This window comes from Dorea sp. AM58-8 (genome assembly GCF_003464045.1).
Classification (GTDB): Bacteria; Bacillota; Clostridia; order Lachnospirales; family Lachnospiraceae; genus Claveliimonas; species Claveliimonas ammoniilytica.
This window is the reverse complement of sequence record NZ_QSDM01000007.1, coordinates 1-57671: the sequence shown is the minus strand read 5'-3', so window position 1 is coordinate 57671 and position 57671 is coordinate 1. Positions and strand designations below refer to the sequence as shown.

Annotated in this window: 53 protein-coding genes and 6 pseudogenes (1 of these 59 running past the window's edge); 27 read left to right on the top strand and 32 right to left on the bottom strand. The window is 42.5% G+C overall.

Annotated elements, in window-relative coordinates; genetic code table 11:
* The 17 genes and pseudogenes from DXA18_RS17350 to DXA18_RS07030 all read right to left on the bottom strand — a co-directional run.
* A pseudogene (locus tag DXA18_RS17350) lies at positions 1-288 on the bottom strand (MBL fold metallo-hydrolase RNA specificity domain-containing protein); it reaches 1319 nt to the left of the window's first position.
* Between the two features lie 63 nt (positions 289-351).
* Positions 352-1083: an RNA polymerase sporulation sigma factor SigE gene (gene sigE, locus DXA18_RS07105; protein WP_118383308.1), complete on the bottom strand. Its 732-nt coding sequence runs from the start codon at positions 1081-1083 to the stop codon at positions 352-354.
* Positions 1084-1095: 12 nt separating this feature from the next.
* Complete coding sequence (locus tag DXA18_RS07100; protein ID WP_118383307.1) at positions 1096-1869, bottom strand: sigma-E processing peptidase SpoIIGA; 774 nt, start codon at positions 1867-1869, stop codon at positions 1096-1098.
* A 261-nt stretch (positions 1870-2130) separates the two neighbouring features.
* Positions 2131-3366: a cell division protein FtsZ gene (gene ftsZ / locus DXA18_RS07095; RefSeq protein WP_118383306.1), complete on the bottom strand. Its 1236-nt coding sequence runs from the start codon at positions 3364-3366 to the stop codon at positions 2131-2133.
* 162 nt (positions 3367-3528) lie between these two features.
* A complete protein-coding gene (locus DXA18_RS07090; protein WP_118383305.1) occupies positions 3529-4392 on the bottom strand; it encodes a cell division protein FtsQ/DivIB in 864 nt (287 codons plus the stop codon).
* Between the two features lie 37 nt (positions 4393-4429).
* On the bottom strand, positions 4430-5506 hold the full coding sequence (locus tag DXA18_RS07085; RefSeq protein ID WP_118383304.1) for an FtsW/RodA/SpoVE family cell cycle protein: 1077 nt from the start codon (positions 5504-5506) through the stop codon (positions 4430-4432).
* Positions 5507-5522: 16 nt separating this feature from the next.
* Complete coding sequence (murD, locus tag DXA18_RS07080) at positions 5523-6875, bottom strand: UDP-N-acetylmuramoyl-L-alanine--D-glutamate ligase (protein ID WP_118383303.1); 1353 nt, start codon at positions 6873-6875, stop codon at positions 5523-5525.
* A 17-nt stretch (positions 6876-6892) separates the two neighbouring features.
* Positions 6893-7849 (bottom strand): phospho-N-acetylmuramoyl-pentapeptide-transferase, encoded by a 957-nt coding sequence (gene mraY / locus DXA18_RS07075; RefSeq protein WP_118383302.1) that lies wholly within the window; start codon positions 7847-7849, stop codon positions 6893-6895.
* Positions 7850-7906: 57 nt separating this feature from the next.
* Positions 7907-9624 (bottom strand): annotated as a pseudogene (locus tag DXA18_RS07070) (peptidoglycan D,D-transpeptidase FtsI family protein).
* A 78-nt stretch (positions 9625-9702) separates the two neighbouring features.
* The gene (locus tag DXA18_RS07065; RefSeq protein WP_118383301.1) at positions 9703-11757 is read right to left on the bottom strand and encodes a peptidoglycan D,D-transpeptidase FtsI family protein; all 2055 of its coding nucleotides are present in this window, start codon (positions 11755-11757) and stop codon (positions 9703-9705) included.
* 9 nt (positions 11758-11766) lie between these two features.
* A complete protein-coding gene (locus DXA18_RS07060; RefSeq protein ID WP_118383300.1) occupies positions 11767-12303 on the bottom strand; it encodes a hypothetical protein in 537 nt (178 codons plus the stop codon).
* Between the two features lie 30 nt (positions 12304-12333).
* Positions 12334-13268: pseudogene (gene rsmH, locus DXA18_RS07055) on the bottom strand (16S rRNA (cytosine(1402)-N(4))-methyltransferase RsmH).
* A gap of 11 nt (positions 13269-13279) precedes the next feature.
* A complete protein-coding gene (mraZ, locus tag DXA18_RS07050; protein ID WP_118383299.1) occupies positions 13280-13723 on the bottom strand; it encodes a division/cell wall cluster transcriptional repressor MraZ in 444 nt (147 codons plus the stop codon).
* Between the two features lie 290 nt (positions 13724-14013).
* Positions 14014-14262 (bottom strand): hypothetical protein, encoded by a 249-nt coding sequence (locus DXA18_RS07045; protein ID WP_118383298.1) that lies wholly within the window; start codon positions 14260-14262, stop codon positions 14014-14016.
* 100 nt (positions 14263-14362) lie between these two features.
* On the bottom strand, positions 14363-15202 hold the full coding sequence (locus DXA18_RS07040) for a DegV family protein (protein ID WP_118383297.1): 840 nt from the start codon (positions 15200-15202) through the stop codon (positions 14363-14365).
* A 115-nt stretch (positions 15203-15317) separates the two neighbouring features.
* The gene (locus DXA18_RS07035; protein WP_330424449.1) at positions 15318-16535 is read right to left on the bottom strand and encodes a putative peptidoglycan glycosyltransferase FtsW; all 1218 of its coding nucleotides are present in this window, start codon (positions 16533-16535) and stop codon (positions 15318-15320) included.
* Positions 16536-16756: 221 nt separating this feature from the next.
* Positions 16757-16984, bottom strand: a pseudogene (locus DXA18_RS07030) (manganese catalase family protein); the annotation flags it as partial.
* A 133-nt stretch (positions 16985-17117) separates the two neighbouring features.
* On the opposite strand from DXA18_RS07030, the gene DXA18_RS07025 reads away from it, so the two are divergent.
* The 23 genes and pseudogenes from DXA18_RS07025 (at position 17118) to DXA18_RS06910 (ending at position 39047) form a co-directional block, all read left to right on the top strand.
* The gene (locus tag DXA18_RS07025; protein WP_118383296.1) at positions 17118-20171 is read left to right on the top strand and encodes a VaFE repeat-containing surface-anchored protein; all 3054 of its coding nucleotides are present in this window, start codon (positions 17118-17120) and stop codon (positions 20169-20171) included.
* 177 nt (positions 20172-20348) lie between these two features.
* Positions 20349-20672: a YdcP family protein gene (locus DXA18_RS07020; protein WP_118383295.1), complete on the top strand. Its 324-nt coding sequence runs from the start codon at positions 20349-20351 to the stop codon at positions 20670-20672.
* A 15-nt stretch (positions 20673-20687) separates the two neighbouring features.
* The gene (locus tag DXA18_RS07015; protein WP_118383294.1) at positions 20688-21071 is read left to right on the top strand and encodes a YdcP family protein; all 384 of its coding nucleotides are present in this window, start codon (positions 20688-20690) and stop codon (positions 21069-21071) included.
* Positions 21072-21191: 120 nt separating this feature from the next.
* Entirely contained in the window at positions 21192-21572 is a 381-nt protein-coding gene (locus tag DXA18_RS07010; protein ID WP_055200574.1) for a DUF4825 domain-containing protein, read from the top strand.
* Positions 21573-21626: 54 nt separating this feature from the next.
* The gene (locus DXA18_RS07005) at positions 21627-21959 is read left to right on the top strand and encodes a DUF3784 domain-containing protein (protein ID WP_004844219.1); all 333 of its coding nucleotides are present in this window, start codon (positions 21627-21629) and stop codon (positions 21957-21959) included.
* Between the two features lie 69 nt (positions 21960-22028).
* Positions 22029-22424, top strand: coding sequence for a DUF6483 family protein (locus DXA18_RS07000; protein ID WP_004844218.1), 396 nt, complete (start codon positions 22029-22031; stop codon positions 22422-22424).
* A 103-nt stretch (positions 22425-22527) separates the two neighbouring features.
* Complete coding sequence (locus DXA18_RS06995; protein WP_118383293.1) at positions 22528-23925, top strand: FtsK/SpoIIIE domain-containing protein; 1398 nt, start codon at positions 22528-22530, stop codon at positions 23923-23925.
* A gap of 158 nt (positions 23926-24083) precedes the next feature.
* Positions 24084-25316, top strand: a complete 1233-nt coding sequence (mobT, locus tag DXA18_RS06990; RefSeq protein ID WP_118383292.1) for a MobT family relaxase — start codon at positions 24084-24086, stop codon at positions 25314-25316.
* Between the two features lie 3 nt (positions 25317-25319).
* Entirely contained in the window at positions 25320-25454 is a 135-nt protein-coding gene (locus tag DXA18_RS06985) for a DUF3789 domain-containing protein (protein WP_005334887.1), read from the top strand.
* Complete coding sequence (locus DXA18_RS06980) at positions 25451-25672, top strand: hypothetical protein (RefSeq protein ID WP_004844214.1); 222 nt, start codon at positions 25451-25453, stop codon at positions 25670-25672. The genes DXA18_RS06985 and DXA18_RS06980 overlap by 4 nt, the downstream gene beginning before the upstream one ends.
* A gap of 4 nt (positions 25673-25676) precedes the next feature.
* On the top strand, positions 25677-26168 hold the full coding sequence (locus DXA18_RS06975; protein ID WP_118208032.1) for an antirestriction protein ArdA: 492 nt from the start codon (positions 25677-25679) through the stop codon (positions 26166-26168).
* Positions 26169-26194: 26 nt separating this feature from the next.
* Positions 26195-26698 carry an antirestriction protein ArdA gene (locus DXA18_RS06970; protein ID WP_055158607.1) on the top strand — a complete coding sequence of 168 codons (504 nt, stop codon included), beginning with the start codon at positions 26195-26197 and terminating at the stop codon, positions 26696-26698.
* A 113-nt stretch (positions 26699-26811) separates the two neighbouring features.
* Positions 26812-27201 carry a conjugal transfer protein gene (locus DXA18_RS06960; RefSeq protein WP_118383291.1) on the top strand — a complete coding sequence of 130 codons (390 nt, stop codon included), beginning with the start codon at positions 26812-26814 and terminating at the stop codon, positions 27199-27201.
* Positions 27188-29641: an ATP-binding protein gene (locus DXA18_RS06955; protein WP_118383290.1), complete on the top strand. Its 2454-nt coding sequence runs from the start codon at positions 27188-27190 to the stop codon at positions 29639-29641. The genes DXA18_RS06960 and DXA18_RS06955 overlap by 14 nt, the downstream gene beginning before the upstream one ends.
* On the top strand, positions 29638-31788 hold the full coding sequence (locus DXA18_RS06950; protein ID WP_118383289.1) for a CD3337/EF1877 family mobilome membrane protein: 2151 nt from the start codon (positions 29638-29640) through the stop codon (positions 31786-31788). The genes DXA18_RS06955 and DXA18_RS06950 overlap by 4 nt, the downstream gene beginning before the upstream one ends.
* Positions 31785-32791: pseudogene (locus DXA18_RS06945) on the top strand (bifunctional lytic transglycosylase/C40 family peptidase). The gene DXA18_RS06950 and the pseudogene DXA18_RS06945 overlap by 4 nt, the downstream one beginning before the upstream one ends.
* A 14-nt stretch (positions 32792-32805) precedes the next feature.
* Positions 32806-33708 (top strand): conjugal transfer protein, encoded by a 903-nt coding sequence (locus tag DXA18_RS06940; RefSeq protein ID WP_118383288.1) that lies wholly within the window; start codon positions 32806-32808, stop codon positions 33706-33708.
* A gap of 299 nt (positions 33709-34007) precedes the next feature.
* On the top strand, positions 34008-34709 hold the full coding sequence (locus DXA18_RS06935) for a lantibiotic protection ABC transporter ATP-binding protein (protein ID WP_118383287.1): 702 nt from the start codon (positions 34008-34010) through the stop codon (positions 34707-34709).
* 3 nt (positions 34710-34712) lie between these two features.
* Positions 34713-35432: a lantibiotic immunity ABC transporter MutE/EpiE family permease subunit gene (locus DXA18_RS06930; RefSeq protein ID WP_117889327.1), complete on the top strand. Its 720-nt coding sequence runs from the start codon at positions 34713-34715 to the stop codon at positions 35430-35432.
* Between the two features lie 5 nt (positions 35433-35437).
* Positions 35438-36169 (top strand): lantibiotic immunity ABC transporter MutG family permease subunit, encoded by a 732-nt coding sequence (locus DXA18_RS06925; RefSeq protein ID WP_117889328.1) that lies wholly within the window; start codon positions 35438-35440, stop codon positions 36167-36169.
* Positions 36162-36971: a NisI/SpaI family lantibiotic immunity lipoprotein gene (locus DXA18_RS06920; RefSeq protein ID WP_118383286.1), complete on the top strand. Its 810-nt coding sequence runs from the start codon at positions 36162-36164 to the stop codon at positions 36969-36971. The genes DXA18_RS06925 and DXA18_RS06920 overlap by 8 nt, the downstream gene beginning before the upstream one ends.
* Before the next feature lie 61 nt (positions 36972-37032).
* On the top strand, positions 37033-37692 hold the full coding sequence (locus DXA18_RS06915) for a response regulator transcription factor (protein ID WP_118383285.1): 660 nt from the start codon (positions 37033-37035) through the stop codon (positions 37690-37692).
* Complete coding sequence (locus tag DXA18_RS06910; protein ID WP_118383284.1) at positions 37683-39047, top strand: sensor histidine kinase; 1365 nt, start codon at positions 37683-37685, stop codon at positions 39045-39047. The genes DXA18_RS06915 and DXA18_RS06910 overlap by 10 nt, the downstream gene beginning before the upstream one ends.
* Before the next feature lie 320 nt (positions 39048-39367).
* Here DXA18_RS06910 and DXA18_RS06905 read toward each other — a convergent pair whose 3' ends face one another.
* The gene (locus tag DXA18_RS06905) at positions 39368-39724 is read right to left on the bottom strand and encodes a helix-turn-helix domain-containing protein (protein WP_118383283.1); all 357 of its coding nucleotides are present in this window, start codon (positions 39722-39724) and stop codon (positions 39368-39370) included.
* Between the two features lie 540 nt (positions 39725-40264).
* Here DXA18_RS06905 and DXA18_RS06900 point away from each other — a divergent pair.
* The 4 genes from DXA18_RS06900 to DXA18_RS06890 all read left to right on the top strand — a co-directional run bounded on the left by DXA18_RS06900 (position 40265) and on the right by DXA18_RS06890 (position 43058).
* A complete protein-coding gene (locus DXA18_RS06900; protein WP_117889335.1) occupies positions 40265-40684 on the top strand; it encodes a sigma factor-like helix-turn-helix DNA-binding protein in 420 nt (139 codons plus the stop codon).
* Positions 40684-40920, top strand: coding sequence for a helix-turn-helix domain-containing protein (locus DXA18_RS06895; protein WP_181991585.1), 237 nt, complete (start codon positions 40684-40686; stop codon positions 40918-40920). The genes DXA18_RS06900 and DXA18_RS06895 overlap by 1 nt, the downstream gene beginning before the upstream one ends.
* Positions 40921-41258: 338 nt before the next feature.
* Positions 41259-41402 carry a hypothetical protein gene (locus tag DXA18_RS15790; RefSeq protein WP_181991584.1) on the top strand — a complete coding sequence of 48 codons (144 nt, stop codon included), beginning with the start codon at positions 41259-41261 and terminating at the stop codon, positions 41400-41402.
* Positions 41403-41486: 84 nt separating this feature from the next.
* On the top strand, positions 41487-43058 hold the full coding sequence (locus DXA18_RS06890) for a recombinase family protein (protein ID WP_118383282.1): 1572 nt from the start codon (positions 41487-41489) through the stop codon (positions 43056-43058).
* Between the two features lie 33 nt (positions 43059-43091).
* On the opposite strand, the pseudogene DXA18_RS06885 reads toward DXA18_RS06890, so the two are convergent.
* The 14 genes and pseudogenes from DXA18_RS06885 to DXA18_RS06825 form a co-directional block, all read right to left on the bottom strand.
* Positions 43092-43549: pseudogene (locus DXA18_RS06885) on the bottom strand (manganese catalase family protein); the annotation flags it as partial.
* A 3-nt stretch (positions 43550-43552) separates the two neighbouring features.
* Positions 43553-43825 carry a spore coat protein CotJB gene (locus DXA18_RS06880; protein ID WP_118383281.1) on the bottom strand — a complete coding sequence of 91 codons (273 nt, stop codon included), beginning with the start codon at positions 43823-43825 and terminating at the stop codon, positions 43553-43555.
* The gene (locus tag DXA18_RS16090; protein WP_243007064.1) at positions 43822-44154 is read right to left on the bottom strand and encodes a spore coat associated protein CotJA; all 333 of its coding nucleotides are present in this window, start codon (positions 44152-44154) and stop codon (positions 43822-43824) included. The genes DXA18_RS06880 and DXA18_RS16090 overlap by 4 nt, the downstream gene beginning before the upstream one ends.
* 131 nt (positions 44155-44285) lie before the next feature.
* On the bottom strand, positions 44286-45521 hold the full coding sequence (gene glyA / locus DXA18_RS06870) for a serine hydroxymethyltransferase (protein ID WP_118383280.1): 1236 nt from the start codon (positions 45519-45521) through the stop codon (positions 44286-44288).
* 22 nt (positions 45522-45543) lie between these two features.
* On the bottom strand, positions 45544-46869 hold the full coding sequence (locus DXA18_RS06865; protein ID WP_118383279.1) for a S1C family serine protease: 1326 nt from the start codon (positions 46867-46869) through the stop codon (positions 45544-45546).
* A 108-nt stretch (positions 46870-46977) separates the two neighbouring features.
* Positions 46978-48075: a UDP-galactopyranose mutase gene (gene glf / locus DXA18_RS06860; protein WP_118383278.1), complete on the bottom strand. Its 1098-nt coding sequence runs from the start codon at positions 48073-48075 to the stop codon at positions 46978-46980.
* Between the two features lie 8 nt (positions 48076-48083).
* Positions 48084-49910, bottom strand: coding sequence for a glutamine--fructose-6-phosphate transaminase (isomerizing) (gene glmS / locus DXA18_RS06855; RefSeq protein ID WP_118383277.1), 1827 nt, complete (start codon positions 49908-49910; stop codon positions 48084-48086).
* A 92-nt stretch (positions 49911-50002) separates the two neighbouring features.
* On the bottom strand, positions 50003-51562 hold the full coding sequence (locus tag DXA18_RS06850; protein ID WP_118383276.1) for a cohesin domain-containing protein: 1560 nt from the start codon (positions 51560-51562) through the stop codon (positions 50003-50005).
* A gap of 37 nt (positions 51563-51599) precedes the next feature.
* Complete coding sequence (locus tag DXA18_RS16085) at positions 51600-51845, bottom strand: hypothetical protein (protein WP_243007063.1); 246 nt, start codon at positions 51843-51845, stop codon at positions 51600-51602.
* The gene (locus DXA18_RS06845; RefSeq protein ID WP_243007062.1) at positions 51842-52918 is read right to left on the bottom strand and encodes an LCP family protein; all 1077 of its coding nucleotides are present in this window, start codon (positions 52916-52918) and stop codon (positions 51842-51844) included. Before DXA18_RS06845 ends, DXA18_RS16085 begins: the two co-directional genes overlap by 4 nt.
* Before the next feature lie 101 nt (positions 52919-53019).
* Positions 53020-54021, bottom strand: coding sequence for a hypothetical protein (locus DXA18_RS06840; RefSeq protein WP_118383275.1), 1002 nt, complete (start codon positions 54019-54021; stop codon positions 53020-53022).
* A gap of 7 nt (positions 54022-54028) precedes the next feature.
* Positions 54029-55000 carry a glycosyltransferase family 2 protein gene (locus tag DXA18_RS06835; protein WP_118383353.1) on the bottom strand — a complete coding sequence of 324 codons (972 nt, stop codon included), beginning with the start codon at positions 54998-55000 and terminating at the stop codon, positions 54029-54031.
* 10 nt (positions 55001-55010) lie between these two features.
* The gene (locus tag DXA18_RS06830) at positions 55011-56120 is read right to left on the bottom strand and encodes an LCP family protein (protein WP_118383274.1); all 1110 of its coding nucleotides are present in this window, start codon (positions 56118-56120) and stop codon (positions 55011-55013) included.
* A 19-nt stretch (positions 56121-56139) separates the two neighbouring features.
* Positions 56140-57543: an undecaprenyl-phosphate glucose phosphotransferase gene (locus tag DXA18_RS06825; RefSeq protein WP_118383352.1), complete on the bottom strand. Its 1404-nt coding sequence runs from the start codon at positions 57541-57543 to the stop codon at positions 56140-56142.
* Between the last annotated feature and the right edge of the window lie 128 nt (positions 57544-57671).

The following is a 57671-nucleotide window of genomic DNA, read 5'->3' as shown; positions in this document are numbered from 1 at the left end:
ACTGTCACGCAGCATAATATCACACAGATCTGCTGTAGCAAATGTCGTAATGATCTCACCCCGGAATCCTTCTTTTGCCAGCAGAGGAAGCTTACCGGAATGATCGATGTGCGCATGGGTCAATAATACGTAATCGATGTCACCCGCATTAACCGGAAGCTCCTGATTCTCATACAGATCCGGTCCCTGTTCCATACCACAGTCAATCAGAATATTCCTGCCACATGCCTGAAGCAAATGACAGCTTCCAGTCACTTCATGGGCTGCTCCTATAAACGTAAGTTTCATACCGTCATCCCCTTTTTCTTATGTATCTGTCACGGTTCTATTGTTAGGTTTATTATACTACATTCACACATATTTTACCATTTCTCTGCGCAATCTCTGCATGATTTTCTTCTCCAGTCTTGAGATATAAGACTGGGAGATCCCAAGTATATCCGCCACCTCTTTCTGAGTCTTTTCCTCCCCGTCTCCGGTACCGATCCCGAAGCGCATCCGGACGATCATCTGCTCCCTTCTGCTCAGTCTTCCAAGCGCTTTCAGAAGTACTCTGCACTCTGCTTCATGCTCCAGATCCCGGGTGATTGTATCCTCTTCCGTCCCCAGTATATCTGACAACAGCAATTCATTTCCATCCCAGTCCACATTTAACGGCTCATCAATGGACACTTCCAGCCTGGTCTTATTATTTCTCCTGAGATACATCAAAATCTCATTTTCAATACATCTGGATGCATAGGTTGCAAGCTTGATCTTCTTCTCCGGATCATAGGTATTGATCGCTTTGATCAGTCCAATCGTACCAATGGAAATCAGATCCTCCACACCAACTCCTGTATTATCGAACTTCTTAGCTATGTATACGACTAGCCTGAGGTTATGCTCAATCAGCTTCTTTTTCACTTCTTCCTCTCGCTCGGTGCCAATCCCGGAGATAGCTTCCGCTTCCTCTCTTGCATTTAACGGTGTCGGAAGGATATCGGCACCACCAATATAAAAAACTTCTTTCGTTTCCGGAAATAAAAATGTTCTCACCTGTGGAAATATCTTCCATCCAAGTCCTGCTGCCATACTCATCATTACACCCTCCTGCTATATATCTGGATTTAATATCATGTCATATCTCGTTCCAAAAGAGGCGTCATCACTTACTGCGATCATGGGTTTCTCATAGCTCTGCCCTTCTCCTTCGATCCACAGGCTGTCGATGGTAACCACCGGCAGCATTCCTCTGCCTTTTCCGATGGTGTGATATTCAATCTTGCGCAGACTTTTCAATTCTTCCAAAGACATCAGCTTCTCTGCCATATGCCTTGTGATAATACTGACTGCCTTCCCACTCACCGGATCCCGCAGATGATTTCCTGTATCAATCACAGCCGCTGCCGAACACGTTCTTTCCCCATACACCAGCCGTACTTCACAGTGGATCTCTCCAAAATGAAATAACAGTGATAACATTTTCAGCGCCCCGGAAGCCAGATAATAGCTCGCTACCGCAAGTGCAAAGAACAGACTTCCAACCTGTGCATACTGTCCGAGAAAGGAAAATATCCCTCCTGTCAGGAATCCACCGATATACAGAGTAATCATTCCCCTTGCAAGCTCCGGTCCTTTGCGGATCCTCAATCCCACTATCAGCATAATTCCAGGAATAATCAAATAAAAAAGTCCATATTTTATAAACGTATAAGGTATCCTGACAGCGACCACTACACAGGTTGCAAGCGCCCCGGCAAGTGCTGCCAGACAGATCCGCCAGACAGGCTCGCGAGAACACAGTACATGCTTTGTGATCAGGAGCAATATGTAGTCCATCAGGAAATTCTCCAGAAATAATACGTCTATATACAGCTCATAATACACACGATATCCTCTCTTGAATAATAATTCGTTTCTTTCTGTTTTTTCTTCTGAATACTAAATCGATTTGGTAATCAAACAAGACCTATTATAAAGAACGAAAGATAAATATTTTGTCAAAAATAGAACAGATGCATAACATTTTTACTGCCAAGATTCTTTCCTTTTTTTGTTGCAATAATGACTATTACGTAAAAGAACCGCTGTAATTGCAGAATAAAACATCTGCCGTTACAACGGTTCTTCGAATCGTGTCAATATTAATTATTTTTTGAAGAAATCCGGAATCTTAATGGACTGCTCTTTCACCTTAGCAGTCGGGATCTTCGGTGTATCCAGTGTCGGTGATGTACCGCCTACTGTTCTTCTTGGAACTGCTGTTGTACCACCGTTAGAAGTCGGTGCAGCTCCCATATCCTGCTTAGCTGCATGTGATGCGTAAGTCGGTCTCTCAGTATATGACTGTCTCTCATAAGAAGATGCCGGTGGAACCATACCCTGACGCTGTACGCCTTCCAGTCTGGATTTTAATTTAGAGGTTGTGCCGCCTACGTTATGTAAGCCTGTAGCAATAACTGTGATTGTAGCTTCATCAGCTCTTGAATCATCGTACATAGCACCAAAGATAATATTAGCCTCTTCACCTGCAAGTTCCTGAACATATTCAGCTGCATCTGCTGCATCCATAAGAGTGATATCACCGGAAATATTGATGATAACATGAGATGCACCCGCGATCGTAGTCTCAAGAAGCGGACTGGCAACAGCCTGCTTAACAGCTTCCAGAGCCTTATCATCGCCGCGTCCCTGACCGATACCGATATGAGCAATGCCCTTATCTGTCATAACAGTCTGTACATCAGCGAAGTCGAGGTTGATCAGTGATGGTACATTGATCAGGTCTGTGATACCCTGAATACCCTGCTGCAATACCTCGTCAGCCTTCTTCAAAGCTTCCGGCATGGTTGTCCGTCTGTCTACAATATCAAGCAGCTTGTCATTTGGAATGACAATCAGCGTATCTACACTTTCTTTTAACTTCTCAATACCAGCAAGGGCATTGTTCATACGAGTCTTAGACTCAAAACGGAAAGGCTTGGTTACAACACCAACAGTAAGTGCACCCTGCTCCTTGGCAATACGTGCGATTACCGGTGTGGCTCCTGTACCGGTACCGCCACCCATACCACAGGTAACAAATACCATGTCCGCGCCTTTCAGTGCTGCCGAAATCTCTTCTGCACTTTCCTCAGCAGCTTTCTCACCGATCTCCGGTCTGGCACCAGCGCCAAGTCCTTTTGTAATCTTATCTCCAACCTGCATCAGTGTCGGAGCCTTGCACAACTGAAGTGCCTGCTTATCTGTATTAACAGCTATAAATTCAACACCGGCAATCTGCTCGTCGATCATACGGTTCACAGCGTTGTTACCGCCGCCGCCGACACCTACAACAATTATCTTTGCCGCTGCTTCTGATTCGTTTGTCTTAATTTCCAGCAAGAGTTTCTCCTCCTTCGTCATCCTTATTATATAAATATACATCCCATATCGACCATGTCTGATACATCAGATGCACACAGACTCTGCCATATATAGTATTATAATATAAGCTTTTTGGCAAAATATCAATAGGAATTTACCGATTTTTCATAATATTCACAACTATTCTCCATAATAAGTTCCCTGAAAGTCTGATGTGCCATAACTGTCATCCGGTGAATCTTCTGATGTTGTATCGTCTTCTAATGTTGCATCGTCTTCTGATGTCGTATCATCTTCTGATGACCCATCTGCCTCTTCCTCAGAGAACGTGATCACATTGGAATCATTCTCATAATACTCCAGATGAAGTACACCGCTCTTACCCTCGAGTTTTGCGATGATCGGTGAGATCTGCGCCATCTTCTCTGTCGTAATATCTGTACCAAGCTGTACACAGATAGCACCAAAGTACAGATTAATCCCATCATCCTCATACACAATCCGATCCGGTGTCAAATTATAATTCTTCACTTCCACAGCCACATTAAGGATTGCCTGCAGGAGCTTATGACTCTTTACTTTCATTTTCTGATACAGCTTTGTGCTGCCGGCATCTATGCCTTCAATCCCAGGCACGCCATCCCTAAGTTCCGTACTTTTATGCACAATCTTTCCGTCTTTGTCAAAGTACGCATACTCACTGCCTTCATCTAAATATCCGATAATCGTTTTTTCCTTTACCGTTACTTTTACTGTCCATGGACTCTTCAGACTTACCTTCATAGAATCCAGGCTCTTCGGTGTATCATGCTTCAGAAAGCGATATTTTACCAGCAGATAAACCGAATTGAATGACAGCGTATCCTTCTGCATCGATTCTGTGATCACCTCGTTTTCTGTATAATCATTGCCGCTTACTTCAATCTTCTGTACATAGAACAAAAGTCCAAATCCGATCACTATGATCGCAATTGCCAGAACCAGCGTTACTAATGCATACACTCTGTGATTCTTTTTTCTCCTTCTTCTCCGTTTCTTTGCCATTTATACTCCTCCTGCGTAGTTTCCATCTCTTTATCCATTATCCGGCCGACACACTGAGCACCAGCCCCATCTCAAGCAGCAGAAACACTACTGATGTTCCTCCATAACTGATAAAAGGAAGTGTGATCCCCGTATTAGGAATCGTATTGGTCACTACCGATATATTCAAAATCACCTGTATCATCATATGTGCCATGGCTCCTGTTCCGATCAGCGCACCAAACAGATCTTCTGCATGTGTCGCGATCACAAAGAACCGCCATATCAGAATCAGGAACAATATCAGTACAAAGCCTGCTCCCACCAGCCCCAATTCTTCACATATAATGGAAAATATCATATCATTCTGCGCTTCCGGCACAAAACCAAGCTTCTGAATACTCTCACCCAGTCCTCTGCCAAATAATCCACCGGAGCCGATCGCATACAGTCCCTGCAGCGTCTGATACCCTTTCTCATACTGTTCCGGATTACGCCAGATTGCGATTCGCTCCAGGCGATAGCTCTCCAGTGCCAGAAACACAGCCATAAAGCCACATCCCAGCACCCCCATCCAGATAAACTGTGCATATCTGGGACTTGCCACAAAGATCAGCACTGCAGCAATCCCCAATATAATAATAGCCGTACTCAGATTACTGGCCCCCACCAGACCAACTACCGGCAGTACACACAGCATAATCCGAAGCATCGTCCAGATACTGCTCATCTTCTCCACATTTCTCGTCACAAGATATGCCAGGAACAGAATAACTGCCACCTTGGCATATTCGGACGGTTGAAATGAAAACGGTCCCAAAGACAACCATCTTTTGGAACCGTTATATTCATCACCGAACAATACGACTGCAATCGACAGAAGGATTGCACCCAGATACGCCGGAATCGCGAATTTCTTCCAGAAATGATAGTCCGTCCCGGCCATCACAAACATCGCCACAACGCCAAGTCCTGTCGCAAACAGCTGCTTCTTCAGATAGTAAAAAGAATCATGAAACTTCACTTCCCCATTGTAGGCACTGGTACTGTACAAGATCACCAGTCCGATGATCATAATCAGAAACAGTGTCACCAACAATGTGTGATCATAGCTTTTCTTTTTCAAGTCCGGCACGAAGCGCCAAGCCTCCTTACAGAGAATTTACAATTTCTTTGAATTTATCTCCGCGTTCTTCGTAGTTCTTAAACATCCCCCAGCTTGCACATGCCGGAGACAAAAGCACTGCCTCTCCTGGCTCAGCAAGCTTTGCAGCTGTAAGCACCGCATCTTCAAATGTATCTAACAGCATAATATCCGTAAATCCACACTCTTCTGCCTCTTTGGCAATCTTTTCTCTGGTCTGTCCGATCAGAAGCAGTTTCTTTACTTTGCCATCAAAACTCTCAATCCATTCTTTATACTCGGACTGTTTATCGTAACCACCACCGATCAGATACGTTGGACGGTTCATTGCCTGAATTCCACGGATCGCAGCATCCGGATTCGTCCCCTTGGAATCATTGTAATATGCCACACCATTCTTCTCTGCCACAAATTCAATACGGTGTTCTACTCCTGCAAATTCTTTAATCGTCTTACGGATACTGTCCATCGGCACACCGTAAGCTGCTGCCATAGCAACTGCTGCCATTACATTCTCATAATTGTGTACACCAAGAAGTTTAAGCTCCTTTACATTGCACACCAGACATTCATCCGGATTCCGGTAAATGATGTTACCATCTTCCAGATAGATTCCTTTATCCAGTTTACGCTTGCTGCTGAAATATAGAACCTTCGTCTGCAATGTTTCACCAAATTCACGAAGTACTTCGTCCTCATAATTCAATACACAGGTATCTTCTGCTGTCTGATTGATCGCCACATTTTTCTTAGCCTGTATGTATGCTTCCATCGTATGATGACGGTTCAGATGATCCGGTGTAATATTCAGGATAGCAGATACTCTCGGTCTGAAGTCCACGATACTCTCCAACTGAAAGCTGCTCATCTCCGCTACGATCACAGAATCATTTCTGGTCTCATCTACTACATTGGTGTAAGGGATTCCGATATTACCAACTACAAACGCACTGTCATATACAGCCTTCATGATCTCGCCAAGAAGTGCTGTCGTCGTAGTCTTACCATTGGTACCGGTAATCGCAAGTACTTCTCCTTTGCCAAGCTCATATGCAAGCTCAATCTCGCCTACTACCGGAATATCTGCTTCCCGCATGCGATTCACGATCGGAAGGTCCGTCGGCACACCGGGACTGATGATCACCAGATCAAGTTTACCAAGAAGCTCTTCCGGAAACTCTCCCAACACGATATCTGCCTTCGCGCCATCCTTCATCTTGCCGCGGATCTCCTCCGCATCCAGCTTGTCATTGCCATCATAAAGCGTCACAGACGCTCCTCGTTCTTCCAGAAGTCCTGCTGCTCCGATTCCACTGATACCAGAACCGAACACCAGCACATTTTTTCCTGCTATATCCATGATATCCTCCTAATCTGTTACATAGCCATCAGCGCAACCATGCAAAGCAGTGCTGTAATAATAGAAAATACAGCCACAACTCTGGTCTCTGACCAGCCACAAAGTTCAAAGTGATGATGGATCGGTGCCATCTTGAAAATTCTCTTTCCACCGGTTTTCTTAAAGTAGGTGACCTGAATGATAACTGACAGTACCTCTACCAGATAGATCAGACCTACAATAATAATGAATAACGGCATCTGAAGCATATACGCCGCGGAAGCCACAAATCCTCCTAATGCCAGGGAGCCTGTATCTCCCATAAACACGCTTGCCGGATATACATTGAACAGAAGGAATCCAAGCAGCGCACCTACAACTGCTCCGGTCACAGGCTCAATCCCGCTCTTGGTACCAATCGCAACTACAGTGAAGAACGTAGCCACAAGTACAGTAACACTGGAAGCCAATCCGTCAAGTCCATCCGTAAAGTTCACACCATTAACTGTACCGATCACTGCAAAGAACAGTACCGGAATTGCAAGCCAGCCAAGATCCAGATACCTGCCACCTGAAAACGGAACCAGCATTTTCAAAGAAATGCCTGCCACTTTCACCAGATAATACGCAAAGATTGCTGTTACTACAATCTGTAACGCCATCTTCTGTTTTGGAAACAATCCGTCCGAACGCTTCATGACTACCTTCAGATAATCATCCAGGAATCCGATCAGGCCAAAACCGATCGTCACAAAAAGTACCGGAATGATCTGCGGATTACTTCTGATGTAAAACAACGAAGTAATCAGTATACTGAGCAGGATGATCACGCCTCCCATAGTTGGCGTTCCAGCTTTTTTCAAATGCTCTTTTACTCCTTCCTCTCTCTCTGTCTGCCCCATCTTCAGGTTCCTCAGTACAGGAATGATCACTGGTCCCATAATTGCACTTAACGCGAATGACACCAATACCGGAATAAATATTTTATAATCCATAACACACCTCATCGTCTCTTTTGCTTTTTTCTAACTTAAAACAGTATACTTCATTTCTTATTCTTTTTCAATGCCAAGATAGGGAAGGATATTTTCGAAGATTTTTCCGATTACAGGAGCCGCTATAGTCCCTCCGTAATACACTCCCTGTGGATTATAGATAATACACATCCCGAGAATCTGCGGATCATCTGCCGGCGCAAATCCCACAAAAGAGGAAATGTATTTATTCGCACTACGTGGCAGTGTCTGGGAAGTCGCTGTCTTTCCTCCAATACGATAACCTTCTACAGCAGCATTCTTACCACCACCTTCTGACACAACACTTTCCAGAAGTGCACGCATTGTTGCTGATGTTTCTTCTGATAAAATCCGTTTCCCTTTTTTATCCGAAAATGTCTCCGCCACCGTTCCGTCCTGATCCAATACCCGTTTCCCGAAATGTGGTGTCACACGGTTGCCTCCATTAATAATAGAACTGAATGTTGTCGCCATCTGGATAGGTGTCACCTGAAAGGACTGTCCAAAAGACATGGTTGCAAGCTCCACCTGCCCGATATTCTTCCGCTGATGCATAATGTAGATGCTTCGCCCGGCAGATCCACGCCTGTATTTCCAAGCAGACCAAACTGATCATAATAATCACAGAACCGATCCACGCCAAGCCGCAGACCAATATTAATAAATACCGGGTTGCAGGAATTCTGGATCCCCTGCACAAAAGTCTCTGATCCATGTCCGCCCATTTTATGACAACGGATTCTACGGTCTTCCACCACATAATATCCCGGACAATGAAACTGATCCTGCGTAGTGACCACGCCTTCCTCCAGACAGGCAGCCGCCGTCACCACCTTGAATACAGATCCGGGTTCATATGTGTCATTGATACTGCGATTCCTCCACATCTGATTGAGCGCATCCTGTTTTTCTTCTTCCGTAAGTCCCACTGTCCCTTGCGGTAAAGTAAACGGATCATCCAGATCAAATTCCGGCACATTTACCATTGCATACAGTTCCCCATTCGAAGGATTCATCAGGATGATCGATACGCCATCTGCCTGTTTTTCTTCCATGACCTTCTCAGCCATCTGCTGCGCATACATCTGAATATTGTAGTCCATACTGAGCTGCAATGTTTTCCCCGGCACCGGTTCTAATCGGTCCTCTGCGATCTTATCTAGCTCCACACCCCTGGCATCCGTCACGGTCAGGATCTTGCCATCCGTTCCCGCCAGCCAGTCCTCGTACTTCACTTCCAGACCAATGATTCCCTGATTATCTCCTCCGGTAAATCCAAGCACTGTAGACGCCAGTTCATGATACGGATAATACCGTTTAAAATCTTCATCCACTTTTACTCCTGCAAGTTCCAGATCCCGGATCTTATCTCCTATTTCTTTCTCCACATTTGTCTGAATCCTTTCAATAGATGACACCTTCTCTACCCTTTTCCGAACTGCTTCTTCATCCATATCGAGAAGTTCTGAGAGAGAACGGATCACCCGCTCCGGATCTTTAATCTGACTGTGAATGACCGAAATCGTACAAACTGTTTTATTCGTAGCAAGTACCGTTCCATTGCAATCAATGATCTCCCCTCTTGCCGCTTTGATATCACGCTCCCGTTCATGCAGTGCCTCTGCCTTTTTCTGATAATACTCCGCTTCAAAGATCATCAGATACACCATTCTCCCTATCAGAAAGATTACAATTCCAAGAGCCGCAAGGAATACGACACATATCTTTTTTCTGTTATATGTTCTGTTCTTCAATCAAGAAACCCCACAATACGATTCCATACAGTTTACGGTTCGTCTTGTGGGGTTATGCTTATTTATTCTTTTTTGTGTTTAATAGGTATAGAAATTACCATATTTATCGTAATACCCATCATTACCATAGTAGTATCCATCTGATGCAAGTTCGTATCCTTCATACGGACTGTCTGAACTTCCCGATGTACCATTTGTGTATGCAGTTCCTGTAGAAGTACTGTCTGTAGTTGTACTTTCCACAGCAGTGTCTGTTGATGTACTGTCAGCTGTTGATGCATCATCAGTTGTCGGCTCATATCCTTCCACCGTTGTAATTCCGAGATATGGGAAAATCTCTTTCATGATATCAGCTGCCATCTGTACCGCATAAGAACTCTGTGCCTGGTCATAATCATTGACCTCATCGATAACCACATACACAACCACTTCCGGATTCTCCTGTGGTGCATAACCGATAAAAGATACCAAATACTTACCATTATCACGAGGAAGCTTCTCGGCTGTACCTGTTTTACCTCCTACTTCGTAGCCTTCCAGATTAGCCTTCTTACCACTACCATTTTCAACTACACCACGCATGTAGTCCTTGACCATGGTACTGGTTTCCTGGGAAACAGTCCGTTTTACAAGCACCGGATTCTTCGTCTCGATCACATTGCCATTCTCGTTCTGGATCTGTTTTATCACATGTGGCTCATAATAATCGCCGCCATTGATCAGAGAACAGAAACCAGATACCAACTGTGTCATAGTTACGTTAAAGTTCTGTCCAAATGAGTTGGTTGCCAGGCTGGCATCATCCATATTTTCCGGCGTATACAACAGACCTTCTGTAGAGGCATCTCCCGGAAGATCAATACCTGTCAACTCACCAAATCCAAATACATGCTGATACTTGCTAAGGTTGTCTTTACCAATCAATGCTCCGATCTGCATCAATGCCACGTTACAGGAATTCTGCACAGCCTCTTTGATGGTCTGTGTGCCATGTCCTTCCCGATTGATACAGTGAATATCGTGATCTCCCACATGCAGCATACCGCCGCAATAGAAGGTCTCATCTCCTTTCAATGCTCCGGTCTCCAATGCTGTTGCTACCGTAAACGGTTTAATAGTTGATCCAGGCTCATACGTATCGCTGATACAGAAATTTTTCCACAGAGAATTCAATGCTTCCAGTTTATCATCATCTGACATTGCCTTTAATTGCTCTTCCGTATAATAACCGGAAAGATCTCTTGGATTATTCAGATCATAATTCGGATAACTCGCTTCTGCAATGATCTCTCCATTCTGTGGATTCATTACGATTACCGCCGTGTTTTTACTACCTTCGCCATCATAGGCATAATTCTTATGTTCTTCATTGAATGCAAGAATATGTTTTTCTACGATACTCTGTACCTGAAGATCAATCGTAGACACTACGGTATCTCCATTGGTCGGCTCTTTCACCGTTCTCTCTACCGTCGAATCTGAATCCAGATATCCGTATCTGCGTCCGTCACTTCCATTTAACGTAGAGTTATAATATCCCTCGATACCATTATTTCCCACATTACCATCAGAAGTAAAACCAATCACATCACTTGCCAGTGTATTATATGGATATTTTCTCACATAATCTTCTTCCAGCCATACGCCCTTAATATTAGAGTTATTCTCCGTATCCGCTGTCAGCTTCTCAAACTTCTGGGCAGTTGCATATTCCACCCCTTTTTTCAGAATCTGATATCTGCTGTCCGGATTATCCTCGATCACTTTCTGAATATCACTTTCTTTCAGATCGAAACAATCCACCAGAGCAGCAATCGTCGGCGACTCATAGGCGTCATCACTCTTTAATGCTTTCACATCCAGGATCACATTATACACTCGTTCACTCGTTGCAAGCTTTGTCCCATTACGGTCTGTGATATCTCCTCTCTTATAAGGGATCGTCTGACTATCATACTGCTGCTGCTCCAGCACCACTCTGGTGTATTCATCGCCGGATCTGGCATTGATATAAGTTACCCTTCCCACAAGAACAACAAAAGCCAGTATAATAACTCCATAGAGCAATACCAGCTTCTTTTGCATAAATTTGGGAAATTTCTTTATCAAATAGGATTTTACTTTTCTGATCATATTTCCACCTTATTCATTCGTTTTTGCAGAACTGGCAACAACTCCTTCATCCGGAATCTGCTCATACTGCTTGATATAATCTCCATCGGGATTATCGTATTCTACCACTTGGTTCTCATTGGCATATACCATTCCCAGATCATTCATGGCTTTCTCACGAACCTCTTCCAGATTCACGGAATCCATCACTGCATTGTACTTTGTCGTATTCGCTTCATTCAGATTCGCAAGTTCCTCCTGAAGTGCTGTAATATTCTTGGAGCGGTTTGTAAGCTCTGCACGTAACTGTACATACTGCACACAGACTACCAGCATTAAAATTGCTGCAACCGAAAGAAACACCACGTAAGCTTTGTTGATCCCCATGGCTTTCTTGCGATTCTGCTTCACCTGATGACTTACATGCTGATGTCTCGCCGGCTCTGCAGTTCTGCGCTGCGGTTCGTAGGCTGGCTTCGGAACAGCATTGCCATATACATACATTCCTGCTGAACCAGATACCCGCTGATTCTGAACTCGTCTTCTTGCAGATGTTCTTGCTGCCATACCCCTCTCCCCTTTCTACTAATTAATCATTTAACTCCGTTCAAAGATCCTGAGCTTGGCGCTCTTGGATCTGCTGTTAACCTCCATCTCTTCCTCGCTTGGAAGAATTGGCTTTCTGGTAATTACTCGTCCTTTTGAGACTTTACCACATACGCATACCGGAAAATCACTCGGACAGGTACATGGATTTTCATTTTTCTTAAATGCACTCTTCACGATCCGGTCTTCCAAAGAATGGAAGGTAATGATACATAACCTTCCTCCCGGATTCAACATATCGATCATGTCATCCAGAGAATCCCTGAGTACATCCAATTCTCTGTTCAGCTCAATACGGATTGCCTGAAACGTCCGCTTGGCCGGATGACCTGTTTCTTTTGAAATTTCATTGGGATTGCATGGCGGATTACCTCTGTCAGTTCTCCAGTCGTTTCGATAGGTCTCTTCGCGCGTTCCCGGACGATATGTCTGGCAATATTCTTTGCAAACTTGTCCTCCCCGTAATCGCGGATCACGCGATAGAGATCCATCTCACTGTAGTCATTGACGATGTCTCTGGCTGTCATCTCTGACCTTTGATCCATCCGCATATCCAGAGGTGCATCTTCGCGATAGGAGAATCCCCGATCTGCCGTATCTAACTGATAAGATGATACGCCCAGATCCAGCATGATCCCATCGACCTTGTCAATTCCCAATTCATGAAGCCTGGACTTCATATCACAGTAGTTGCTTCGGACTATTGTGACTTTCTCCCCGAAGTCCTTTAATCGGATGCTCGCAGCTTCAATCGCCGCCTCATCCTGGTCTATTCCTATAATACTCCCCTTCGCACCCAATCTGGTGCACACTTCATAGCTGTGTCCTCCACCGCCCAGTGTGCCATCCACATAGATGCCATCCGGTTTAACGTTCAATCCGTCAACCGTTTCCTGCAATAATACTGATACATGTTTGAATTCCATATCTTTCTCCCCTAGATACTGAATCCGCTTGCTTCCATCTCAGATGCGATATCCTCAATATCAGCTTCCACTTCAGCATTCTTCGCATCCCATCTGGCCTTGTCCCATATCTCGGCACGCTTCCCCATACCGATAAATACGACCTCTTTGCCGAGCATCGCATAATCTCTTAAGACCGCAGGGATCAGTGTTCTTCCTTGTTTGTCAAGTTCGCCGTCAGTTGCAGACCCCTGAAAAAAGTATGCAAACTTGCGGGCATTTTTATCCGTGGTGGTTGGTAAGGCGTTAAGTTTTTCTTCAAAGGCGTTCCATTCAGCTTCCGGGTAGACGTACAGGCAGTTTTCCATTCCTTTTGTGATGACGAAATGCTCCCCTAATCCGTCACGCAGCTTAGCTGGAATGATCAATCGACCCTTTGGATCGATGTTATGACTGTATTCTCCTTTCAACGTCATTGGAACTCACCCTCTTTCATTCGGCCGCTCCCCAGCAGCCTTCCTGAAACGTACAAAGGATTCTCTTCCACTTTCGAACCACTTTATACCACTTTTCACCACTTTCTACCACTTGAAACCATTGTAACCCATATTTTAGGTCATTTCAACCCCCATTTTTGAAAAATCGCTATTTGCAACTCGCTTACCCACACAAAAAATCCCTGCAAATCAGATTATTTCATCTGATTCACAGGGAATCCTCCACTTTGTTACACTTTTATGAAATTGTTGGGCTTATCTGCCACTTATTATTCACCATCTGTTGTAACCAGACTCTGCTGATAATTCGTGATCGCACTGTAATCAATCTCTGCTGTCTGCTGTGGCTTATTAGAATCGTACACATTATATACAGAATATCCGAGCCATCCTACCAGCACAAGGCTGACAACCCCGACTGCGATACGACGAAATGCACGCTTCGCTTTGTCCTTCTGCATATTCTTCTTACGATTCATTTTATCCTTTTTATACTGATCAACCTTTGCCTGACTCATATCCATATACTCCTTATACTTCTGATCTGGCTGCTGTCACACGCTTCTCATCTGACAACTGCTTCCTATAGTATATCATAGAATTATCGACAGAACAATGTTAAATAACTGCTATCACACCGCCATCTGATGCATACAGGCTGCTGATTCCGGCTGTATCCAAAATAATCACATCCTTCGGCTGCAGGCGGGCCAACAGCAGCTTCTTCAACTCTTCAGCTCTCGCCGAGCAGTTACAATGGCTGATCGCAAGGATCTTATCCTCTGCATGCTCCTCATGAGCAGCAATCTCATCTGCCATCTTCACCAGGGCTTTCTTCATACCTCGTGCCTGTCCCAACTGACAGATTGTTCCCTCTGGCGTAGCGCCCATAACAGGCTTGATACTGAGTGCTGTAGCTACCATCGCTTTCAATCCGGTCAGGCGACCGTTCTTACGAAGCGCCTCAAGCGATTCCAATAAAAAGTACGTATGTTGATCCTCAATATACGTCTCTACCGTGTCAATAACCTCTCCAAATGTCATTCCTTTATCTTCACACTCTGCGATCTTCATTGCGATCAAAGTCTCTCCGATAGATGCTGACTTGGAATTAAATACATGGATCTTCTTCTCGCCATACTCTTCCTTGTATAACTCCACTCCCAACACTGCACTATTGTATGATCCACTCAATTCTGCCGACAACGTCACTGCATACACATGATCTGCATCACAGTGGTACTTCTCCATATAAGTATCCGGAGACGGACAGGAAGACTTCGGGCAATTGGGACTGGCCGCCACTTTCTCCAAAAATTCTTTCTGATTAAATGTCTCATCATCTATCACATGATAATCGTCCACATCAATCGACAAAGATGCTGTTGCGAAATATCCGGAAGCCTTCATCTCCGGGGATAATTCTCCACAACTATCAACGATAATCTTATAACTCATTTCATTTCCTCCCGCAAGCGTCGATGTTCGTCATTCGCTTCTATTATATGTAGTATCAAAAACCACTTAATATATAATAGCACATTATACAGGGATTGAAAAGAGTGTTTTTGCACTATTCTTCCACACGTATCTGTCTCGATATACTGAGCGCAATTCCCATTTCTGCCATCAGGAACAAAATCGACGTACCTCCGTAGCTGATAAACGGAAGTGTAACACCCGTATTTGGTATTGTGTTGGTCACAACCGCTATATTCAAAATCACCTGGATCGCAATATGGGCGAAAATGCCACTGGCAACCAATGCTCCGTACATATCCGGTGCATTCTGTGCAATAAACATCAACCGGTACAATAACAGTCCAAAAAGCACCAATATAATAATCACACCACACACTCCTAATTCTTCACAGATAACCGAAAGGATCATATCGTTCTGTACCTCTGGAATGATCATCTTCTGTGCGCTGTTACCAAGTCCTTTCCCGAAAAATCCGCCAGAACCGATCGCATACAATCCCTGCAGTGTCTGATAACCGGAGCCTGACGCATACTGTTCCGGCTGTAGCCATACCAGCACACGACGCAAACGGAAGCTTCCACTGGAACCGGCATCCTGAATCATACGGTTCAACACTGCTACAGCAATTATCGCTGCTGTAAGTCCACCACCCGCAAGCACCATAAACGGCTTTGTCTTCGGATGGACTACAAACAAAAGACACACCGTAATCCCTGCTACGATTATCGCAGAACTCAAATTACTGGTCAGAAAATACACACCCGCGGCTGCTCCAAAGCCCCAGATGATCACTTTTACAATTCCGTCTTTTTTATGCGCCCGGTTTCCAAGCTGGCACAAAATAATCGGGATTAAAAGAATCACTGCCAGCTTCACAATCTCTGCCGGCTGAAGCTGCTGGTCCATCGGCAGACGAATCCAACGCTTCGCACCATTTACCTCTTTTCCAAGAGGTGTCAGTCTCACAAGAAATAACAGGGCAATCGAAAACCAGTAAAGCTTTTCTGCATATTTCGCATAAATGTGATAATCAATCTGCGAAATCCAATACATTGCGAAAAATCCCATGCCACAGAAAAGTACCTGCCTTTTCAAAAAATACATACTGTCATTATATTTTACCAGAGCACTATATGAACTGCTGCTGTACAGCATGATCAGTCCAAAGCACACCAGAAACACCAAAACTGCCAACATACTGTAATCAAAATACCTCACCGCAGGTCTTCTCTTTTTTGCAGGTGCAGGTCTGGCAGACGTCCGTTTCTTTCTTCTCCTGGCTTCGGACATATGTCTGATTTCTCCCATAAATATCTACACTCTCCTATCCATACGTGTCCTGCAAGCGCAGACTCACGCTATACTAACTCCATATTATAACGATATCAAACCCCAAATACAACCGTTTCATTCACGTTTTAATTGTTATCAAGCAATATTTTAGGGGAAATCAGTATGCCGATCCCCCCCTATTTTAATATAAAAGATGTTGGGGGCAAAAGCCCCCAACTATGATGCCTACGGATTGTTTAGTCACAGCATTTTCCAGAGCGTCTGTTATCGAATTCCGGATTGAATGCGTAGAAATTCTTGCTGTCAAGACGATCCTGTACGATCCGCAGACTTTCACCGAATCTCTGGTAATGCACAATTTCACGTTCCCGAAGGAACCGGATCGGATCAGCAACTTCCGGATCCTTTACCAAACGGAGGATATTGTCATAGGTCGTGCGAGCTTTCTGTTCTGGGGCGACTTCGTAAGAACAACATTACACAATATAATATGAAGATAAAACAAGCTATCCTACATAGTTCCAGTGTTTTCAATATTTAGGCGTTCAGAAATGAGCGTCTTTTTTCATACCCAAAATCGAAAGGAGAAAGAGAAATATGAATAAGCTAGTAAAGCGATTGCTGACAGGAACGCTTGCTTTTGCAACGATTCTCACGGCATTACCAGTGACGGCGGTTCATGCTTCCGGCAATCAATACTGGACAGAATCAGCAGAACGTGTCGGCTACATTGAACACGTTATGAATGATGGTTCTATCAAATCTACATTCAATGAGGGACACATGAAAGTTGAGGGCGAAACTGCCTACTGTGTGGACATCAATACCAGTTTCAAGAATGGATATAAAACACGTTCTGACGCAAGCACCCGCATGAGTAGCGATCAGATTGCGGACGTTGCTCTTTCTTTAGAGTACGTCAAGCAATATACCGCTTCTCATACGAACTTGAATTATAAACAAGGTTATCTGTTGGAACAGTGTGTTGTCTGGCAGAGATTGAGTGAACAGCTCGGCTGGCAATGCGATAACGTCAGAGCTTCCTATAATGAAATCCCACAGGCGGTACAGAATGAAGTGTACGCTGGTGCGAAAGTATTTGTGAAAGCCAATAAAGGACGCTATGAATGTGGCGGTTACATCTACACTGGCGAAGGACAGGACATCGGACAGTTCTGGGCGAAGTTAAATGTGGGAAATGCAAAGGTCAAAAAGACTTCTTCCAATCCCACGGTCACAGATGGCAATGCCAACTATTCCTTTGAGGATGCGACATTTGGCGTCTATTCTGATAAGGGCTGTAACAGCCAGCTTGCCACACTTACTGCCGATGGAAACGGCGATACCAAAGAAGTTGAGGTAAAAGCCGGAACAGTTTACATCAAAGAACTTTCTGCTCCAAAGGGTTACAAGCTGGATTCTACTGTCCATGCCTTAAATGTGGAAGTTGGAAAAACAGCGACATTAACTGTTGCTGACACTCCAAAGGTCACAGAGACTTTGATTGATTTATTCAAAATTGACATGGAAACAGGAAAATCCACTCCACAGGGAAATGCTTCTTTAGAGGGTGCAGAGTTCACATGGAGCTATTATGACGGTTACTACAATGCAGACAATCTTCCTGCAAAGGCTACCCGTACATGGACAACCAAAACCGTTGCCGAAAAAGACAGTGACGGAACTATCCATTATGTATCCAGACTTGCCGACAGCTACAAAGTATCCGGCGACAGCTTCTATACACAGGACGGTAAAAATGTACTGCCACTTGGTACACTCACTGTCACAGAAACAAAAGCTCCTAACGGCTACTTATTAGATGGTGCATATATGCAGGCTGACGGAAGTTCTGAACAGATTAAGGGGACGTACCTTACACAGATTTCCGAAGATGGCGAACTTGCCGTACTTTCTGGAAGCAACCAGTATTCCGTATCTGACAAGGTTATCCGTGGCGGTGTAAAAATCCAGAAACGTGACCTTGAAACAAAGGATACCAAAGCACAGGGAAGTGCGACCTTACAGTACACAGAATTTAATATCCTTTCCTTAAATGACAGTCCTGTACTGGTAGAGGGAAAATTATACAACAAGAATGAAACTGTCAAGAAGATTCAGACAGGCATTGATGGAATTGCTTCTACTTCTGCTGACTTGCTTCCTTACGGAAATTACAGATTAGAAGAAAGTAAAGCACCAGAGGGCTACTTAACAGACGGTGCAAAAGCAATCAACTTTTCTATCACGGAAGATAGAAAAATCGTGGACTTGACTGACAAATCTCACTCTGTCTACAACCAGATTAAGCGTGGCGATATTGAGGGTGTAAAAATCGGTGCAGGTACACACAAACGCCTTGCAGGTGTTCCATTCAGAATCACAAGCAAGACAACGGGAGAATCCCATATTGTAGTTACTGACAAAAACGGTCAGTTCTCCACTGCTTCAAGCTGGGCTTCCCACAAGGTCAATACCAATGCCGGAAAATCCAGTGAGGACGGTGTATGGTTTGGTACATCTGAACCAGACGACAGCAAAGGTGCATTACTTTATGATACCTATGTGATTGAGGAATTAAAGTGTGATTCCAACGCCGGATTTAAGCTGATTCCAGCTTTTGAGGTAGTCGTATCCAGAAATAAAGTGACCGTAGATTTAGGGACACTGACCGATGAATACGAAAAAGAAATCACAATCCATACCACAGCTACCGACAAGAAAACAGGCGAAAAAATGATTGTTGCCGGAAAAGCCATCAAGATCGTGGACAAAGTCACACTTGATGGCTTGGAAGTTGGAACAAAATATAAACTTTCCGGCTGGCAGATGTTAAAAGAAGAAAACGCCGAACTTCTGATTGACGGGAAACATGTAGACAGTGATTACACATTCACTGCTGACAGCGAAAAAATGACGGTTGAGATTACCTACAGTTTTGATGGTTCAGCTCTTGGCGGTCAGAACCTTGTTACATTTGAGGAATTGTACGATATGAGCAATCCGAAAGAGCCTGTCAAGGTTGCCGAACATAAAGACATCAACGATGATGGACAGACGGTTCTTATCACGGAACGTATCATCACAATCCATACTACTGCTACGGACAAGAACGGCAAGAAAGAAATCGAAGCCGAAAAAGATGTAACGATTGTGGATAAAGTCACATTAGATGGTCTGGAAATTGGAACAAAATACAAACTTTCCGGCTGGCAGATGTTAAAAGAGGAAAATGCAGAACTTCTGATTGATGGAAAGAAAGTATCCAATGATTATGAGTTCACAGCCGACAGTGAAAAAATGACGGTAGAGATTGCCTTTACCTTTGATGGTTCTTCTCTTGGTGGCAAGAGCCTTGTTACATTTGAGGAATTATACGATATGAGCAATCCAGACGAACCAAAGAAAGTGACGGAACATAAGGACATCACAGACGATGGACAGACTGTGACAATCAAGGAAGTGCCGGAAGTCCCAGATACACCAAAGGATACCGACACGCCGGATACACCATCTACGGTTACTAAGACAAGTGACAGTCCAAAAACAGGCGACAATACCAATATCTATGCTTATCTTGCCATGCTCGGTCTTTCCTGCGTAGGGCTTGGCGGTATGCTTTACTTCAAACGCCGTAGAAAGAAATCATAAGGCGGTAATGTAGCGGTTGGTAGAGCGTTCAAGGTCGCCACCCTTTTTGTAACTTCACGCTCCCGTGAAGCTCTGATTTACGGGAGCGTGAAGTCCACTAGGGGCGTGGGGAGTGTATCTCCCCACAAAGTACAGCAGGAAAGAAACTAAAACAGAAAGAAAAGAGGTCAATCATTTATGGAATTAAGATTTGTCGTACCAAACATGGAAAAGACATTCGGGAACTTGGAGTTTGCCGGAGAAAATACTACGGAACAGCAGAGAATCAACGGGCGTATGGCTATCATTACCAGAAGCTACAACCTGTATTCCGATGTGCAGAGAGCTGATGATGTAGTTGTGACACTTCCTGCCAAAGCTGGCGAAAAACATTTCTTGCCGGAGCAGAAAGTAAAACTTATCAATCCACGAATCACTACCGATGGCTATAAAATCGGGGAACGTGGATTTGTCAATTACATCTTACTTGCAGACGATATGTTACCAGTGGAAAGTAAATAAGGGGGTATTCAGATTATGAGATTAGCAAATGGAATCGTCATTGATAAAGAAAAGACTTTCGGAGTGTTGAAGTTCTCCGCATTACGCCGTGAGGTTCATGTACAGAATGAAGATGGAACGGTCAGTGAAGAAATTAAGGAACGCACCTACGATTTGAAATGCAACACACAGGGACGCATGATACAGGTATCTGTTCCGGCGACTGTGCCGTTAAAAGATTATGGCTACAACGCCGAAGTGGAACTTATCAATCCTGTTGCAGACACGGTAGCCAATGCGAATTACCGTGGTGCAGATGTGGACTGGTATGTAAAGGCAGACGATATTCTTCTAAAGAACAAAGATGCTCATGCCGGAAATCTACAGAACAATGCCCCACAGCAACCGCCGAAGAAATAAGTCTGTAACCTATGATTTTCATTGTACTGGTCAGATATAATTGATATAATATATATAATCATATTGATGTGTCTAGTTGATTGTTCATATTTAAATTTAGGCTTGGAAAGGAGAGGTTTTATGAAGAGAAAAATACTTGCAATTATTCCGATTGTCATGTTAATAATTTCACTGTCTGCATGTGGCAGAAAGGAAACATTGTATGAAATTCCTGATTTATCACAATATAAGACAGATTATGTGGGCGATTCTTCAAATGTTATAAATATTGTAAGTAAACAGGATTATCCAGAGGGCTACTCTTATGACAGCATAGAGATACAGTCTGAAACAAAACCTTATGGATTAACAGTTTTTCTAAAAGCTGAACCATCTGCGTCTATGCTTGAAGATGAATTACAGGTTAATGCAGATATGACATTTGATTTAATTGGTAATTTAGGAACACTTGATTATAAAACAGCAGATAGCAAAGAAATTATTGCATCGTATGAACGGTAGAGTGATTGTTCTTTATAGAATTAAGAAAATAGGAATTTTAGGAGGTGTATTTATATGAAATTAGCAGATTTAGCAACAGGTTCTGATGTGATAGTGTGGATTGTCTTTGTGATATTTGCTGTACTTTCTATAATTTTACTTTCTGGACACGGAAGTTGGTTTATTTCTGGATATAATACAGCTTCAAAAGAAGAAAAGGAAAAATACGATGAAAAGAAGTTATGTAGGACAATGGGATTTGGAATGTCCATTATCGCAATTCTTGCATTAACTATGGTGTTATTGGAAAATATTTTACCTGCATTTTTTGTATATATTGCATTGGGGATTATTTTGGTTGATGTCGTGGTAATTATCATTTTAGGGAACACGGTATGCAGAAAGTAACAACTTCCAGTTTTATAAGTTAGCTTATATGTCCCAAACAATTAAACCAACATTTAAGGAGATGGGAAAATGAATTTTACCGATGAAAAAGATTACATCATGCGAATGATAAAAGAAATGGTAAGAGTATTATTTTCATTAGCCTTTGGGAAAAAGTATGTTTCTGTTGAACTTGAAAAAGAAAACAAGTATGAAGTATCGGGAAAAAATTTGAAAAATTTTCTTAATATGATTGATTTAGGACAGATTAACGAAGCAGAGAACATACTTTTAGATAGCATTGACTATACAAACAAAAACGAAGTAATGGCGGTGGCTCTTTTTTATCAGTACCTTAGTGAAAAAGATAATCAGTTTTTGGAAAACAACAATTATACAAAAGAAGAAGTGCTTTCTGGTTTCAAACAATTACTTATGAAATCGGGATATAGAGATTTGCTTTATTTGCTCAAATATGATGAGTAATACAGAATTAAAAATTCAGCCTTTATAATTTTATATTTATATTCACAAAGCAGTTAGTCTACATGATTGACTGCTTTTCTTACGTCCAAAGAAAGGAGTTTATATGAAAGTATGGAAAAAATCTAAAGGTAACAGGATTCGTGCCAGTGATAAATCACTGGTCTATCATTTCTGTATCGGCTGGCTGTTACTCCTGTTCGTTGCGGTGTTCCTGCTACTGAACCTGCAACAGCTTCTTGTTACCGATTGGAAAGATTTTAACCTGCTCCATGTCGGAATTACTTGGACTGCCTACAATTCCATTACGGTTCTGATAGCGACTGGTGTTTGTGCATTGGTCGCTTTTCTCTACTACCGTTACGGATATGACCGTATCAAGCGGTTGCTACACAGACAAAAGCTGGCTCGTATGGTGCTGGAAAATAAGTGGTATGAAGCAGAAAACACCAAAGACAGCGTTTTTTTCACTGACCTGCAAAGCAGATCAAGAGAAAAAATCGTGTGGTTTCCAAAGATTTATTACCAGATGGAAAAGGGACTGCTTCATATCTGCTGTGAAATCACAATGGGAAAATATCAAGAACAGCTCCTGTCCTTAGAGGATAAACTGGAATCGGGGCTGTACTGTGAGCTGACCGACAAGACACTGCATGACGGATACATCGAATACACCCTGCTCTATGATATGATAGCGAACCGTATTTCGATTGATGAAGTGATTGCCGAAAACGGCGGTCTGCGGTTAATGAAAAATCTGGTGTGGGAATACGATTCACTTCCCCATGCCCTTATCTGCGGTGGTACAGGTGGTGGAAAGACCTATTTTCTGCTGACCATCATTGAAGCCCTGCTAAGAACCGATGCGGATTTATACATTCTTGACCCGAAGAACGCTGACCTTGCAGACTTGGGAACGGTCATGGGAAATGTCTACCACACGAAAGACGATATGATTGACTGCGTCAATGCCTTTTATGAGGGCATGGTCACACGCTCGGAAGAAATGAAACTGCACCCGAACTACCGTACAGGGGAAAACTATGCCTATCTGGGGCTTGCTCCACAGTTCCTTATCTTTGATGAATACGTGGCTTTCCTAGAAATGCTCACGACAAAAGAAAGCACCGCCCTGTTAAGCCAGCTAAAGAAAATCGTCATGCTCGGCAGGCAGGCTGGATACTTTCTGATTGTAGCTTGCCAGCGTCCAGACGCAAAGTATTTCGGGGACGGTATCAGAGATAATTTCAACTTCCGTGTGGGACTTGGTCGCATGAGTGAACTCGGTTACGGTATGCTCTTTGGAAGTGATGTAAAAAAACAGTTTTTCCAGAAGCGAATCAAAGGGCGTGGATATTGCGATGTGGGAACAAGCGTCATATCTGAATTTTACACTCCCCTTGTACCCAAAGGCTATGATTTCTTAGGTACGATTGGGAAACTTGCACACATAAGGCAGGACGGACAGGTGGCGTGCGGAGCGAAAGCCACAGGTACGGACTAGCCTTGCTGGTGTGGCGGTAGCCACGCCAGCAATATTCAAGCCCCTCGGTATCTAACAGAGGGGCACAAATCACAAGGAAACATACACAAAAGTTACCAATTCTTGGCTAAAATTAAGTGTTTGGTAGCTTTTTTCATTGCTGTGACATCAGATGAAAAATGTCACATTTTTTTCGTAAAGGGGGTATCGCACTGAATGATACAGAGTGGATACAGGATTTTGCAGACAAACGTTTGCAGTACGGTGTATCCCAGACGAAACTTGCGGTCATGGCTGGAATCAGCCGTGAACATTTAAGCCGTATCGAATCCGGCAAGGTAGCGGTCACAGAAGAAATGAAAGTAAAACTTTTGGAAGCTCTGGAAAAATTCAATCCAGAAGCACCGCTTACCATGCTGTTTGATTATGTGAGGATACGGTTTCCGACACTGGATATTGGACATATCATCAAAGATATTTTACAGCTCAATATTCAGTACATGATACATGAGGACTTCGGGCATTACAGTTATACAGAACACTACTACATCGGAGATATTTTCGTATATACTTCTCCCGATGAAGAAAAAGGTGTCCTGCTGGAACTGAAAGGAAAAGGCTGTCGCCAGTTTGAAAGCTATCTGCTGGCACAGGAACGGAGCTGGTATGACTTCCTTATGGACGCACTGGTGGACGGCGGTGTGATGAAACGTCTTGACCTTGCCATCAATGACCATACAGGAATGTTAGATATTCCAGAGCTGACCGAAAAATGCCAAAACGAAGAATGTGTATCGGTGTTCCGTTCCTTTAAGTCCTATGCTTCCGGCGAACTGGTCAAGCATGAGGAACAGGACAAAGCTGGTATGGGCTACACCCTGTATATCGGCTCATTAAAAAGTGAGGTGTACTTCTGTGTCTATGAAAAAAGCTATGAACAGTACATCAAACTTGGGATTCCCATAGAGGAAGCACCAATAAAAAACAGATTTGAAATACGATTGAAAAATGAACGTGCTTATTATGCCGTCCGTGACCTGCTGACTTACTATGACGCTGAACGGACGGCATTTTCTATTATCAACCGTTATGTACGCTTTGTGGATAAGGAAGCAGACAAGAAACGGAGCGACTGGAAATTATCTGTCCGCTGGGCGTGGTTCATCGGGGAAAGCAGAGAGCCGTTAAAGCTCACGACAAAACCTGAACCTTACACACTGGACAGAACCCTACGCTGGATTCAACGGCAGGTTGACCCGACACTCAAAATGCTGGAAACAATCACAGAAAAAACAGGGATTGATTATCTGAAAGAAATCCGTAAATCCACGAAACTGACGGAAAAGCACTACAAGATAATCGAACAACAGACCACAGCTACCGAAGATGTGATTTTAGAAAAGGAGAATTGAAAAATGCAACGATTATTATTTGATTTCCTGTTCTTCTCTTTAGGGGGAACGGCTGGCGTGATTGCCATGTGTATTTTACAGGCTGGCAGACAGTCTGACAGAAAAATGATGGAACTGAAAGGAGAAAAGAAAGCATGAATTTTGGACAGAACCTTTATAACTGGTTTTTAAGCAACGCACAGAGCCTTGTGCTTATGGCGATTGTGGTTATCGGTATCTACTTGGGATTCAAACGTGAGTTTTCCAAACTCATCGGATTCTTGGTAGTTGCCTTAGTAGCCGTTGGTCTTGTATTCAATGCGTCCGGCGTAAAAGACGTATTGTTACAGTTATTCAATAAGATTATTGGAGCGTAAGCCTATGGAAGAATGTAGCGTATTGATAGAAAGCACCTTGCCAGCAGAGGATAAAACCTCTCGCTGGTTCAATCTCCCCATTGATTATGAGCTGTTCCGTGACCTGCTCGGTGTGGAAGCCGACAGTGGCGATTATCAGATTATAGATATGAAACTCCCTTTTGCTGGCGATATTGTAAGAACAACCAGCGTCAGACGATTGAATAAGCTGTACTTTGCTTACATGGAGTTACCGCCAGAAGTTCAACAGGCATACAATGACTTGATTTCCTATTGTGGTGGTGTTGAGGATTTATTGCAGAAATCAGAAGAATTTCGGTTTTATCCAGAGTGTCACAATATCATGGACGTTGCCCGTTACCGACTGGAACACAACATTGAATTTTCTGCCCTCTCCGAAAAAGGGAAAAAATACTTTAATCTGGAAGCCTATGCACAGGAGCTGGAAGAAACAGGACGTTATGCTGTCAGTGAAAACGGTATGTTCAAGCTCTGATAGACACCGAAAGGAAGTGACCGCTTATGATTGATGATATGCAAGTCTATATAGCCAATCTTGGCAAGTACAATGAGGGAGAACTGGTCGGGGACTGGTTCTCTTTTCCGTTGGACGAAGAAGTGATTGCAGAACGTATCGGCTTAAATGCAGAGTACGAAGAATACGCAATCCACGATACGGACAACTTCCCGATGGAGATTAGCGAATATACTTCCATCGAAGAACTGAACCGTATTTATGAGCAGTTGGAAGAATTACCAGATTACCTGCTGGACGACTTGGACAGTTTCGTATCCTATTATGGAAGTCTGGAAGAACTGGTGGAGCATAAGGACGACATCATTCTGTATTCCGGCTGTGAAACGATGACCGATTTAGCCTACTATCTGATTGATGAAGAACAGGTACTCGGAGAAATCCCGTCCTCTTTACAGAATTATATTGACTACGAAGCCTACGGGCGTGACCTCGATATAGAGGGGACATTTATTGCAACAAACGCTGGTATCTGTGAGGTACTGCGTTAAGGGCTGGCAGATCAGCACCGCCACTGGTGCTACTGTCAGCTTTTCTCTTGGGGGCAGTCTGGGAAATCCGGCTGTCCCTGTTGTTAGGAAAATGAAGAAAGGAGCATTTACAAGTGAAGAAAATCCGAAGTTATACAAGTATCTGGAACGTGGAAAAGGTACTGTATGCCATCAATGATGTAAACCTGCCATTCCCTGTAACCTTTACCCAGATTACATGGTTCGTGCTGGCGGAATTTATCATCATTCTGTTTGCAGATGTACCGCCACTTTCCATGATTGAGGGAGCATTTTTAAAATATTTCGGGATTCCCGTTGCCCTTACATGGTTTATGTCACAGAAAACCTTTGACGGGAAAAAGCCATACAGTTACATCAAGACGATGGTTCTGTATGCCCTGCGTCCCAAAGTGACTTATGCCGGAAAAGCCGTGAACCTACATAAGCAGAAATTTGAGGAATTTATCACGGCAGTAAGGAGTGTGACCTATGTTCCCGATTAAATATATCGACAACAACCTTGTCTGGAATAAGGACAATGAGGTGTTTGCCTACTATGAGCTGATACCTTACAATTATTCGTTCTTATCCCCAGAACAGAAATACCTTGTGCATGACAGCTTCCGTCAGCTTATCGCACAGTCCCGTGAGGGAAAGATTCATGCGTTACAGATTGCAACTGAAAGTTCAATCCGAAGCATACAGGAACAGTCAAAGAAGCTGGTAACGGGGAAATTAAAGGAAATCGCCTATCAGAAAATAGACGACCAGACCGAAGCCCTTGTGTCTATGATAGGCGACAATCAAGTGGATTACCGTTTCTTTCTGGGATTCAAGCTCATGGTCACAGAGGACGAAGTCAATCTGAAGAACATCAAAAAATCGGTATTTCTGACATTCCGTGAGTTTTTGAATGAGGTAAGGCACACGCTGATGAATGACTTTGTTTCCATGAGCAATGATGAAATCAACCGTTATGTGAAGATGGAAAAACTGCTGGAAAACAAAATCTCCCGTAGGTTCAAAATCCGCCGACTGGAAGCCAAAGACTTTGCCTATCTGATGGAACATCTCTACGGCAGGGACGGGATAGCCTATGAAGATTATGTGTATCCTCTGCCAAAAAGAAAATTAAAAAGAGAAACACTGATTAAGTATTATGACCTTATCCGTCCTACCCGTTGTGTGGTGGAAGAAAGCCAGCGATATTTGCGTCTGGAACATGAGGACAGCGAAAGCTATGTATCCTACTTTACGGTCAATGCCATTGTCGGGGAGCTGGACTTCCCATCATCGGAAATCTTTTATTTCCAGCAACAGCAGTTCACATTCCCTGTGGATACGTCTATGAATGTTGAGATTGTCGGGAATAAGAAAGCCTTAACCACTGTCCGCAACAAGAAAAAGGAATTAAAGGACTTGGACAATCACGCCTATCAAGCCGGAAATGAAACAAGTTCAAATGTGGTGGAAGCCTTAGACAGTGTCGATGAACTGGAAACAGATTTAGACCAGAGCAAGGAAAGTATGTACAAGTTAAGTTACGTCATACGGGTGTCTGCACCCGATCTTGACGAACTGAAACGCCGTTGTGATGAAGTCAAGGACTTTTACGATGATTTGAACGTGAAGCTGGTACGTCCTGCCGGAGATATGATGGGACTGCATGGAGAGTTTCTTCCAGCCAGCAAGCGTTATATCAATGATTATATCCAGTATGTGAAATCCGATTTTTTAGCCGGACTTGGTTTTGGAGCTACCCAGATGTTGGGAGAAAATACAGGAATTTATATCGGATATTCTGTGGATACAGGAAGAAATGTTTACCTGCAACCGTCCCTTGCCAGTCAAGGAGTAAAAGGTACGGTCACAAATGCGTTAGCGTCAGCCTTTGTCGGTTCGCTTGGCGGTGGAAAATCATTCTGTAATAACCTGCTTGTATATTATTCCGTTCTGTTCGGGGGACAGACAGTTATCCTTGACCCCAAAAGTGAACGTGGCAACTGGAAAGCAACCCTACCGGAGATTGCAGAGGAAATCAACATTGTAAATCTCACCAGCGACAAGGAAAATGCAGGGCTTCTTGACCCGTTTGTAATTATGAAAGATAAAGAGGACGGAGCTACACTGGCAAAAGAAATTTTAACATTTTTAACAGGTATCTCAACCCGTGATGGAGACAAGTTCCCTGTGCTTATCAGTGCAATCAGCAAAGTATCAGAAAGTGAACACAGAGGATTGCTAAATGTTATCACAGAATTACGGAAAGAAAATACGCCTATTGCAAACCATATCGCAAATCATATTGACAGTTTTACAAATTATGATTTTGCACACCTGCTCTTTTCAGACGGAACAGCGAAAAATACTATCAGTCTGGATAACCAGCTCAATATCATACAGGTTGCGGATTTGGTTCTGCCGGATAAAGATACTACTTTTGACGAATACACGACCATTGAATTATTATCGGTGGCAATGTTGATTGTAATATCTACCTTTGCCTTAGACTTTATCAATTCAGACCGAAGCATTTTTAAGATTGTAGACCTTGATGAAGCATGGGCGTTCTTAAATGTGGCACAGGGCGAAACTTTATCAAATAAACTGGTGCGTGCTGGTAGAGCCATGAACGCCGGAGTATATTTTGTCACGCAGTCCTCTGGGGACGTATCAAAAGAAAGTCTGAAAAATAACATCGGCTTAAAATTTGCGTTCCGTTCCACAGATACCAACGAAATCAAGCAGACCTTAGAGTTTTTCGGACTGGACAGCGAAGATGAAAACAACCAGAAACGGTTGAGGGACTTGGAGAACGGACAATGTTTAATGCAGGATTTATATGGGCGTGTCGGTGTAGTACAGATACACCCTGTCTTTGTAGAACTGCTCCATGCTTTTGATACCAGACCGCCGATAAAAAGTGAGGTGGATTTGGAATGATGAAATCTGTCACAAAAGAAAAGGTATTCCATGTACTGAAACTGATTCTGCTTGCCGTGACCGTCACGCTGGTACTGCTATCCCTGCTTGGGACGGTAGCTCATGCGTCTGGACTGGTCGATGATACGGTCAATGCTGACAACCTGTATTCAAAGTATCCGCTTTCCAACTATCAGCTTGATTTCTATGTGGACAATAGCTGGTCTTGGCTTCCGTGGAACTGGCTGGACGGCATTGGAAAATCGGTACAGTACGGGCTTTACTGTATCACAAATTTTGTCTGGACAATCAGCCTGTATCTTAGCAATGCCACAGGGTATGTGGTGCAACAGGCGTATAAGCTGGACTTCATCAATGACATGGCAGATAGTATTGGGAAAAGTATTCAGACACTTGCCGGAGTGACCGAAAACGGATTTTCCAGCAGTGGATTCTATGTGGGATTCCTGCTCATTATCATTCTGATTGTAGGTGTTTACACTGCCTATACAGGGCTTCTCAAACGGGAAACCAGCAAGGCACTTCACGCTGTTATCAACTTTGTGGTGGTGTTCATTGTGTCTGCGTCCTTTATTGCTTATGCTCCCAACTATATCCAGAAAATCAATGATTTCAGTTCGGACATCAGCACCGCTTCTCTGGATTTGGGGACAAAAATCATGCTTCACGATTCTGACAGCAAGGGAAAGGACAGCGTAGACCTTATCCGTGACAGCCTGTTTGCGATACAGGTAGAAAAACCGTGGCTGTTATTGCAGTTCGGAAACAGTGATACCGAAGAAATCGGAGCTGACCGTGTGGAAGCTCTGATTTCTGCCAGCCCATCAGACGAAGATGGGGAAACAAGGGAAAATGTTGTGAAAACAGAGATTGAGGATAACGACAATGACAACCTTACCATTCCACAGGTCGTCAACCGTCTCGGCATGGTGTTCTTCCTGCTTATCTTCAATCTTGGCATTACTATTTTTATCTTTCTGCTTACCGGTATGATGTTGTTTTCCCAGATACTCTTTATCATATATGCCATATTTTTACCTGTCAGTTTTTTACTGTCCATGATACCGACCTATGAGAACATGGCGAAACAGGCAGTTGTCCGTGTGTTCAATGCCATTATGACAAGAGCCGGAATCACACTGATTGTGACCGTGGCATTTTCGATTTCCAGTATGTTCTACAATATCTCAACAGACTATCCGTTCTTTATGGTGGCATTTTTGCAGATAATCTGTTTTGCCGGAATCTACATGAAGCTCGGAGAACTAATGAGTATGTTCAGCCTGAATGCCAATGACAGCCAGCAGATAGGTCGCCGGATATTCCGTAGACCGATGGTGTTCATGCGACATAGGGCAAGACGTATGGAACGACGAATTGCAAGGGCTGTGGGTACAGGAAGTATGGTCGGAGCTGGTGCTGGTTCAGTCGCTGGTTCTGCTTATAATCACTCTCGTTCTACTCATAAAAAAACGCCAGCCAGACCACAAAGGAATAATGATGTTTCAATGGGAAGCCGTGTCGGTTCTGCGGTAGGTGCTGTGATGGATACGAAAAATAAAGTCCGTGACGGTGCTTCTTCTCTGAAAGAAAATGTGAAAGATTTGCCGACACAGGCTGGTTATGCTGTCCATTCTGCGAAACAGAAAGCAAAGGATAATGTATCGGACTTTAAGCGTGGCGTTGTGGAAGAACGGGAAAACCGACAGGAACAGCGTACACAGAAACGCAACCTGCACAGGGAAAATATCTCACAGAAAAAGCAGGAATTACAGAAAGCACAGGAAGCAAGACAGACCGTTCATGCGAATGGATCAGCGACAGCCGGAGCTACCAGAAGCCATGAACGCCCTGTTGCCACACCTGTTCCAAAACCAGCACAGACCGATATAGTTACGAAGCCGGATATGAAACGTCCTGCTACTTCTCCTGTGATAAAAAATGCAGAAATCAAGGCTGGAAAAGAAACCGTCCGAACCAATATCAGACAGGAACAGCAGGTTAAATCTGTTGCCAGAGCGAACCAGCCAAACGTAGCAGAATCCATCAGCAATCATAAGAAATCTACGGTACAGAAAACACAGGTCAACCAAAAACAAAATCGTAAGACTGTTACGAAGCAACCAGAGAAAGGACGAAAGAAATGAGATTAAAGCGTATCCTTATCATAGGTACGATATTTCCTGTCCTTTTCTCCATCGTCCTCTTTTTCGGGATACTGATTTCCGGCGAAGATGACGACAGTTCCAACAGTTATTCAACTGTCTACTCTGGCATGAACCTGTCAGCCGATGTCCTCAAACATCAGCCGATGATAGAAAAATACGCCAGAGAAAGCGGTATCACGGAGTATGTGAACGTCCTGCTTGCCATCATACAGGTAGAAAGTGGCGGTACGGCTACCGATGTCATGCAGTCCAGCGAAAGTCTGGGACTACCGCCAAACTCACTAAGTACAGAAGAATCCATTAAGCAGGGGTGTAAATATTTTGCGTCCCTGCTTTCTTCCTGTAAAGCAAAAGGCATGAATGACATTAACGTGGTCATTCAGTCTTATAACTATGGTGGTGGCTATGCAGACTATGTGGCGAAGAACGGGAAAAAGCACAGCTCAATCTTGCAGAGAATTTCGCAAAGAATAAATCCGGCGGTACAAAAGTGACCTATACGAACCCGATAGCAGTCAGCAAAAATGGTGGCTGGCGTTATAACTACGGGAATATGTTCTATGTGGAGCTGGTCAACCAATATCTGACCGTGAAGCAGTTCAGTAACGAAACGGTACAGGCGGTTATGAATGAAGCGTTGAAGTATCAAGGCTGGAAATATGTCTATGGTGGCAGTAACCCAAACACCTCTTTTGACTGTTCTGGTCTTACCCAGTGGTGCTACGGAAAAGCCGGAATCAGCCTGCCACGAACCGCACAGGCACAGTATGACGCAACCCAGCATATCCCGTTGTCACAGGCACAGGCTGGCGATTTGGTCTTTTTCCATTCCACCTACAATACCAGCGACTATGTAACCCATGTAGGAATCTATGTGGGAAACAATCAGATGTATCATGCCGGAAATCCAATCGGCTATACCGATTTGACCTCTGCCTACTGGCAACAGCACATCATTTGTGCCGGAAGAATTAAGCAATAGAAAGGACTTGAAATATGTTTAAGAAGAAAGAAAAAACAATGAAAGAACCCAAAGAAAAGAAAGTGCGTACCATGAAAGTCGGGACACACAAGAAATCTGTCCTGCTTTTGTGGGCGGTACTTCTTGCAAGCACCAGTTTTGGCGTGTACAAGAACTTTACCGCCATTGATACCCACACAGTGCACGAAAAAGAAATCATTCAGTTAAAGTTGAACGACACCAACGGGATTGAAAATTTTGTCAAGAACTTTGCGAAAGCCTACTACACATGGGATACCAGCAAGGAAGCGATTGAAGCAAGGACAACAGAAATCAGTAAATATCTGACCAAAGAATTGCAGGATTTGAACGCCGATACTATCCGAACAGATATACCAACCAGTGCCACTGTTACAAATGTGCTGGTCTGGAATGTGGAACAGTCTGGGACGGACGATTTTACCGTTGACTACGAAGTAGATCAGCAGGTAAAAGAGGGAGAACAGACACAGGCAGTTGTAGAAAACTACACGGTGACGGTTCATGTGGATAAGGACGGTGCAATGGTCATTACCCAAAATCCTACCCTTGCTCCGGCAGTACAGAAATCAAAGTATGAGCCAAAAGCACAGGAAGCAGATGTCAGTGTTAGCTCTGACACAGTTAAGGACGCTACCGCTTTCTTGGAAACATTCTTCAAACTGTACCCTACCGCTACGGAGAAAGAACTTGCCTACTATGTCAAAGACGGTGTGCTTGCTCCTGTATCCGGCGATTATGTATTTTCAGAACTGGTAAATCCTGTCTTTACCAAAGATGGCGATAACCTCAAGGTCAGTGTGTCTGTGAAATATCTGGATAACAAGTCGAAAATGACGCAAATTTCGCAGTATGAGCTTGTGCTTCATAAGGACGATAACTGGAAGATTGTAGGATAGCATAAGATTAGGGCTTGCATTTTGAAGTGTAAGTCCTATTTATTTTTTGCCGGATATTTTGCAGTAATACTTTTAGCGCGTTATAATTGTTTTTATCTTATGAGAGAAATAAATTAGACAGTTTGTCATTATGTTTTTTGAAAAAATTTTGTTTATGCATTATCTTTTTGTGGCTCTCAATCGTTCTACCTTATAGAAAGGGATATTATATTATTCTGGGAAATTCTATTTTCTTTATGAAATCTTCAAAATTTACAGCTATCCTTTTAGCATAATCAAAAGAAAGGATAGTACAAAATATGAGTATAATTTTGAAAACAACAAATCTCTGCAAATCATTCAGTGGGCAGACAGCCGTAAATAACATATCGCTGAACATTGAAAAAAACTCTGTCTATGGATTGTTAGGAGCAAACGGAGCCGGAAAGTCCACAACACTCAAAATGATAACAGGCATTTTGAAGCCGACATCTGGAAGCATTGAGTTTGACGGTCACACATGGCAGAGAAGCGACTTAAACCACATCGGGGCATTGATTGAAATGCCGCCGCTTTATGAGAATTTAACCGCCTATGAAAATCTGAAAGTTAGGTCAACCCTTTTAGGGCTGACAGACAAAAAGATTGAGGAAGTGCTCCAAATCGTCCGGCTGACAGAAACAGGCAGAAAAAGAGCCGGACAGTTTTCTCTTGGAATGAAGCAACGGCTTGGAATTGCGATTGCATTATTAAATAGTCCGAAGCTGCTTATTCTTGACGAGCCTACAAACGGTCTTGACCCGGTGGGGATTGAAGAACTTAGGGAGCTTATCCGTTCCTTTCCGGCAAAGGGAATTACCGTTATTTTATCCAGTCATATTCTTTCCGAGGTGCAGCAGACAGCAGACCATATCGGCATTATTGCGGGCGGTGTCTTAGGCTATGAGGGGAAACTTAATGCGAATGAAAATTTGGAACAGCTTTTTATGGACGTTGTAAAAAATAACCACAGGGAGGGGTAAGGCATGAACTACTTAAAATCAGAACATTTGAAATTCAAAAGGACAATATCAAACAAGCTGCTTTTCATCATTCCACTTATCACAGCTATTTTTGCATGGATAGTGGGCGGCTTCATCGGTTTTCAATATATGACGCTTTACTGGTGGTATGAGTTCCTGCTTCCGGGAGCAATCGCAATTTTATGTTCCTTATCACACCGGAAAGAAGAAAGCGCAGGGAAATATTATTCTGTATTTTCTATGCCCTTGAACCTTTCAAAATTTGAAATGGCAAAAGGAATTATTCTGATTGAAAAGCTGCTTGTAGCAGGAATATTTTTAGCATTACTTATCTCAAGCAGCAATATCATTTCCCCGGAAACGGCGGTATATTCTGTCCCACAGAGTATAGCAGGTTGCATAGCGATTGCTCTCGCGTCCGTCTGGCAAATCCCGTTATGCTTGTATCTTGCGCGTAAAACAGGGCTGTTTGTGCCGATAATACTAAATACCGTACCTGGAATACTTCTTCCTGTCTCGTTGGGAAACACAGCCGTTTGGTGGCTCATGCCGTATTGTTGGGCGGCGAAACTGGCAGAGCCGCTTATGGGGATTGACCTAAACGGAACTTTTGCAGGAAATCCCGGCTTTTCCACAACCGTTTTTATCTCTATTGCACTATCAATATTCTTATTCGTTGTATTATCTTTTGTGGACGCAAAGGATTTTTCAAAAAGGAGGTAAACAGTATGGGCTTTCTTGGAGCGGTTCATTCTGAACTGGTAAAAGTGAAGCATACGCCGTTTTGGACGATGCATTTATGTCTGCCTGTTGTTGGGGCATTGCTGTTTATTGTTTACTATGTCTTATATGGAAGCACAGCGGATTACAAAAAGTTAAAAATGATATTGGAGATTACAGCAACCGTTTTTCCTTTGCTGATAAGTGTTATCGTTAGCCTGAATGTCTTATTAGAAGAAAAGGCTTCACACTTTCAAATATTGCTAGAAGTACCTAACCGATATAAAGTTATGCTGACAAAATTGGTCGTTTTATATGGAGCAGGAATAGCTGCGCTGTTTTATCTGTTTCTTGTCTTTCTGCTTGGCGTTCATTTTTTAAAAATAGCTGATACCGTACAACTGAGTATGTTAGTTAAAGCAGCCGCAGGAATGGCATTTTACAATTTAATTATTTATGCTCTGCATTTATTCTTTAGCTTTCGGTTTGGACTGGGTATCTCATTGTTTTTGGGAGTATTTGAAAGCCTGCAATGTATTCTATACAGTAATATTGAGTTAAAAGGAATATGGCGGTATATCCCCTTTGCATGGTCTATGAACTGGGTGCATGATGTTTTGAACAATGGGCTTTCTGTTCATGTAACAGAATGGATATGGATTGCTGCATTAACAATAGGCGGCGTGTTATTGACTTTACTATGGTTTTCTCATTGGGAGGGGCGAAAAAATTATGAATAAAAAACGGATTATGTTTGTGCTGTTTGCTTTTATTGTTTGTGCCGCTCTTGCCGGCTGCTCTTTACAGGATAAAATCAAAGAATATTCCAGTGACAAAGAACAATGTTATCTGGATACGGAAAACGTAACACGATTTTCCTATAAGGGCAACAATTACACGATTTTGGCAGATACCGTATCGAATGGTGGGCTTGGAGAATGGATTGGATATATCCGGCAACTGGCAGCCATAGATGAAAAAGGAAAAATATTGCTGCAAGAAAATGTTGAAACGGCTACCTTTCATTCTTTAGCGGATTTGGCAGAGAAAGCACCAGAAGCCGCTTACATTATTCCTTTCCTCAATGTATATGCAGCTCCTAACGCAGATGCTTATCTGATTGTAGATATAAATGGTGGGTATCATAAAGCTGTTATCAGCGAGAATGTCAAGGATAACGATATGGTTTTTGATTTTAAGAAAACAGAAAAATCTATAAACGGCAGCTTTGAAGTCAATCCAGAAAATGCAACACAACTCCTTTGTGGGGGGACGATTTATCAAGTAACGTCTGATATGGTATCGGATGATGAATTAGGCAGCTACATTGATATTCTTGCAGAAAGTGTTACATTCGATACAGAAACGAAAATCCCTTTGTCAAAGGAAGATTTAAGCAAGATTGATTGGTACGGGGAAAATGCTGGACAAGGGCGGGAGAATTGGTTTTACACAGATATTTATGAGATTTACGGAACCGATAAAGCTGAAGCGGTTGCGGTCAATGTAAATGATAACTACTATATTGCAAAGCGACAATGACAGCTTTCCTGCCCTTGTAGCTTGTGCTATACTGAAAACGACAACGAAAGGAGGCAACAATATGGCAGCGATCCTTATGATTGATGATGAACAGGCTATTTTAGAGCTTGTGAAAAATGGACTGCAAAAGGACGGGCATTTCGTAACTGCCTATACCTCTGCTGCACAGGTGCCACTTGATAAACTGAATAGGTACGATTTGATTATACTGGATATTATGATGCCGGATATAGATGGTTTTTCTTATTGTGATAAAATCCGTTCCCTTGTGGACTACCCTATTCTTTTTCTGACTGCAAAGACAATGGAACATGACATCACATTTGGGCTTGGTCTGGGAGCAGACGACTATCTGACAAAACCTTTCCGAATTGCAGAATTACGGGCGAGGGTAAACGCTCACTTACGGCGTGAACACAGGGAACGCCATACCGCACTTACCTTTGACCGAATAAAAATTGATTTATCTGCAAAAGAATTACGGGTAGATAACATGCCCGTTATCTTAACCAAAAGCGAATATCTGATTTGTGAATATCTTGCAAGGAACAAAGGACAGGTATTTTCAAAAGAACAGATTTACGAAGCGGTTTTCAGCTTAGAGGGCGACAGTGATAATTCTACAATTTCTACTCATATCAAAAATATCCGGGCAAAATTAAACAAACTGGATATTCAGCCGATAGCGACAGTCTGGGGGATTGGGTATAAATGGGAATGAAGAAAACAACATCACTGAAAGCGTCTTTTTGGAAATTCTTATGTATGCTTCTGATTGGGCTAATAGGTGCGGTGGTGATACCATTCAGTCTTATTTTAGCCGGAACCAGTACGGGACTTATTACCTATGCGGATTATTCAGAACGCAGTGCAAAAAACCTTGTTCCTGTTATTGCTGCAACGCCGGATTTGACAGATGTGCAGCTTCCTATGGGTTGCAAGTATTTGGTGCTGGATAAGAATTATCAAGTGACAGAAACAACCTTAGAGGGCGACGATTTAGACCGGGCTATGGAATACGCAATATCTGGGAAGATAAATACAAACCTCAACAAACAGTATTTGCTTGTGACCCGCGAAAATGAATATGTGGTGCTACAATATTACATCGGCTCACAATTTACAAATGAATGGCTTTATGAACATTTTCCCTCACCGGAAATTCTGCTTTATATTCTCATAGCAATCAACTGTATTGCGGTATGCGTGATATTGACAGCGAAGTTTGCAAAAAATATGCGGGCGCAGCTCTCCCCGCTTTTTGAAGCAACAAGGCAGGTTGCCGGACAAAATCTTGATTTTGAAGTGGGACATTCAAAAATCAAAGAATTTGAGGATGTACTTTGTTCTTTTGCTAATATGAAAGATAATCTGAAAATATCTTTAGAGAAGCAATGGCACGCGGAACAATTACAAAGAGAACAGATTGCAGCACTCGCTCATGATTTGAAAACACCTTTGACCGTCATTCAAGGAAATATTGATTTGATAAGTGAAACAGAGCTTGACGACGAGCAACGTCTATATGCGGGTTACATCACTGAAAGTTCCGAGCAGATAGGCATTTATATTAAGACGTTAATTGACATTTCCCGGACAGTCGCCGGGTATCAGCTTCATTTAGAAAAATTTGATATAGCTGATTACATGAGACGGATTGAAACGCAGGCAAGCTCTTTATGCCTTACTAAAGGAATTTGTCTGCACATGGAAACGGGAGCTGACCTGGGCGCACTCAAAGCGGATAAGTTGCTGTTGGAACGGGCAATTATGAATGTGATAAGCAATGCGTTAGACTACTCTCCAACACAGGGGACAATTTATGTAACAGCGCAAATGACAGACTGCTTTTTGCACATATCCATAACAGACGAGGGAAGCGGCTTCACGTCAGAGACCCTACACCATGCACAGGAACAGTTTTTCATGGGCGACAAAAACAGAACTTCTAATATGCACTTTGGTATGGGACTTTATATCACAAGCAGCATTATCAAGCAACATGGCGGACAGCTTGTTTTAAGCAATTCTAAAAAGACTGGCGGCGCACAGGTTATTATCAAAATTCCATATTAAAAGTAGTGGGCGGTACTGCGGTATCGCTCATTATTTTTTCAAATCTTTATGAAATCTACAAACTTTCCATATAGCATATAGGTAAAGAATAGAACTACAATCTGCCGGACAACGGCAAAAGAAAAAAAGCCATCGTAGAGCAGAGGTATTTTCACGCGCCATTCCTAAATTTCGACGACTAATGGAGGTAGTTGCCATGATATATATAGCGTATCGACAAAGTACGACACATTTCAGCTTATCAAAAAAAAGCCCGACCACCGCAGATTAAGAATTTCTTGGGTTATCGGCTTATTTTATTGAATATGCAAGGTGGAGGATTACTCGTCCTCCACTTCCTTTGACTTAATAATTCCATCAGCAACACTTTCAATGATGATTAAGTCCTTTTCGGACATAGTATCAAGTTGCTTTTCTAACTGCCGTCTTCTGGTGCTTTTTACCAGATCAGAGGCAGGTAAGAAAAATTCATCGGCAGATATATTAAGTAAATGAACAAGGTCATAAAACACCTGTAAGCTTGGGTGCTGTCCTTTGTTTTCGATATTTGTTAAATAGCGTGGGTCAATTTCAATCATAGCTCCCACCTGCTCACGGGTAAGACCCTGCTTTATCCGAGCTTGTTTGATTGCCAGACCAAACGCTCTAAAATCGTATTTATCTTCTTTTTTACGCATATGTAATCACCTCACTACATTTTACAGTTCCTGTTGGTAAATCAACAGGTATTGAAAAACGTATATGTAGGTTCGTGAGTTCATATTTTGCATTTTAAAACAAAATACTACTTGTGAGGTTAATAAAAAAACCGCTATGAGTAGTGTTCTTTTTGAATGTCTCAATATTTATTCATTTCTTAGCGGTCAAAACCGCTTTTTTATTTCCAACAAAAGGTTTTGTTTTGCGGTTCTCGGGGGTAACTGCATTGCAACAAAACTGTAAATATCTATTTATCTTACAGCTAAAAAAATTCCAGCTTATGCAGTAACGAATTACACCCTTGAATGTGGTTTTTCACATCACACAATAGGAAATATTCAGAAAGCACAAAGTCAGTACAACATCTGTATTGCCTTAGTGCTTTTTTTCTATTTAAAAGAATTTTGTAAATTCTTTGCTTTTCGTGCAACAAATCGCAATCGCCAGACGAGTGTTAGTGCGAAAAGGGACAAGGAGTTCTTATCCCCTTTCAATTTAGCCAGAAAGGGGGTGAGAACATGAAACCCTCTTCTTTCCAGACAGCTATTCGACTTCAATTTGATTGTCTTGTAAAACGTGTTATTGACACGACAGTAAAAGATTATCAAAGAGAGCTGTCCAGACGGGCAACACACGAGATAGCTTTCTCTGAATTGCCGGAGCAGGAATTAAATCATGTAGGTATTACAGACGATTACGACAGCGATTATTCTTGTTTCGAGGTATTGGGAACAAAGGTAAAGGTTAATAATGAACAGTTAGCAGACGCATTGAAGATTTTACCAGAAAAGAAACTAGATATTTTACTGATGTTTTATTTTCTGGAAATGTCGGACGCTGAAATTGCCGATTTGTTACAGATTGACCGTAGCACTTCTTTCCGCAACCGTAGAAGTTCATTGGAAGAAATCAAAAAGTATTTACAGGAGGACGAATAATGAAATCCGCAGACAAATGCCCGTCTTTTACTGTTATATCTCTTTCGGCAGATGGTGACGTACAGGCAATAGAAAAAGTGTTGAAACATTATGACGCATACATTTCCAAAGCCAGCTTACGTCCATTGTATGACGAATACGGGAATATTTACATAGCAGTTGACACAGAACTCAAAGGCAGAATCAGAACCGCTCTTATGGAAATGATTTTGAAATTTGAAGTTGAGGTAGTTTAAGGCAAAAATCGCACCTTGAAAATTGAATATAACAATCAGATACGTTTGATATACAACGAGCCAGTGGATTGAACCGCCATGACGGTGAAAGGGGTGATTTGATGAGCGATTATTTCAATGTCCCACGGATAGCTTGTGGAAAAGCTATTGCCAAGACCTGTATATCTGAATAATGATACACCCGTAGAAGTACGGTTCGCCCATCGGAATGGGAATGGTTGAAACACCAGTGGAGCTTGCCAGAGCCATCTGATTGTTACCTTATTATATATAAACAATCTTTCATAACGAACAAGCATTTTTGCATAGTCTTAAATATACGCAAGTGAGGTGATTCAATGGCGAATGACACAAATATAGTTTGCAAAAATGTTTTTAAAAATTGTGATAAGACGGCATTAGCAACAGCATTTACTTTGAAATGGGTTGAACTTATCAACCAATATGAAAAAAGCAACAGAAAGGCAACACCTGCCAGATAATAGACAAACTATCCTGCTAGATGTTATAATGACATCATGTAGAGATAGTTTGTTTTGTCTTCTCTGGAAAAAGGAGAAAGACTTATGACAACATCAAAATTAAGAGTTGCTATTTATTGCCGATTATCAGAAGAAGATAGAAACAAACAATCAGAAACAGACGACAGTAACAGTATTCAGAATCAAAAGTCAATGTTACTCCAATATTCATTGGAGCAAGGCTGGGAAGTCTATAACATATATAGCGATGATGATTATACCGGCTCTGATAGACGACGCCCAGAATTTAATCGACTGTTAGATGATGCAGAAAATCACAAATTTGATATAGTCCTTTGTAAGACACAATCAAGATTTACCAGAGAACTTGAACTGGTGGAAAAATATATACACGGTTTGTTTCCTCTTTGGGGTATTCGTTTCATCAGTATTGTTGATAATGCAGATACCGCAAATAAAGGAAATAAAAAATCAAGACAGATTAACGGTCTGGTAAATGAATGGTATTTAGAGGATATGTCAGAGAATATTAAAAGTGTTCTTACTGACAGGAGAAAAAACGGATATCATATCGGAGCTTTTGCTTTATATGGATACAAAAAAGACCCCGATCAAAAAGGACATTTGATTATTGATGAAGAAGCCGCCAAAGTCGTCAGAGAAGTTTTTACATTATTTTCACAGGGATATGGAAAGACAGCGATTGCACGTATATTAAATGACAGAGGAATCCCAAATCCAACAGAATATAAACGACTTCATGGATTACGCTATAAGCAACCTAAAACCCAGAATAGTACTTTATGGAGATATTTTGCTATATCAGATATGTTGGTCAATGAAATATATATTGGTAATATGGTTCAAGGAAAATATGGAAGTGTTTCGTACAAGACGAAACAAAATAAGCCAATACCAAAAGACCAGTGGATTAGAGTTGAGGGAACACACGAACCAATTATTGAACGGGAATTATGGGACAGAGTGCAATCTATGGTGACTGAAAAAGCAAAGCCATTTACTGTTGGTACAGTTGGATTGTTTGCCAGAAAAGCTCGTTGTATGAATTGTGGATATACAATGCGTTCCAGTAAAACGAGTGATGGCAGACGATATTTGAAATGCTCTTGCAGACATGTATCAAAAGATTCTTGCATTGGTTCATTTATTTCTATACCAAAATTGGAAAAAGCAGTTATTGATGAATTGAATTGCTTATCCAGAGAATATCTTAACAAAGATGAGCTTGAACAAAAAGTACAATTTAACAATAATTTGCAAGAACAGAAAAAATCTGTTGAAAATGAAATATCCATATATGAAAAAAAGATTTCTGAATATACAAAAGGAATACGTGAACTATATTTAGACAAAGTAAAAGGTGTTCTTTCAGAATCGGATTATCTGGATTTATCCAAAGACTTCTCAAAAGAAAAAGAAAGGCTTGAAAAGCTGGTAGCAGATACACAAAAACAGCTTGACGTTATCGAAAGAAAAATGCAGGCTGGTGACAATCGACGGCAGTTAATAGAGCAATATACAAATCTTGAACATTTAGACAGGGAAATTGTTGAAATACTGATTGATTACATATTGGTTGGAAAAAAAGACCCTGTAACAAAAAATGTACCTATTGAAATACATTGGAATTTCTAAGGTTCTCACATCTGGCAACTAGTATGCCAGATGTTCGGGAACTATCTTTAAAACATTAAATGTTGTCTTTACACAATCGCACCATCTGCTGCCATATCCTCGTGCAGATCGGTAATTGGATCACCTTTGGACTGGAAAGTTGTGGCACTCCATGGTACACCTCCGGCTGACTGTGGCCACAGAGCAAGTGTGTGATCCACATAGTATTTGTCAAATCCGGATTCCTTTAACTGTTCGACTGTAAGGTTACGGGTGAGCTGATAGACAATGGCGCAGATCATTTCCATATGGGCAAGTTCTTCCGTTCCAATATCTGTGAGTATTCCTGTTACTTCTTTATATGGCATGGTATATCTCTGTGACAGATAACGCATAGATGCACTAAGCTCGCCGTCAGGTCCACCAAACTGACTGATAATCACTTGTGCCATCTGTGGATTAGTCTGGCTGATTTTTACCGGATATTGCAGTCGTTTCTCATAATTCCACATATACTAGCATCCCCCTTCCTGCCATGGCCACGGTTCATCGATCCAACTCCAGTTTTCACAGGAGTCTGTGCGCACAGTATCGATGGTGAGCGGACTGTAGTATTTGGCATATTCGTGCAGAGCACATTTGCGCATTTCCTGATATTTTTCAAAATATTCCATGGCATCCTTGTCGCAGGGATGGGTATCCAGAAATAACTTTACATCGTCTACAGCGAAACTGGCGGCGTTGATTCGATTCATCAACTCCTGTCTGCAAGGCTTATTGTCATTCATCTACGGACACCTCCTGTTCCACAGAATGGTTTGTTTAAGTCTTCGAAAATAGTTCCACAGCAGAGACCTTTCTCTACATCCAAGATATTTCGCCACATCTGCCAAGGGACATAAGCCATGGCAACTGCCATATCGCCCAAAGTATCGTAGCGACCCTTTACTGCACAGGACATTTCGCCGGCAGTATCGCAGTCGCAGTAAGGAACTTCGCAGGATTCCCGCTGGGGGCGGGCATTTGACTGCTGTTGGTTACATCCGTTCATGTTGGATGAACATCCACAGTAACCACGCCTGTTTGATTCCGGTGTATGGTAACGGTAATTCGGCATTTTTCATTTACTCCTTTCAGAATATTTACAGTATCATACTATGGGAAATTCGAATGAAAGGTGAATGAAAGTCTCTGTTATATCTAAAACAACAGGCCTGGCACACGCCAGACCTGTTGTCAGTATCATCATTATACTAATGGATATTTTTCTGTAAGTTCTTTTACGATGGATCTTGCCATTCCAATCTTCTCCGGCTCTTTCACAACCAGAGCAATCGCCTCTGCAATCTTATCCATATCTTCTTCTACCATTCCTCTGGATGTTACTGCCGGTGTTCCCAGACGCACACCGCTGGTTACAAATGGTGATCTTGGATCATTTGGAACGGTGTTCTTGTTACATGTAATATGCGCCTCGTCCAAAAGCTTCTCCAGTTCTTTACCGGTAAGCTCCAGACCTCTCAGATCTACCAACATCAGATGGTTATCTGTACCACCGGATACGATCTTCACACCTCTGTCCATCAGACCTTTGCTGAGTGCTTTTGCATTCTTCAAAATCTGCTCCTGATAAGTCTTGAATTCCGGCTGAAGTGCTTCTTTAAAGCATACCGCTTTTGCAGCAATCACATGTTCCAGAGGACCTCCTTGAATACCTGGAAATACTGCTTTATTGAAGTTGAACTTCTTAGCAGCTTCTTCATTGCACAGGATCATACCGCCTCTTGGACCGCGCAGTGTCTTGTGTGTTGTAGTTGTTACTACATCAGCGTACGGGATCGGACTTGGATGCAGTCCTGTGGCTACCAGACCTGCAATGTGTGCAATATCTGCCATCAGATATGCTCCCACCTCATCAGCAATCTCACGGAATTTCTTGAAATCAATCGTTCTGGCATAAGCGCTTGCTCCCGCAATAATCATCTTCGGCTTCTCAGCCAGTGCAATCTCCCGCACATTATCATAATCGATAAAGCCTTCATCATTGACTCCATAAGATACGATGTTAAAATATTTACCGGAAATATTCACCGGTGAACCGTGGCTCAAATGTCCACCCTGATCCAGATTCATACTCAGGACTTTGTCTCCCGGCTCCAGCATTGCAAAAAATACCGCCAGATTAGCCTGTGCTCCGGAATGTGGCTGTACATTGGCATAATCACAGCCAAACAGCTCCTTTGCACGTTCGATCGCCAGATTTTCTACTACATCGACGCACTGGCATCCACCGTAATAGCGCTTTCCCGGATACCCTTCTGCATACTTGTTGGTCAACGGGCTTCCCATTGCTGCCATAACAGCCTTGCTCACCCAGTTCTCAGAAGCAATCAGTTCAATATGTGAATTCTGTCTGCTCATCTCACTCTCGATTGCTTCTGCAATCTCATTGTCAACCTCTCTTACCTCGTCAAATGAATACATGCTTTCTCTCCTTTGTTTAGTTTTATTTGGAACGTTCACCAAGAGTGACCGTTACCGTCTTCTCCTCGTATTTTGTACCGTTCTTGTTCGGAACTTCAATGACTACTTCCACTTTGTCACCAGCTTTGAAATACTGCATCTGTGACTGCAATGTGGACATACTGTCAACGGTAATTCCGTCAAATTTGGTAATAATACATTCTGCTGTAATACCAGCTTTATCTGCTGCGCTTCCATCCTCTACAGATCTTACAAATACACCGGTCGGGATTGAATACATCTCTGCCTTTTCAGAAGTAACGTCATATCCTTCGATACCAAGGAATCCCTGCTCGCTTTCGTCCACTTTCGTACGCGTTTCGCGGTTCATCAGATTCTCAATAACAGATGTAGCATCCGAAATAGGAATTGCATAACCCATTCCCTCGACTGCATTGGCATTTACCTTTGCTGTATTGATACCGATCAGCTCACCGTTGGCATTCAGAAGTGCACCACCACTGTTACCAGGGTTGATTGCTGCATCTGTCTGGATCAGTTTGCTGTCAAAACCTTCCATGTCAAGATTTCTGTCCAGTGCAGATACAATACCAGTTGTAACTGACTGTCCATAACCAAGAGCATTACCGATTGCGATTACCGGCTCACCCACCTGCAGCTTATCGGAATCACCTAATGTGATGATTGAAATTGCATTCATGGTATCATCATCGATGGAATCCAATGGAACTGCAACAACTGCCAGATCCTTGCTGGGATCTGTACCCTTGATGCTTGCTTCTACTGAAGTTTTATTTGCAAAGGATACGGTCAACGTCTCAGCGCCTTCCACCACATGATTATTGGTAGCGATCAGCAGCTCACTGTCATTCTTACCAATAATGATACCGGAGCCACAGCTTGTGCTCTCCTGCTGCTGTGTGCCTCCAAAGTAACTCTGTACTTCCTGTACACTCATATTCGTGATAGATACTACTGATGGCATTGCATTATTTACAATATCAGACACATCTGAAGTCACCGTACTGGATGACTGGCTCAGCTTCAACGTGGATGAACTGTCAGAGTTCTTGGAAGTTGTACTCTTGTTGTCGGATGTCTGTTGTGTGGTATTCGTACCGAAATACTTACCTGCCACCGCATTCACTCCCATAAAGGTGCAACTTGCGATCACGCCAAATGCAACTGCCGATCCTGCCAGTTTCGCCCATCTTGGACACTTGTGATGCTTCTTTGGCGGCTGACCGTTCATTCCCGGCTGCCCGCCATTCATTCCCTGCGGCTGTTCATCAAATATGTTGTCCTTATCCTCTTTATTCGGATCATAATAATTATACTGGTTATCCATATCTAAGTCTCCTTCCTCAACCGTAATCTACTGCCAGACCACGGATACCTTATCTTTTCTATATCTGTTAGTCTAATCGTAAATTGTGTTGAAAGTGTGACCAAATCATCAAAAAATGTTGAAAACCAATTCTAACGCAGCCTCTATCACCTTGTCCATATCATAATACCGATATGCGCCCAGTCGTCCGCCGAAGATCACCTTATCTTCCTGCGCTGCCAGTTCCTGATAACGGGCATACAACGCTCCGTTTTTCTCATCATTTACCGGATAATATGGTTCATCTCCCACTTTCCACTCGGAAGAATACTCTCTGGAAATAACTGTTTTCTTCTGCTTACCAAATTCAAAGTGCTTATGCTCAATAATTCTGGTATACGGTACCTCGCGTTCTGTATAATTCACAACTGCATTGCCCTGATAGTTCTCACAGTCCAGTATCTCTGTTTCAAAGCGCACACTGCGGTATTCCAACGCGCCCAGTTTATAATCATAATACTCGTCAATCATACCTGTGTAAATGATTTTATCAGCCAGTGTTTCGTATTCATCCCGATTTTTCAGAAAGTCCACACCTGTCCGCACATCTGATCCTTCCAGAAGCTTCTCTACGATCGCAGTATAACCTCCGATCGGAATCCCCTGATAACGATCATTAAAATAATTATTATCATAAGTAAATCGAAGCGGAAGTCTGCGGATGATAAATGCCGGCAGTTCCTTACAGTCTCTGCCCCACTGTTTCTCTGTATATCCCTTTACGAGCTTCTCATAAACATCTTTTCCCACCAACGAAAGTGCCTGTTCTTCCAGATTGGACGGATCTGTAATATTCAGATCCGCAATCTGTGCAGCAATAATATCCTTCGCCTCCTGCGGTGTACGGATGTTCCACATCTTACTGAACGTGTTCATATTGAACGGAAGATTATACAGTTCATTCTTATACACTGCCACCGGTGAATTAATATAATTATTAAATTCAGCAAACTGATTCACATAGTCCCAGATCTGCTTATTGGAAGTGTGGAAAATATGTGCGCCATAGTGGTGTACCTGAATTTCTTCCACTTCCTCTGTATAAATATTTCCTCCGATATGATCTCGTCTGTCAATAACCAGACATTTTTTGCCGCGTTCGGCAGCCTCGTGGGCAAACACTGCACCAAACAGCCCTGCGCCCACGATCAGATAATCATAATGCATAGTAACTCCTACTCTACTGTAACAGACTTCGCCAGATTTCTCGGCTTATCTACGTCACAACCTTTTCCAACTGCTACATAATAACCGAAGAGCTGCAGCGGAATGATCGCAAGTGTATTGGTAAAGTACTTATTTGTCTTCGGAATGTACATTACATAATCCGCATTTCTCTCAACCTCTGTATTATCCACATTGGTCACTGCCATAACAAAGGCTCCACGGGTCTTAACCTCTTCCATGTTACTGATCATTTTCTTGTACAGATTCTCCTGTGTCAGGATGGCTGTTACCAATGTACCATCCTCAACCAGAGAAATCGTACCATGCTTCAACTCTCCTGCTGCATAAGCATCAGAATGTACATAAGAAATCTCTTTCATCTTCAAAGAACCTTCCATCGCGATCGCATAATCGATTCCACGACCGATATAGAAGATATCCTTTGCAGCCAGATAGCGGTTAGCGAATTTCTGGATATTATTCTTATTATTCAGCAGCATCTCCACCTGTGCCGGCAGTTCTTTCATATCCTCAATCATATCAGCAAGTTCTGCGTCACTGATCTTTCCTCTTACATGGGCAAACTTCATTGCAAGCAGATACTCTGCGATCAGCTGACAGCTATATGCCTTGGTAGTTGCCACTGCGATCTCCGGACCTGCCCATGTATACATAACATTATCTGCCTCTCTGGCAATAGAGCTTCCTACTACATTGACAATACCAAGCACTTTACCACCCTTAGCATGTGCCTCACGGATTGCAGCCAGTGAATCTGCTGTCTCACCGGACTGGCTGATCACAATCAGTAACGTTCCATCTTCAATAATCGGATCACGGTAACGGAATTCAGAAGCAGTATCCACTTCCACCGGAATTCTGGTCAGTCCTTCAAAAATATACTTGCCAGTCACACCTGCATGATAAGCAGAACCGCAGGCAACGATCATAATCTTCTTAACTGCACGAATCTCATCATCACTCATTCCAAGTTCATCAATAACGACTTCATTGCCTTTGATTCTTGGTGAAAATGTATCCAGAATAGCCTTCGGCTGTTCATACATCTCCTTCAGCATGAAATGCTCGTATCCGCCCTTCTCAGCTGCATTCACGTCCCAGTCAATGTGAGTGGTCTCTTTTTCAATCACTTCTTCATCAATATTGTAGAACTCCAGCTTATCCTCTGTCAGCTTTACAATCTCTTCATTCTGAATAAATACAACATCTCTGGTATATTTCAACACTGCCGGTACATCCGATGCGATGATACTTCCATCTTTGGTGTGTCCAACGATCAGCGGGCTGTCCTTACGTACTGCATACATCTCTTCTGGGTGATCTGCGAAGATAATTCCAAGTGCATAAGATCCTTCCATACGGTGCATAACCTTCGTGATTGCCTCCAGCGGATCTCTGTCGTAATAATAATCCAGAAGATGTGCAATAACCTCTGTATCTGTCTCTGATACAAACTCATATCCTTTGCTTTCCAGACGATGTTTTAATTTCAGATAGTTCTCAATAATACCATTGTGTACCACTACGATACTCTGATCTTTATTAAAATGCGGATGAGCGTTGATATCAGACGGTGCGCCATGCGTTGCCCAACGGGTATGACCGATTCCAAGCTTACCCGGAAGCAGCTCGCCTCCATGAGTCAGTTCATTCAGCACTTTCAGCCGTCCCATTGCTTTTTTCATATTGATTTTCTTTCCGTCATAAACTGCAATACCGGCAGAGTCATATCCTCTGTACTCCAGCTTCTCCAGTCCCTCAAGCAGGATTGGCGCTGCCTGACTCTCTCCTACATAACCTACAATTCCACACATAATGAATGTTCTCCTTTCAAGTTTTATACTCCCTGTTGCTTCATTATATACACAAAAGGAGGATACAATATTCCGCATCCTCCTTTGATGTTTTAATCAAGATCGATCAGATCCATTTTGAATGTATCATCTGCTTCTGAGTGACCTACTCTTCTCTGATTACTTTTCGGTCTTGCTGAAGTCTGTGCAGTTCTTCGTGGCGCACTCTTCTTTACACGCACACGTGCATTCAGAATTTCATCCAGATCATCGATATCACTGTCATCCTCATAATCGGAAGGATTGTATTCTTTGAATGGCTCCTCTTCATACTCATCGTATTCATCATAGTCATCCTCGTCCTCATACATCTCATCTTCATAATCGTCATCCAGATCATATTCATCATCTTCGTCATCAAAATCATAGAAATCATCTTCCGACTTATTTTTAGATTTCTTGGACTTCTTTGCTTCTTTTTCCGCTTTCTTTCTTGCCTTTTTCTCTTTCTTGCTCTCTTTTACCGGTTCTGGCTCATCATCAATATCATATTCTTCGTACAGATCATCAAGTTCCAGATTGCGATGACGCAGCTTGATTGCAAGAATAATCAGGATAATCAGCATCACAAGGAAGATTCCCCATGCGACCAGAATTACCTTATCCAGATTTGCGCGCAGTTTATTCAGAAGTCCACCAAGCTTTGTTGTGTCTTCTTCTTTATCTTTCGTCTCCGGTGTGTATCTCTGATAAGTCTCATCTATCGTATCATACTGGTAAAAGCCTTCTTCTCCATCACTGTTCACTGCATATACCACATAATAAGAACTGGCGTCCGTATTCTGCCATGCAGGGAACTCTTTTCCTTCTACCGTCATCGTCGTCTTCTGCAATGTATCCGGCAGATCTTTGGTCTTATCCTCCGATAACAGAACGATGTAACGATTGCTGGAAATACTTACCTGCTCAAATGGAGAAAACTTATCTTTATCCGGATCATACAGCCAGAAATCTTCTTCCTCATTGGCATCCTTCAGATAAATGGCATACATCTTACCACTTTCCTGCTTAGTCGCCGCATAAGTATTACCATTATAAGGCATATCAGCCGTTACAAATCCATCTGGAATCAATACCTCCGGAATATCTGTAACAACAGAATAAGTCTGTCCGTCAATCTCAATATCCCCACCATTACCAGATGACTCTGTAGTCTCTTCATCATCTGTGATCAGAGACGGATCCCCTTCTCCGATCGTAACGGTCGAGCTACCCTCTACAACTGTCACATCGTCTCCCGAAGACGCACTGGCTGTTACTTTGGAAATATTTACTGTCGTAGTCCCCTCAGATAATGCCTGAAACTTCAATGTCCAGCTCATCTCTGTATTGCCGCTTCCAGATCCTTCCAGTTCAATCTGTCCATTAGATGCTGACGCATGCTCTCCACTGATAAACTTTAATGCTGTTGTATCATATGTCAGTGTTGCACTGGCTTTGCTCAGACTTTCATCCGCACTCAGCTTTGCAGTAATCTCAACCGTTGCACCTACTGTTGTAGACGGATCAGAAAATCTCAGCTGGCCACTGGCTGCCGATGATACTATACCACACATCATAAATGTCATAGCTGTACAAAGCATCAGTGCAGCTATTTTTTTCAGTTTCTTCATAACTTACTTTATCCTTTCCCGTATCTCACACGACTTATTAATCATAGTCTTCCCCAGAATAATCTCCGTCAGATCCTCCGCCGTAGTCTCCGTAATCACTTCCGCCGCCTGAATCGCCTGTTCCTGATCCGCTGCCTGTACCACCTGAACTGCCCGAATTATTATAACTATTATTATAGTTATTATTATAACTGTTGTTATAGTTACTATTCGAGCTTCCGGAATTACTATAATCATTGGATGTTCCGGAACCAGACCCGTAATCATCATCACTCTCAATCACAGAATCACTGGTTGCCTTATGTGTGCATTTCTCTCGAATGCCAGCTTCCATATCTGTAATATTCGAAGAATGGTATAACCATCATCCCCGAAAAGGAACTTATGTACATCCTCCACATTCGAAGTCAGCGTCTCTGGAATTACCACACTACCTACAACATCCAACATATCGAATGAGTTATTATCCGGGAATCCCATGCTGTCCCCCAGTTTATACTTTGCAATATTCTTAGCATATGCGATCATCTCTGCAATCGTGAAATTCGTAGATACCTGTGGAAATACTTTGTCAATAATCTTATTCAAGGTACTGAAGCTTGCACTCTGCGCTTTCTCAGCAATCAATTCCAGTACATGACGTTGTCTGGAGGTACGTTCAAAATCGCCTCCTCCTGTATATCGAATACGACTGTAAGACACTGCCTGCACTCCATTCAAATGATAAGTACCTGCAACTTCCGGTTCAATCTTTGTGTAATCCGCACCCGTAACTTTAGATGTCTCTACACAATAGTTATTCATATGCACTACTTCCGCATCTGTCAGTGTAATATCAAGACCACCTAATGCATCAATCACATCAACAAGTGCATTAAAATTCACTGCAACATACTTGGAAATATCCATATCCATACTGCGGTTGATCATTGAAATGGCACCTTCCGGTCCGCCAAACGCATAGGCTGCATTCGCCTTATTATAGCTGCCATCATCCAGTTCCAGTAACGTATCCCGGTATACTGAAACCAGTTTCACCTCTCCGGTCGCCTTGTTCAGGCTGGCAATCATCATCGTATCACTTCGATTGCCCTTGCCAAGATCCCCTTCTCTGGAATCCAGGCCAAACAGTGCAACATTCAGATAGCCAGTCTCCTGTTCTTCACTGGTCTCCGCTATATTCAACTTATCTGTATCAAGTTCCGTTGTCTCTATCTTCGTCATCTTACTGGCTACAAGTACAACACCCGTCGCTGCAACTGCTGCAAATGTACCACCAAGAATCACACCCAACTTCTTCCCAATTGACCAGGAAGCAAAGCCATGTTTTCTCCGTCTGTGTGATCTTCTCGCCATCGTAACATCCTTTCTTTTGTAACAATTTGTTAACAAGCGTAACAACTCGCCTTACATATTACCCCATTTACAGTAAAATTTCAATGATTTTCCGGTAGTTTTTAAGATTCCTCGCCTGATAACAGCCGTTTCATCCAGCTGTTCATGCTGTATTTTCTGTACAATTCTTCCGGAAGATCCTCATAGGGATTTTCAAAAAAGGCTTTTCTCTCTTCTTCTGTTCCCGGGTATACCAGAATGTTACTCTTTCTGTAAAAATCATAATTTACAATATCGGCATTCGTCGTAATCAATTTTCGCTTCGCTCCCATACATTCAAAACACCTGAGTGTAAGGCCTGTCTGACCTCCCTGCGGAGCATCCAGAATGCAGGTGGATACCTCCATCCCCTTCACAATGTCCGCACCAGACAGCTTAACTTTCTGAAAATCTCGATATCTCGCATGCCGGTATTCCTTTGCCGTCACTTTATGATATACGTATTTCAAAACCGACGGAATGTAATGATATATAAACTGCCTTGGCAGTTCCGGTTTCAAATCTTCCGCCATCCGGTTGATTTCCAGATATTTCTTAGGATGTGCGGTTCCTACATAGAAACAGTCATACCTTGGTACCGGACGCTCTTTCTTTCCGATTTTTTCATAAATTCTCGTGTAAAACGTCGGCATAAACCGATATATCTTATTCTGCTCACTATCTGCCTTTTCAAATGTATAGATTCGATCAAAATATGGATGTATACTCTTACAATATGGGAGATTCACTTCTGAATCCCACTGGTACAAAATAAATTCTGCCTGTCTTTGTAATCTCCGCATCTCACAAAACATATCTGAAGTGAATGCACAAGTCATGCCGGCTACTAAAAGGACCTTGTCATATTGCTCTTTTTCAACCAGAGGCAGTGCTTTTTCTTTGTAATATCTTTTCGCTGATCCACTGATCAGCTTTTTATTAATCCTGCCAAGTGCTTTGGATGTGTTAGAATTGCTCGGTGCATCGCACAGATAATCCACATGATATCCCAGTTCTTCTGCCTCCAGTATCATATCCTTATAATATCCAAAAAATACCGGAGCAATCAACAGTACTCTCTTCATAATTATCCTATTCCTCTTCACCCATATCAGAAAACCTGCGGATCACATTCATCCATAATTCCCATTGAATCCTGAGGCATTGTCGCCAATCCGCTTTTTCTGTATGTACTTTATATTTCTTATCACACATCCGAGCCCCCTCTGCCAGACCTTTCAGATATGTAACTCCTAATCCCTTCTTTATAAAAAAGGCAGCCTTAGCTCCAAATCCCGCTGTCAGGAACGGAAGGTTTAATATAATCTGCCATGTTGGCATATTTTTATAAATCAGATAAATATTATTCTTAGACGAATGCTGTACTTTAAATTCATTATATCTGGAACCGCTGGATGCACTTCCCACATGAACGACCTCAGCCTTTGGCTCATATACATTCACATATCCATATAATCTTGCACGATATCCGATATCAATATCCTCCAGATATGCAAAATGGCGTTCATCAAATAGTCCGATCTCGTCAAATACTTTCCTGCGGTATATTGCTGCACCACCACATGCCGCAAATGTCTTCACACAGTAATTATACTTCTTTGCTGACTGATCTTTTCCTCTGGCAAATGCCCATCCAAGCGCATTATAATACGTGCCCGCACTGTCAATTCTGGCTTCATCCTGATACTGAAGCATCTTCGCTTCTACCGAAAAGATCTTTTCACTCCGTTCTATTCTGCGAAGAAGGGCTTCTACAAAGCCTTCTCTCACCAACGTATCATTATTCAGTAACAATACATATTCCGTATCCGAAGCTGTAATGCCTTCATTCACTGCCCGGCAAAATCCATAATTGCGATCCAATCGTATTATTCTGGTCTGTGGATACAACTTTATAGCTCTGTTCAGACTGTCATCCTTTGAGCCATTGTCCACTACAATTACTTTTATCTCAGCCCTGGTCTCTTCATACAAAGACGCAAGACACGGCACCAGATATTTTTCACCATTATAATTCGGTATTACTACCGTTACTTTACACATGCACTGCTCCTTATTCTCCATTATCCTCTGTACTATCTTCTGAATCATCAGGATAAATACCCGTCACATCCTTAATGTGATCACTGATCTCTTTCACTGTATCCGTTGGTGTATAATCCTCATCAGGGAACAGAAACTTATGAAGCTTGATTACATTTTCTTCTAATCCCTTCGGTACAACATAGGACCCCTGATATCCCGGTATCGAATCCGGTGTCTCATTATCCATTGGAAATCCTTCATTGTCACCAATGGAATACTGCAGAAGACCGGCACTCATTTTCACAATCTCCCCCGAGGTAAAACTGGTCGTAATCTCAGGAAAGACCGCATCGATAATCTTATTGATGGTACTTAAGTCTGCCTTTTTTGCTTTCTCTGCAATCTTCTCAATCACAAGGCGCTGTCTGGATGTCCTCTGGAAATCTCCACCTTCTGTATAACGAATACGACTGTAAGATACCGCCTGTACTCCATTTAAATGATAGGTTCCTGCCACTTCAGGCTCAATCTTCTTGTATTTTTTACCTGTAATTTCAGAAGTCTCTACACAATAGTTATTCATGTGTACCACTTCTTCATCCGTAAGATCCAGATCTATACCACCCAGCAGATCTACTACATCTGCAACTGCCAGAAAATTCACGCTGACATAATCCTGAATATTCAGATCCAGATTGCGATTCAACATATTAACCGCAGCTTCTGCCCCGCCAACGGCATATGCTGAATTAGCTTTATCATACGTATCATCTTCTGTATTCAGGAGCGTATCCCGATATACAGACACCAACTTCACTTCTTTTGTGTCATTATTAATGCTTGCTATGATAATGCAGTCACTGCGCGCATTACCTGTGTCCTCCGGTCGCCTGTCATCACCAAATATCGCCACATTCATATAGCCGTCCTGGCTGATTCCATTATTCGTCAGATTTTTCAACGGATTCACATTCAGCTTATCTAATTTAAACATTCCATAAGCGATTACGCTAAGAATGCATAATATCAATATCTCTGCTACCAGAAACACGATCCGTCTTCTGCGCTTCTTTCTTCTCTTTTGTCTGCGCATCTCCTGTTTTTTTCTTGCCAGTCTCCGGTCGTCTCTCTGTCCCATATCTCTGTCTCCCCTTCGATCAATATGCGTTTTTATTTACAAATCCCTTAAAAAATGTCATGATCAGTATCTTAAAGTCCAATCCTAATGTCCAGTTCTCTACATAATACAGATCACAGTCAATTCTCTTACGAATGGATGTATCTCCCCTGTACCCATTCACCTGTGCCCATCCGGTCAGTCCCGGACGAACCTGGTGTTTCACCATATATCTCGGTATCTCTTCTTTGAACTGCTCTACAAACTGTGTCCGCTCCGGTCTTGGTCCAATCAGACTCATATCTCCCTTGAACACATTAAACAGCTGTGGAAGCTCGTCAATACTTGTCTTACGGATGAATTTGCCAACCCTGGTCACTCGTGGATCGTTCTTGGTTGTCCATCCTTTCTTTTCTTCTTCCTCTGTCTGTACTACCATCGAACGGAACTTGTACATCATAAACGGTTTATTCTTAAGCCCTACTCTCTCCTGCTTGAATATCAGAGGTCCGGGCGAACTCACCTTAATCGCGATCATCGTTCCAATCATCACAGGCGAGAATAATATCAATGCCACTGTTGCGCCAAAGATATCCACCCCACGCTTCATGAATCGATTCAACGGATCATGAAGCGGAACCCGGCGGATGTTGATCACGGGAAGTCCCTGAATATCTTCCGTATAAGGCTTCGTCGGTATGACATTATTATAATCAGGAATAAATTTCGTATGCACACCGGATTTCTCGCACATGCCTACAATCCGTTCCAGCTTGTGATATTCTGCCAGTCCAAGTGTGATCACAATCTCATCCAGGCGATTTTCCGGTAAGATAATGGATAAATTATCGATTCTTCCGATTACTTTATACCCCCGGTACATGGTGCCTCTCGGCATATTGTCAGCCAAAATGCCTCGTACCGTATATCCCCATTCCGGATTCTGGATAATGCGATCAATATACTCTTCCGCTGCACGGCTGTAACCGATCAACAGGATCTGCTTCTGATTCAATCCATTCTTCCGAATCTTCCGCAGAAATATCCGAATAACATTACGCATCAGTACATCCAGAAAGATATTAATACATAAGAACACAAACAACATCTTTCTGGAATAATCGGTCTGATGGCGCAGATACAAAATCATAATAAAACATGCGATACCTGTTACATTGGCCTGTACTACATGCCAGGCTTCCAGTCTTCTTCCCTGCACACGTTTCGGAGTATATAGCTGAAATGCATAATATAAGATCAGATATCCCGGCACCACAAAAATGAGTGCACGCATATATGCCTGCAATGACAGATACCAGGCATCTAATGCAAAAAAGCCGGAGCGGAATCTAAAAAACCAGGCAAGCATATATGCTATCACCATTACAACCGCATCCAGCACTACGTGAATTCTATTTAATAATTGCTGATTATTCTTAATCAAGGGGTCACCAACTTCCATTATTTTTCATTTCTCATAATACTATATTTTCACATAAAGAGCAAGCCACAGTTCCATTATTTTCATTTCTCATAATACTATATTTTCACATAAAGAGCAAGCCACAGTGT

What these genes read in the sequence shown, in the direction of transcription:
- DXA18_RS06950 (WP_118383289.1), top strand. Translation starts at nt 29,638, where the DNA reads ATGATGAAATCTGTCACAAAAGAAAAGGTATTCCATGTACTGAAACTG.
- DXA18_RS07090 (WP_118383305.1), bottom strand. Translation starts at nt 4,392, where the DNA reads ATGGCAAAGAAACGGAGAAGAAGGAGAAAAAAGAATCACAGAGTGTAT.
- DXA18_RS07045 (WP_118383298.1), bottom strand. Translation starts at nt 14,262, where the DNA reads ATGAGTCAGGCAAAGGTTGATCAGTATAAAAAGGATAAAATGAATCGT.
- DXA18_RS06845 (WP_243007062.1), bottom strand. Translation starts at nt 52,918, where the DNA reads ATGGCGAGAAGATCACACAGACGGAGAAAACATGGCTTTGCTTCCTGG.
- DXA18_RS06835 (WP_118383353.1), bottom strand. Translation starts at nt 55,000, where the DNA reads ATGTGTAAAGTAACGGTAGTAATACCGAATTATAATGGTGAAAAATAT.
- DXA18_RS06920 (WP_118383286.1), top strand. Translation starts at nt 36,162, where the DNA reads ATGAATAAAAAACGGATTATGTTTGTGCTGTTTGCTTTTATTGTTTGT.
- DXA18_RS16090 (WP_243007064.1), bottom strand. Translation starts at nt 44,154, where the DNA reads ATGCCGAATTACCGTTACCATACACCGGAATCAAACAGGCGTGGTTAC.
- DXA18_RS06940 (WP_118383288.1), top strand. Translation starts at nt 32,806, where the DNA reads ATGTTTAAGAAGAAAGAAAAAACAATGAAAGAACCCAAAGAAAAGAAA.
- sigE (WP_118383308.1), bottom strand. Translation starts at nt 1,083, where the DNA reads ATGATGAGTATGGCAGCAGGACTTGGATGGAAGATATTTCCACAGGTG.
- DXA18_RS06850 (WP_118383276.1), bottom strand. Translation starts at nt 51,562, where the DNA reads ATGAAGAAACTGAAAAAAATAGCTGCACTGATGCTTTGTACAGCTATG.
- DXA18_RS06900 (WP_117889335.1), top strand. Translation starts at nt 40,265, where the DNA reads ATGAAACCCTCTTCTTTCCAGACAGCTATTCGACTTCAATTTGATTGT.
- DXA18_RS06925 (WP_117889328.1), top strand. Translation starts at nt 35,438, where the DNA reads ATGGGCTTTCTTGGAGCGGTTCATTCTGAACTGGTAAAAGTGAAGCAT.
- DXA18_RS07005 (WP_004844219.1), top strand. Translation starts at nt 21,627, where the DNA reads ATGAAATTAGCAGATTTAGCAACAGGTTCTGATGTGATAGTGTGGATT.
- DXA18_RS06980 (WP_004844214.1), top strand. Translation starts at nt 25,451, where the DNA reads ATGAATTTTGGACAGAACCTTTATAACTGGTTTTTAAGCAACGCACAG.
- DXA18_RS06910 (WP_118383284.1), top strand. Translation starts at nt 37,683, where the DNA reads ATGGGAATGAAGAAAACAACATCACTGAAAGCGTCTTTTTGGAAATTC.
- DXA18_RS07065 (WP_118383301.1), bottom strand. Translation starts at nt 11,757, where the DNA reads ATGATCAGAAAAGTAAAATCCTATTTGATAAAGAAATTTCCCAAATTT.
- DXA18_RS06970 (WP_055158607.1), top strand. Translation starts at nt 26,195, where the DNA reads ATGATTGATGATATGCAAGTCTATATAGCCAATCTTGGCAAGTACAAT.
- DXA18_RS07035 (WP_330424449.1), bottom strand. Translation starts at nt 16,535, where the DNA reads ATGGGAGAAATCAGACATATGTCCGAAGCCAGGAGAAGAAAGAAACGG.
- DXA18_RS06890 (WP_118383282.1), top strand. Translation starts at nt 41,487, where the DNA reads ATGACAACATCAAAATTAAGAGTTGCTATTTATTGCCGATTATCAGAA.
- DXA18_RS06865 (WP_118383279.1), bottom strand. Translation starts at nt 46,869, where the DNA reads ATGGATAACCAGTATAATTATTATGATCCGAATAAAGAGGATAAGGAC.
- DXA18_RS06880 (WP_118383281.1), bottom strand. Translation starts at nt 43,825, where the DNA reads ATGAATGACAATAAGCCTTGCAGACAGGAGTTGATGAATCGAATCAAC.
- glf (WP_118383278.1), bottom strand. Translation starts at nt 48,075, where the DNA reads ATGCATTATGATTATCTGATCGTGGGCGCAGGGCTGTTTGGTGCAGTG.
- DXA18_RS07000 (WP_004844218.1), top strand. Translation starts at nt 22,029, where the DNA reads ATGAATTTTACCGATGAAAAAGATTACATCATGCGAATGATAAAAGAA.
- DXA18_RS07060 (WP_118383300.1), bottom strand. Translation starts at nt 12,303, where the DNA reads ATGGCAGCAAGAACATCTGCAAGAAGACGAGTTCAGAATCAGCGGGTA.
- DXA18_RS15790 (WP_181991584.1), top strand. Translation starts at nt 41,259, where the DNA reads ATGGCGAATGACACAAATATAGTTTGCAAAAATGTTTTTAAAAATTGT.
- DXA18_RS06995 (WP_118383293.1), top strand. Translation starts at nt 22,528, where the DNA reads ATGAAAGTATGGAAAAAATCTAAAGGTAACAGGATTCGTGCCAGTGAT.
- DXA18_RS07010 (WP_055200574.1), top strand. Translation starts at nt 21,192, where the DNA reads ATGAAGAGAAAAATACTTGCAATTATTCCGATTGTCATGTTAATAATT.
- DXA18_RS06930 (WP_117889327.1), top strand. Translation starts at nt 34,713, where the DNA reads ATGAACTACTTAAAATCAGAACATTTGAAATTCAAAAGGACAATATCA.
- DXA18_RS06830 (WP_118383274.1), bottom strand. Translation starts at nt 56,120, where the DNA reads ATGGGACAGAGAGACGACCGGAGACTGGCAAGAAAAAAACAGGAGATG.
- glyA (WP_118383280.1), bottom strand. Translation starts at nt 45,521, where the DNA reads ATGTATTCATTTGACGAGGTAAGAGAGGTTGACAATGAGATTGCAGAA.
- DXA18_RS07015 (WP_118383294.1), top strand. Translation starts at nt 20,688, where the DNA reads ATGAGATTAGCAAATGGAATCGTCATTGATAAAGAAAAGACTTTCGGA.
- DXA18_RS06955 (WP_118383290.1), top strand. Translation starts at nt 27,188, where the DNA reads ATGTTCCCGATTAAATATATCGACAACAACCTTGTCTGGAATAAGGAC.
- mraY (WP_118383302.1), bottom strand. Translation starts at nt 7,849, where the DNA reads ATGGATTATAAAATATTTATTCCGGTATTGGTGTCATTCGCGTTAAGT.
- murD (WP_118383303.1), bottom strand. Translation starts at nt 6,875, where the DNA reads ATGGATATAGCAGGAAAAAATGTGCTGGTGTTCGGTTCTGGTATCAGT.
- DXA18_RS07020 (WP_118383295.1), top strand. Translation starts at nt 20,349, where the DNA reads ATGGAATTAAGATTTGTCGTACCAAACATGGAAAAGACATTCGGGAAC.
- DXA18_RS07025 (WP_118383296.1), top strand. Translation starts at nt 17,118, where the DNA reads ATGAATAAGCTAGTAAAGCGATTGCTGACAGGAACGCTTGCTTTTGCA.
- DXA18_RS06935 (WP_118383287.1), top strand. Translation starts at nt 34,008, where the DNA reads ATGAGTATAATTTTGAAAACAACAAATCTCTGCAAATCATTCAGTGGG.
- DXA18_RS06840 (WP_118383275.1), bottom strand. Translation starts at nt 54,021, where the DNA reads ATGAAGAGAGTACTGTTGATTGCTCCGGTATTTTTTGGATATTATAAG.
- DXA18_RS06895 (WP_181991585.1), top strand. Translation starts at nt 40,684, where the DNA reads ATGAAATCCGCAGACAAATGCCCGTCTTTTACTGTTATATCTCTTTCG.
- DXA18_RS07040 (WP_118383297.1), bottom strand. Translation starts at nt 15,202, where the DNA reads ATGAGTTATAAGATTATCGTTGATAGTTGTGGAGAATTATCCCCGGAG.
- mraZ (WP_118383299.1), bottom strand. Translation starts at nt 13,723, where the DNA reads ATGACGTTGAAAGGAGAATACAGTCATAACATCGATCCAAAGGGTCGA.
- DXA18_RS06905 (WP_118383283.1), bottom strand. Translation starts at nt 39,724, where the DNA reads ATGCGTAAAAAAGAAGATAAATACGATTTTAGAGCGTTTGGTCTGGCA.
- DXA18_RS06985 (WP_005334887.1), top strand. Translation starts at nt 25,320, where the DNA reads ATGCAACGATTATTATTTGATTTCCTGTTCTTCTCTTTAGGGGGAACG.
- glmS (WP_118383277.1), bottom strand. Translation starts at nt 49,910, where the DNA reads ATGTGTGGAATTGTAGGTTATGTAGGAGAGAGTCAGGCAGCGCCAATC.
- DXA18_RS06915 (WP_118383285.1), top strand. Translation starts at nt 37,033, where the DNA reads ATGGCAGCGATCCTTATGATTGATGATGAACAGGCTATTTTAGAGCTT.
- DXA18_RS06975 (WP_118208032.1), top strand. Translation starts at nt 25,677, where the DNA reads ATGGAAGAATGTAGCGTATTGATAGAAAGCACCTTGCCAGCAGAGGAT.
- mobT (WP_118383292.1), top strand. Translation starts at nt 24,084, where the DNA reads ATGTCACATTTTTTTCGTAAAGGGGGTATCGCACTGAATGATACAGAG.